Origin of the sequence: Nonomuraea diastatica, assembly GCF_004349015.1 — a bacterium.
GTDB classification, from domain to species: Bacteria; Actinomycetota; Actinomycetes; order Streptosporangiales; family Streptosporangiaceae; genus Nonomuraea; species Nonomuraea diastatica.
Window position 1 is genome coordinate 1 of record NZ_SMKP01000072.1, and the last position, 46,131, is coordinate 46,131.

Sequence of the window (46,131 nt, forward strand, 5' to 3'; positions counted from 1 at the left end):
GTGCCTGCGCCCGTCCAGCCGGATCGCGCCGGTGGTGAACCGCACCGAACACCCGCCACGCCCGCTCCGGTGTTCGGTCTTGAACCGGGGAAACCCCACCTGGGGCCCTTGCGTCTGCCCTGCCGGGTGCCCGGACCATCGCCCGGCACCCCCGCGCCACGCGAGGCACCTTTGGTAAGGGAGTGAACGCTATACAAGCCGGTGCGGTGGTGTACCCCGTCAGATGAGGAGCAGATTATCCCCGCGGTCAGGCACTTGTGGCCAGCGCGTCCACCTCGATCCCGTACTGGAAGGGCACGCCCTGGGCGTATCTGGCGAGCTCGTCGAGCGCCAGGTCGGCGATGCGTCCCAGCTCACCGCCGAGCGAACCGGCGATGTGCGGGGTGAGCAGCACGTTGGGCAGGTCGTAGAGGGGTGAGCCGGCGGGCGGCACCTCGGGCTCGGTCACGTCGATCACCGCGTACAGCCGGCCGCTGGACAGCTCGGCGACGAGCGCGTCCTGGTCGATGAGCGCGCCGCGGGCGGTGTTGATCAGGGTCGCCCCGTCGCGCATCCGCGCGAGGCGGGCGGCGTCGACGAGATGCCTGGTCTCGGGGAGCGCGGGCGCGTGCAGGCTGATCACGTCGCACCGCTCGAACAGCTCGTCCAGCTCGACGTGGGGCACGCCGAGGTCCTCCGTCAGGTAGGGGTCGGCGACGAGCACGTCGAGGTCGAACGGCCGCAACAGCTCGATGACCCGCCGGCCGATCCAGGAGGCGCCGACGATGCCGATCGTGCGCCGGTAGTTGCCGAATCCGGGGAAGAGGCTTTCCAGGTCGAAGGACGTCCGCTGCTCGCGGTAAAGCCTGGCGATGTCCAGCACGCGCTTGTTGGCGAACAGGATCGAGGCCAGCGTGTATTCGGCGACGGGTTCGGCGTTGGCCGCCGCCGCGGAGGAGACGAGGATGCCGCGCTCCCAGCACGCCTCGGTGACGTGGTGTTTCACGCTGCCCGCCGCGTGCACGATCGCCCGCAGCCTGGGCGCCCCGGCCAGCACGTCGCCGGTGATCGGCGGGCACCACCAGCTCGTGCAGAGCACCTCGGCCTCGGCCAGCGCACCGGCCACGGCCGGGTCGGCGAAGTCGTCGGCGACCAGGCCGGGGTCGGTGTCGGCGATGGTGGTCAGCCGATCGCGTGCCTCCCCGGTGAAGAGCCGTCCCGCCACCTGCCGCCCCATGGCGAGCAGGGTTTTCGGCCGCACATCACTCATGACGCTCCCCCCGACGGTGATCCAATCCTAGCGTTTCATCCCGAGAGCTCCGATTCCGACTGATCGATCGCTCACGGGAGGCGCCGATCGCAGCGGGCGAGCCGATCCCTCACGAGCGGATCGATGTCGAACGTGTGCGGGCGGCGTCGATCCAGAGCCGGACGTTCGCACGTTCACCGACCTCCAGCGCTTCCTGGTAGTGGGGTTCCGGCGGGCGCCCCAGGAAGGCGGCCAGGTCGCCGAGCACCTGAGCGGTGGGCCAGACCGCCAGGTAGCCGGTGCTCCCCACGGGCTCGGCCGAGAGCGGCAGCAGCGCGTCGTACGCGCGCTCCGCCCGCTCCCGGTCCCCGAGGGCGATACCGAGCAGCCCCCGGACGGCGGTCAGCAGGTGCCAGAAGTAGTCGCGCCGCATGGGAGGCGGCTCGGCGGGCACCCAGGCGCGTGCCTCGTCGGCCCGACCCGCGTGGCAGAGTGCGAGCGCGTACAACTCCAGCCACTGTTCGCGCCACGGCCCCGTCGTCGCGAACGGCTCCAGATCGGGCAGGATCGGCGTCAGGTCGCCGCGCATCAGGCCCATGGCGTATCTGCTGAGCAGCAGCAGCCCCGCCTCGTGCTGCCACATGCCGAGCCGGCCCGCGAGCTCGGCGGCGGCACGGTAACGGGATTCCGCGGTGTCGTAGTCACCGGCGAGCGCCGCGCGCAGGCCGTCGTAGAAGCCGGTCACGGCCAGGGGCAGCGGCATGTCGTACAGGTCGGCCAGCTGCCGGGCCCTCGCGGCGTGCCGGTCGGCGACGGTCAACTCGGCGCGGTTGATGGCGGCCTGCATGAGGATGAGGTGGCCGAGCACCTCGACGGTCACGTCGGAGCCCGACAGGCGCAGCAGTTCGGCGCCGATCCCGGCGCGTTCCGCGTGGCCGCCGTACCGGAAGGTCTGGTGCAGGCGGCCGTTGAGGGCGAGCACGAGCAGGGCGGGGTCGCCGAGGCGACGGGCCATCGCGACGGCCTCCTGGGAGGCGAGGTAGCCGCGTTCGGTCGGCTCGCCCTCCAGCTCGAACGCCAGCGTGGTGAGCAGCCGGCAGCGGGTCGTGCCGTCGCCGGGCGCGAGCCGGGTCAGTGCCCGCTCGGCGGCCTCGATCAGAGCGGTGTCGAGGGTGCCGTACTCGCGGCTGCTCCAGAACGTCGGCACCTCGAACGAGACGATCACCCGGGCTAGCAGGTCGGGGTCGTCCAGCGGCAGCGCGTCACGGAGCGCGCGTTCCCTGTGGGTGCGGGCCGTGACCAGCCGGCCGGTGTTGGCCAGGGCGGACACCAGGGACAGGGTGAGCTCCAGGCGCTCGCGCGGGTCACCGGTCGCGTCCAGCGCCTGCTGCCAGAGCGCGGCGGCCTCGTGGTGGGCGAAGCGACGCTCGGCCTGCTCGGCGGCGAGCCCGGCGTAGCGCGCGGCCCTGGCCGGGTCGGCGGCGGAGGCGGCGTAGTGGTGGGCGAGCGCGGCCACGTCGCCGGGGTCGTGCTCCTCGATGGCCCGGGCCACGCGCAGGTGCAGGCGGGCCCTGCGGACGCGGGACAGGTCGTCGTAGAGGGTGTCGCGGATGAGCACGTGCGCGAACCTCAGCCGCCCGGCCTCCGGCTCGGTCAGCAGCCCGGTGACCAGTCCCGACTCGATGGCCGCCAGCACGGACTCCTCGTCGGCGCCGCTGACGGCGGTCAGCACGCCGACGTCGCTCTCGCGTCCGATGACCGCGCTCTGCCGCAGGATGGTCTGGGCCTGCGCGGGCAGCCTGGCCACGCGGCGGCGCAGCACGTCACGCACGCCCGCCGGCACCGCGACCACGCCTTCCGCGTCGAGCAGGCGCGCGGTCTCCCTGACGAAGAACGGGTTGCCGCCGGTGCGCTCGGCGATCTCCGCGACCGTGGCGCCGTCCGCCGGACGGCCGCAGGTCAGGCTGATCAGCTCGCCCACCTCGGGTGCCGCCAGGCCGTCGAGCTCCACCCTGTACGGCTCGCGGGCGGCGATGGCGGCCAGCGCGTCGGCGAGATGGTCGTTCGGCTCGGTGTGCCGGTAGCTGCCCGCGACCAGGACCGGCAGCCCGGCGGCCGCGCCGATCACGTGGGTGAGCATGGCCAGAGTCTCGGCGTCGGCTCGGTGCAGGTCGTCGAGCACGAGCAGCAGCGGCCGCCGGATCGACGTGACGAACGCGCCGGCCGCCTGGTGCAGCCGGAACCTGGCCCCCGGCACGTCGCCGCGCACCGGGGCGTCGAACAACAACGGCGCGAGCGCCTCAGGATCTCCGGGCGGGAAGCGGGCGGCGAGCTCGCGCAGGAGCTCGGCCCAGGCCCAGCCCGCGGGGGCGCCCTCGTGCTCGGGGCAGCGGCCCCACCCGACGGCCCAGCCCCTGCCCTCCAGCGTGTCGCGCACCTGCTCCATGAACGCCGTCTTGCCGGTGCCCGGCTCACCGCTGACCAGGACGACACCGCCGTCCAGCGCGGTCACGCCGGCGAGCTCGGCGCGCCTGCCGACGTACGGTTGCGCGACCGCGGCGGGCCGCGCGGCGGGGGCGGGCGGCGGCGCGGCCTCGCTGAGGTGCGCGGCCTGGGCGAGGATGTCCTCCTCCAGCCGCCGCAGCTCGGGCCCTGGGTCGACACCGAGCTCCTCGGCCAGGTGGGCGCGGGCTCTGCGCAACGCGCCGAGCGCCTCACCTTGCCGGCCGCACCGGTAGAGCGCCCTGGCCAGCAGCGCCCACACCGCCTCGCGCAGCGGGTGCTCTCCGGCCAGCCGTTCGAGGTCCGGTATGGTCCCCGCCGCCCGGCCCAGCCGGATGACCGCGTCGGCGTGGCGTTCGATCGTGGACAGGCGCAGCTCTTCCAGCCGCCCCGCCTCGGCGTCGGCCCAGTGGGCGCCGGCGAACTCCTGGTAGGCGGGGCCGTGCCAGAGTGCCAGCGCCTCGGCCAGCCGCTCGTGGCCGGCCGCCGGGTCGCTGACGATGCTCTCGAACCTCCACGCGTCCACCGCCCCCGCCTCCAGGCGCAGCGCGTATCCGGGCGGCTGGGTGACGAGCACGCCGGCGGGCGCCCGCGGCGACCTGCCCGGCTCCAGGGCCCGGCGCAGATTGGACACGTAGGACTGGACGGCCGCGAGCGCCTTGGGGGGCACCTCGTGGGAGTAGAGGTCGTCGATGAGGCGGTCGACGGGCACCACCTGGCCACCGGCGGCCAGCAGGCGGGCGAGCACGGACCGCTGGCGGGGCCTGCCCAGCGGGACCGGCTCGCCGTCGAGGTGTGCGGCGAGCGGGCCGAGCACGCGGAAGGTCAGCACGATGCTGACACGGTACGACAGCGCCGCACGACAGCGCTGCGCCCGGGCGAACGGCCCTTGCGGTTTATCGCTATTCATTCCGGTCCATTGCGGTCCGAAACCGTCCGCGATGGCGCCTACCTTGGGAGCCATGGATCCCGTCATCAGCCGCAGGGCGCTCAACAGGGCCACCCTGGACAGGCAGTTCCTGCTGAGCCGCACCACCCGCTCCGTGATCGACGTGGTGGAGCATCTGGGAGGACTCCAGGCCCAGACGCCGCACACCTGGTACACCGGCCTGTGGAACCGCATCGAGGGGTTCAAGCCCGACGACGCGGCCGGCCTGCTCTCCTCGCGCGAGCTCGTACGCATCGCGTTGCAGCGCTCGACCATCCACCTCGTCACCGCCCGCGACTGCCTGGCCATGCGCCCCCTGCTGCAGATCGTGGGCGAGCGCAGCGCCAAGGGCGCTTTCGGCAAACGGCTGGAGGGGGTGGACCTGGACGAGCTGGCGGAAGCGGGGCGGGAGTTGCTGGGGGCGCGGCCGATGACGTTCGCCGAGCTGGGGAGGACGCTGGCCGAGCGGTGGCCGTCGCACGATCCGCACGCGCTGGGCCAGGGCGTGCGGTGGCTGGTGCCGCTGGTGCAGGTGCCGCCGCGCGGGCTCTGGGGCAGGAGCGGGCCCATCGCCCACACGACCGCCGAGTGCTGGCTGGGCTTCGAGGCGCCGCCGATGACGCCCGCGGAGCTGGTGCTGCGCTATCTGGCGGCGTTCGGCCCCGCGTCGGTGATGGATGTGCAGGCGTGGTCGGGGCTGACGCGGCTGGGCGAGGTGGTCGAGTCGCTGGACCTGACGCGGTTCACCGACGAGAACGGCAGGACCCTGTACGACCTGCCCGGCGCGGCCCGCCCCTCCGAGGACACCCCGGCGCCGGTCCGCCTGATGTACGACTTCGACAACCTCTTCCTGTCGCACGCCGACCGGTCCAGGGTCATCACGGAGCGCGGTGCCGCCGCGCTGAAGGGCTGCATGGGCAAGAACGGGATCCTCCCGAGGATCATCCTCGTGGACGGGGTCACGGCCGGCGACTGGACGGTCACCCGCGCCAAGGGCACCTCCACGCTCACCCTCCACCGGTGGGAGCCGATCTCCGTCATGGAGGAGGCCGAGGAGGAGGGCCGGCGGCTGCTGGAGTTCCTGGCCCCGGGCGACAGGCACACGATCGTGGTCGCGGACGGCCCTTCCCGATCGTGACGGCGTTCCGCAGCTGTTCTGCACTGCAGAAGGATGTGCTGCAAAGGTGGTTCTGTCGGTATGTTGGCCCACGTGCCAGAACGCAACCAGTCCGCCTCGCTCAGACGTGCGCTGGCCGTGCTGGAGCACGTCCGTGAGCACTCGGGCCTGTCGCTCACGCAGCTGGCCGAGGCCGTCGGCCTGCCCAAGAGCACGGTGCTGCGGCTGGCCGCGCCCCTCGTCGAGGCCAAGCTGCTCGACCGCGACCGCAGGACGGGCGCCTACCGGCTGGGCCACGGCACGCTGCGGCTCGGCCAGTCCTACCTGGCCACGCTCGACCTGCGGGCGGTCGCGGCCGAGGAGTCGCACCGGCTGATGGCCGAAGTGCGCGAGACCGTCCACCTGGTCGTCTACGACCCGCCGCACGTCGTCTACATCGACAAGGTGGAGAACGACGCGAACGTCCGGATGGCCTCGCGCATCGGCAGCCGCGGCCCCGCCCACTCCACGGCCGTCGGCAAGGCCATCCTGGCCTGGCAGCCCGAGGAGGCCCTCGCCGGGCTGGCCCTGGAGCCCAGGACCGAACACACGATCGTCGACCCCGACCGGCTCCGCGCCGACCTGGCCCACACCCGGCGCCGCGGCTACGCGGTCGACGACCGCGAGAACGAGCCCGAGGTGCGCTGCGTCGCGGCGCCGATCTTCAACCACCACGACGCGGTCGCCGCCGCTATCTCCGTCTCCGGGCTCACCTCGCGGATCACCGCCGCGCGCGTGCGCGAGCTGGGGCCGCTGGTGGCGGGGGCGGCGGCGCGGATCTCGAGAAAGCTGGGTGGCCAGTGCCAATGACCGGGCCTACTCCTGGGCCGACTACTGGACCGACTACTGGGCCGACTACTGGGCCGACTACTGGGCCGACGACCGAACTGGTCACCTTCGGCGAGACCATGGCGCTGTTCGCCGCCCGCCGCACCGGGCCGATGCGCTTCGCCCGCGACTTCGACCTGGGTCTGGGCGGTGCCGAGTCGAACGTCGCGATCGGCGTCGCCCGGCTCGGCCACGGCGCGGCCTGGGTCGGCAGGGTGGGGGCCGACGAGTTCGGCGACCTGATCCGCTCGACCCTGCAGGGCGAGGGCGTGGACGTGCGGGCCATCGCCGACCCCGACGCGCCGACCGGGCTGATGATCAAGGGCAGGCGCACGGCCGACCTCATCGACGTGCGCTACTACCGCAAGGACAGCGCAGGCTCGCGGCTGTGCGCCGCCGACCTCGACCCGGAGCTCATCCGGTCGGCGCGCGTGCTGCACGTCTCCGCGATCACGCCCGCGCTCTCCGGCTCGGCACGCGAGGCAGTACGCCACGCGATCGCCGAAGCCCGGGCGGCGGGGGTGCTCGTCTCGCTCGACGTCAACTACCGCAGGGCGTTGTGGACGCCCGCCGAGGCGGGGGCGTGGCTGCGTGAGACGGTCGGCGACGTGGACGTGCTGTTCGCGACCGAGGCCGAGGGCCGGCTGATCGCCGACGTCGAAGGCGCCGCCGAGCTGGCCGGGGCGCTGGCGAAGCTGGGGCCGCGGCACGTGCTGATCAAGTTCGGGGCCGAGGGCGCCATGGAGCTGTCCGACGGCGTCGAGCGGCGCGCGGAGCCCTACACCGTGACCGAGGTCGACCCCGTGGGGGCCGGCGACGCGTTCGCGGCCGGCTGGCTGGCGGACTGGCTGGCCGGGGCGGAGCCCGCGCAGCGGCTCAGCACGGCGTGCGCGGCGGGGGCGTTCGCCGTGACCTCGCAGGGTGACTGGGAGAGCCTGCCGCGGCGGGCCGACCTGAGCCTGCTGCGGCGGCCCGCCGACGGGGTGAGCAGGTGATCACGCCGCCTCGCCGCTGGTTGTCAAACGGTTGACTCGTGCGCCGTGCCCCTAGCATGGCGTCCATGAAGCGCCCGCTGGGAGAGCTCGAGTCCACGATCATGAACAGGATGTGGTCCTCCCGCCGGCCCGCCTCCGTCCGTGACGTCCTCGAAGACCTCCGCCGGGAGCGCGAGATCGCCTACACCACGGTCATGACCGTGATGGACAAGCTGCACACCAAGGGCCTGCTCAAGCGCGAGCCGGTCGGCCGGGCCTACGTCTACGAGCCGATCTTCACCAAAGAGGCCTACACCGCGGAGCTGATGCGGGACGCGCTGGCCACCAGCGGCAACCAGGCCGCCACCCTGGTCCACTTCCTGGAGCGGCTCACGCCCGAGGAGGCCACCGCGCTGGAGGCCGCGCTGCAGGTCTATCCCCCCAAGGGCCGCCGGGCCTAGCGAGCAGAGCCCGCAGGCCGGACCGGGCGATGCCGGGTCGGCGCCCACGACTTACTCGTCCGGGCCATTCCTTTCCCTGTTTCCGCTGCGGGCTTGGGGGCAGGCGGGGAGAACTTGTCCGGGGGGAAGGAACGACGATGACTGATGTTTCCGGCATGGGTTCCGGGCCGAACGACGAGCGCGAGGTGCTCACCAACCGGCAGGGACACCCGGTCTACGACAACCAGAACCAGCGGACGATCGGCCCGCGCGGCCCCGCGACGCTGGAGAACTACCAGTTCCTGGAGAAGATCAGCCACTTCGACCGGGAGCGCATTCCCGAGCGCGTGGTGCACGCCAGGGGCACGACCAGCTACGGCTTCTTCGAGGCGTACGGCAAGCTCGGCGACGAGCCGATCAGCCGGTACACCAGGGCCAAGCTCTTCCAGGAGGCGGGCAAGCGCACCGACGTCGCCCTGCGCTTCTCCACCGTGATCGGCGGCCGGGACTCCGCCGAGACCGCCCGTGACCCGCGCGGTTTCGCGATCAAGTTCTACACCGAGGACGGCAACTGGGACCTTGTCGGCAACAACCTGGCGGTCTTCTTCATCAGGGACGCCATCAAGTTCCCCGACGTGATCCACTCGCTCAAGCCCGACCCGGTCACGTTCCGGCAGGATCCCAACCGCATCTTCGACTTCATGTCGCAGACGCCCGAGAGCCTGCACATGCTGGTCAACCTGTTCAGCCCGCGCGGCATCCCCGCCGACTACCGGCACATGCAGGGGTTCGGCGTGAACACCTACAAGTGGGTCAACCGGCAGGGTGAGTCGTTCCTGGTGAAGTACCACTGGATGCCCAAGCAGGGGGTGCGCAGCATGACCGAGGCCGACGCCGCGGTCATCCAGGGGAACGACCTGGGGCATGCCACCAGGGATTTGCACGACGCCATCGAGCGCGGCGATCACCCCGAATGGGAGCTGCTGGTCCAGCTGATGAGCGACGACGAGCATCCCGAGCTCGACTTCGACCCGCTGGACGACACCAAGGTGTGGCCGGAGAACGAGTTCCCCGCCCTGCCGGTCGGGCGGCTGGTGCTCGACAGGAACGTCGACAACCAGTTCGCCGAGAACGAGCAGGCCGCGTTCGGCACCGGCGTGCTCGTGGACGGGCTCGACTTCTCCGACGACAAGATGCTCATCGGCCGGACGTTCTCCTACAGCGACACCCAGCGCTACCGCGTCGGGCCCAACTACCTGCAGTTGCCGGTCAACCAGGCCAGGAACGCCGCCATCCGCACCAACCAGCGCGACGGGTTGATGACGTACTTCGTCGACACCGGGGGCGAGGACCCGCACATCAACTACGAGCCGTCGCTGCGCGGCGGCCTGCGCGAGGCGGAGTACCCGCATCCTGACGAGGTCGGCCCCGAGGTCAGGGGGAGGCTCACCCGCAAGCGCATCCCGCGCGCCAACGACTACGTCCAGCCGGGGCAGCGTTACCTGCTCATGGAGCAGTGGGAGCGCGACGACCTCGTGCACAATTTCGTCTCCGCGCTGCGGCAGTGCGACCGGCGTATCCAGGAGCGCATGGTCTGGCACTTCCTGCTCGCCGAGGACGAGCTCGGGCTGCGCGTCGGAGAGGAGCTGGGCATCAGCCCCGACGACGTGGCACAGCTGGAGCCGCTGAAGAGCCAGGACCTCACCGATGAGGACCGCGACCGGCTGGCCAAGCTCGGCAGGAACGGCCCCCGCGACGTCGAGGGGCTGAAGATGACGCACTGTGTGCCGAACGAACGCGCCGCGCACGCAGGGCGCTGACCTGGCACTTTACGTCCGGACCTCCAGGGTGGAGGCTCGGAGCTGAGGGAGGTGCACACGATGGACGACAAGCAGTGGAACGTGCAGATCTGGATCCATGAGGACGACGAAGACGCCGTGACCACGGCCACGGCGGTCCTGTTCACCCTGGACGGCAAGCGGCACGAGAGCGTGGCGCGCGCCCGGCGCAATCCCGTCGACCGGCCCGTACCGGGGATCGGCGACGAGCTGGCCGTCGGGCGGGCGTTGTCCGACCTGTCGGCGAAGCTCATCCAGGACGGCGCGGAGGACGTCGCCCAGCTGTCCAGCCCTGTCTGATCAGCCCTGTCTGATCAGCCCTGTCCGACCAGCCCGGTCTACCAGCCGCCCGACCGGGCTAGAGCAGGCCGGCGGCGGCCAGGAGCTTGCCGATCCTGCCGGTCTCGTCGTCGTTGAGCGGGGTCTGCGGGAGCGCGGTGATCGGGCAGTCGATGACGCCGCGCAGGTGCAGCGCGGCCTTGAACGCCCCGAGGCCGGACGAGCTGCCGCCCATGCGCGAGCCGCCGACGCGGACGATCTCGAACAGCCTGACCAGGCGCTCCTGCTCGGCCCTGGCCGCCTCCCAGTCGCCGCGGGCGGCGCAACGGTAGAGCTCGGCGTAGCCGTGCGGGTCGACGTTGCCCAGCCCGGGCACCACTCCGTCGGCGCCCATCCACAGGGCCGAGTCCACGGTCACCTCCGACCCGGTCAGCACGCTGAACGGCGCCGCGCGGCCCATGATGACCGCGCGCAGGCCGCCGTCGTCGCCGCTGGAGTCCTTGACCCCGGCCAGCGCACCCTCAGCGGCCAGTCCGAGCACCAGACCGGCGCTCAGCTTGGTGTGCACCGACACGGGCAGGTCATAGGCGTAGACCGGCAGCCCGCCCTGCGCGGCGATCGTACGGAAATGCGTGCGGATCTCGTCGGGGTGGGTGCGCGTGTAGAACGGCGCGGTCGCCACCAGCCCTGACACGCCGGCCTCACGCGCGACGCGGGCGTGGTCGAGCACCCGCGGTGTCGTCATGTCGATCACTCCGGCCAGCACCGGCACCTGACCGCCCACGTGCCCGACCACGGTGTCCAGCACCACCCGCCGCTGCGCGTCCGTCAGGTACGCCACCTCCGACGAGGAGCCCAGGACGAACAGCGCGTCCACGCCCCCGGCCAGCAAGTGGTCGACCAGCCGGGCGAGCGACGCGGTGTCCACCTGGTAGTCGGGGGTCATGGGGGTGCACACCGGGGGGATCACACCGGTAAGCCTCATGGGCGCTCCTGGATCAGTTCGAGGTCGGTCGCTCCTGCCGCCACCGGGTGGTGGCAGTGGAACAGATGGTCGTCGTCCGTCTGCGCCGCGGGCATCTCCGACGCGCAGGCGTCGTCCGCCCGCCAGCACCGCGTGCGGAACGGGCAGCCGCTCGGCGGCCTGGTGGCCGAGGGCACGGCGCCCACGAGCGGGATCGGGTTGATCGGCGAGATCAGCCCGGGCGTGGCGGAGAACAGCGCCCGCGTGTACGGGTGCCGGGCGCTCAGCGGCACGGCCTGCGCGGGTGTCTGCTCGACGATCCGGCCCAGGTACATGGTGACGACGCGGTCGCTCATCCTGCGTACGGTCTGGATGTCGTGCGAGACGAACACCAGTGCCAGCCCGAGCCGTTCCTTCAGGTCGAGCAGCAGGTTGAGGATCTGGGCGCGGACGGACACGTCGAGCGCGCTGGTGGGCTCGTCGGCCACGACCAGGTCGGGTTCGAGCGCGAGCGCCCTGGCCACGGCCACGCGCTGGCGCTGCCCGCCGGACAGCTGGCTGGGCAGCGCGTCGGCGGCGCTGGACGGCAGCCCGACCAGGTCGATCAGCTCGCGTACGCGGGCCTCGCGCTGGGCGGGCGTGCCGCGGCGGTGCACGTTGAGCGGGTCGCGCAACACCTGCCGGACGGGCAGGCGCCGGTTGAGCGCCGTGGACGGGTCCTGGAAGATCATGCCGACGCTCGACCCGACGAGCGCGCGCCGTTCCGCCTCCTTGAGCTCCCACAGTTCCCTGCCGCGGAAGGTCACGGTGCCGGCGGTCGGCCGCTGCAGGCCGACCAGCACCTTGGCCAGCGTCGACTTGCCGCATCCCGACTCCCCGACGATGCCGACGGTCTCGCCGGCGGCGACGGTGAGGTTCGCGCCGGTCAGGGCGTAGACGCGGTCCCGCTTGAAGAGGCCGCCGGAGCGGGCCTTGTGCACGACGTGCACGTCGTCGAGCTCAAGCACGCTGCTCACTCCTCGTCTCACGGTTCGGGTCCGCTCCGGCGGCCACCGGGTGGTGGCAGGCCACCGCGTGCGTGGCGTCCCCGTTGAGCGGGCCCCGCAGGACGGGGGCCTCGCTACGGCACACGTCGGTGGCCATCGGGCACCGGTCGGCGAACCGGCAGCCGTCGGGGAAGTCGGCGGGGGCGGGCACGACGCCGCGGATCTGCGTGAGCCGCTCGGCCCCGGCCTCCAGCGACAACACCGAGCCCAGCAGGCCGCGGGCGTAGTGGTGGGCGGGCGCGCCGACGAGGGAGGGCGTGGCGCCGGTCTCGACGATCTGGCCGCCGTACATGACGACCACGCGGTCGGTGACGTCGGCGACCAGCGCGAGGTCGTGCGAGACGAGGATCAGCGCGAACCCGAGCTCCTCGCGCAGCTTCAGCAGCAGCTCGATGACCTGCGCCTGGACGGTCACGTCGAGCGCGGTGGTGGGCTCGTCGGCGACGATCAGCTTGGGGTCGCGCGACAACGCCATCGCGATCAGCACCCGCTGCCGCTGCCCGCCCGACAACTCGTGCGGGTAGGACGACAGGGTGCGGCGGGCGTCGAGGCCGACGAGTTCGAGCAGCTCGGCGGGGGTGCGCCGGCCGCCGCGGCGGGTGAGCTGCTTGAGCTGGGCGTTGATGGTCATGGCGGGGTTGAGCGAGGACAGCGCGTCCTGGTAGATCATCGCCATCTCGTGCCCGAGCAGCCGGCGGCGGGCGCGGCGCGGCAGCGAGAGCAGCTCCCGCTGGTCGAAGCGCACGTGGCCGCTGACGCGGGCGTCGCGGGGCTGCAGGCCCATGATGGTCAGCGCGGTCAGCGACTTGCCGCAGCCCGACTCGCCCACCAGGCCGAGCACCTCGCCGGGACGCACCTCGAAGCCGATGCCGTCGACGATGTCCACTCCCTCGGCGAACCCGATGCGCAGCCGTTCCACCGTGAGGACGGGCGGCCCCTGGGGCAGCGGGCGGGCGCGTTCGGCCAGCCGGCGCGCGGCCTCGGCCAGCCCGGGCAGCTCGAGGACCTCGCCGGAGCCTGGCTGGGCCCGCTCGAAGGCGTCCTCTTCCTTCCTGACCGGCGCCTTGCGGGCGGCGGGCGCGGCCCAGGCGTCGGAGATGCCTTCGGAGAGGATGTTCAGGGCGAGCACGGTCAGCAGGATCAGCAGGCCGGGGAAGACCGTGCCCCACCAGCCGCCGAGCAGCACCAGGTTCTTGCCGTCGGCGATGACGCTGCCCCACGACGGGTCCGGCGGTCGCACGCCGGCGCCGATGAACGACAGCGACGCCTCGAACACGATCGCGTCGGCCACCATCACCGTGCAGAACACCAGCACCGGCGCCGCGCAGTTGATCGCGACGTGCTTGATGACGATGTGCGGGGTTCGGGCGCCGATGATGCGCTCGGCCGCGACGTAGTCCTCGCCGTACTGGGCGAGGACGTTGGCCCGCACGACCCTGGCCACGGACGGCATGTAGAGGAAGGCGATGGCCATGACCAGGACGGGGATGCTGCCGCCGAAGACGGCCACGAGCACGGCCGCCAGCGCGATGCCGGGAAACGCCATGATCACGTCGAGCAGGCGCATGATCGTCTCGTCCACGGCCCTGCGCGAGGTGGCCGCGACGGCGCCGATGGCCGCGCCGGCCACCAGGGCGAGCCCGGTCGCGCCCAAACCGATGACGAGGGACCAGCGGGCGCCGTACAGGAGCCTGGACAGGATGTCGCGGTTGGCGCTGTCGAGCCCCATCCAGTGCTCGGCCGACGGGCCGCCGCCTGAGGCCTCCTGGAAGAACGGCGAGTGCGGCGCGATGAGCGGCGCCAGCACCGCCGCCAGCACGACGGCGGCGATGAGGCCGAGCGAGATCCACGACAGCGGCTTCAGCCTGCGGAACGTCACGCCCGGCCGGGCCAGGCGGTCGGTGAGTCCACGTCTCATGAGGCGCTCCTGAGGCGGGGGTTGACCAGCAGGTAGAGGACGTCGACGGCCAGGTTGACGATCATGAAGCCGACGGCGATGGTCAGCACCACGCCCTGGACGACGGCGGGGTCGCCGTCGCGCACGGCGTTGATCATGAGCTGTCCCATGCCGGGCAGCCCGTAGATCGTCTCGATGACCACGGTGCCGCCGATCAGGTAGCCGATGCGCAGGCCGAGCACGGTCAGCGGGTTGATCAGCGCGTTGCGCAACACGTTCCTGCCGATGACCACGATCGGAGGCAGGCCGCTGCCGTACGCGGTGCGCACGTAGTCGCGGTCCAGCTCCTCCACCACCGACGTGCGGATGATGCGGGTGAGCTGGGCGGCGATCGGCAACGACAACGACAGGGCGGGCAGCGTCATCGACCGCAGCCAGCCGGCGAACGAGTCGGCCGGGTTGATGTAGCCGCTGGTGGGGAACAGCCCCTCACCGACCGCCAGCCACTGGATCATCAGCAGCGCCAGCCAGAACGACGGCGCCGCCACCCCGACCAGCGACACCAGTCGGACGAGCTGGTCCGGCCAGCGGTCGCGGTACAGCGCCGCGACCACGCCGAACACGAACGACAACACGAGCCCCACGACCAGGCCGAGGAACGTCAGCTGCAGCGTCAGCGGCAGGGCCGTCGTCACCGACTCGATGACCGGCTTCTTGGTGAGCACGCTGGTGCCCATGTCGCCTTGCGCCAGATCCATGACGAAGCGGACGTAGCGCAGCGGGAGCGGGTCCAGCAGCCCGTTCTCGAGCTGGAACTGGCGGATCTGCTCGGCGGTCGGGTTCGCGCCCTGGAAGTACGCGTACTCGGGTTTGCTGTTGGAGAAGCGCATCACGATGAACACGAACGCGACCACGCCGAGCACCAGCGGGATCAGGATGAGGAGCCGCCGCAGCAGCATCCGGGCGACGACCGTCATGTCCTCTTGGCCTGCAGGAGGTTGATGCCGGGATACGGCTGGGCCTCGATGCCGGACAACTTCTTCGCGTCCCAGGCGGTCATGAGCTCGGTGTGGACGACCGGGTAGAGCACGGCCTGCTCAGCGATCATGTCCAGATATGTGTGGACCGTCGCCTTCTTCTTCTCCTTGTCCGATTCCTTGGTCGCCTCGTCCATCAGGGCGAACAGAGCCTCGGCGTCCTTGCTGCCGTCGTAGTCGGCGTACTTCATCCACAGGCCGCCCTCGACGAAGTTGTAGCGGCAGATCAGGTCGGCGTCCATGCCGAACTGGTTGGGGTTTGAGGCCGCGGCGACCACCTGGTAGTCCTGCCCCTGGTCCATCTTGGTGAACAACGCCGCCGTGTCCTGCGGCTCCAGCGTGGTCTTGATGCCGACCGCCTCCCACGAGGCGGCGATGGTCGGCAGGCAGTCGGCGATCCAGCTCACGTTGACGGCCATCAGGTTGACCGTCAGGTTGCTGACGCCCGCCTCCTTCAGCAGCTCCTTCGCCTTGTCGGGGTCGTAGTCGTAGACGACGGAGGCCCGCTTGTGGTCGGGGTGGCCCTCGTTGAGGAAGGAGCTGGAGGCCGTGCCGTGGCCCTTGAGCGCCACATCGATCATCTTCTGCTTGTCGATCGCGTAGTGCAGCGCCTGGCGCACCCGTACGTCGTCGAACGGCTTGGCGCCCGTGTTGAACATCAGGAACATGTGGTTCATGCCCTTGCCGCCCTCGACGGTCAGCCCCTGCTGCTTGAGCTGGTCGACGTTGGCGTAGGGGATGTTGTCGGCGATCTGCGCCTCGGCCGAGCCGCCGGAGATCTTGGCCACGCGGGCGGCGGCGTCGACGATCGTCAGCCAGTTCATCTTCTTGACCGTGGCGGGGCGCGGGCCGTTGTAGCCGTCGTACGCCTCGAAGGAGGTGTTGGACTTGGGGTTGTGCGCGGCCAGCTTGTACGGCCCCGACCCCACGGCCTTGCCGCTCTTGGCCTGGTCCCAGGCGCCGGGCTGGCCGAACACGTGCTTGGGCATGATCTTGGCGATGGTCAGCCGGGGCGCGGCGTCGGCGAAGGGGAACTTGAAGACCAGCTCGACGTTCCGGTCATCGATCTTCTTCACCTCCTCCAGCCAGGACCTGAAGAAGTTGCCGATCAGCACGTTCGCCTCGGGGTCGAGGACACGTTCGAAGGTGAAGACGACGTCGTCGGCGGTGACCGGCTTCCCGTCGTGCCACGTGGCGCCCTCTCGGAGGGTGAACTTCCATGAGGTCGCGTCCAGGTCGGAAGGCAGCTCGGCGGCGAGCGCGGCGTACGGCTCGCGGGTGATCGGGTCGGTGTCGAGCAGCCCTTCGTAGACGTGGTTGATCCCGGCCATCGCGAAGGCGGACGCGGTCTGCGTCGGGTCCCAGCTCTGGTCGTTGCCGTAGCCGATGACGGCGGTGATCAGGTCCTTGTTGGATCCGGCGCCGACCGAGCCGGTCGACGCCGGGCCTCCGGAACAGGCGGAGAGGGTGGCCGCGATGAACGCCGCCGCACCCGTCGCTCCGCTGTAACGCAGGAAGTCGCGGCGGCTGAAGTCAGAGCTCACGGATGCCTCCTGAAGGGTAGAACATGGGACGTCCCATGTCCTATCTTTTGCGTAAGTGGGACGCTAGATGGCAATCCGGCCTGAGGTCAACCAAAGATTTCCGTAATGTTACGTAAGTGGCTATGAGAAGGTGACTCTTCATGACGACAGTCCCGCGCCCGGTGCGTCCGAGCAGGGCCGTGGAGGCTCAGGAGGGCGTGAAGGACCTCATCGTGAGGCGCGGGCTGGTGGCGGGCGATCCCCTGCCCACCGAGTCGGAGCTCATGGAAGAGCTCCAGGTCAGCCGCAACTCGATCAGAGAAGCGCTGAAAGCCCTGCAGGCGGTCGGCATCGTGGACATCCGGCACGGCTTCGGCATGTTCGTGGGACGGATGTCGCTCGCGGGGCTCGTCAACGAACTGACCTTCCACAGCCGCATCACGCTGCAGAACGGCAAGAACCACCTGGCGAACCTCATCGAGATCCGCGAGATCCTGGAGAGCGGCCTCGTGGAACGCCTCATCGAGCTCGACCCCGCCGCCGACCTGACCCCGGTGGCCGACGTCATCGTCAGGATGGAGACCGAGGCGGAGGCCGGGCCCGTCTCGCCGGAGACCGACCGCCTCTTCCACGACCTCCTCTACCGGCCGCTCGGCAACCCGCTCGTCGGCCAGCTGCTCGGCGCGTTCTGGGACGTCTACTACCAGCTGCGCGACCAGCTCGGGGCGCCGGACGAGTCGCCCGACGACGTGGTCAAACGGCACCGCGACATCTACACCGCCGTGCTCGCGGGCGACCGGGCCGCCGCGGTGGCCGCCGTAGACGACCACTTCAAGGGCGTGCGCAACCGCGTGGGCAGGATCAGCGGTTAACGAAGCCCCGCGCGGGCAGGTCCGGCGCCCGGCGGAGCCCCGCATGGACAGGATCAGCGGCCGGCCAAGCCCGCGTGCCCGGGGTCAGCGCTGGAGGAGCGGTGTCAGTGCGCGGGCCAGCGCTCCACGCGGCGCCAGCGCTCGCGCCACTCCGCGTACCACCTCGCGAACCAGGGATGAGACCCGGCCAGCGGCATGATGTAGGCGACCGTCTCCAGGTAGTAGCTCCGCTGGAAGCGCCACGGCATCCGCTGCAGCTCCTGCACGTTGCTCGCGCGGTCGGCCAGCTTCACCAGCACGGCCTGCGGCGGCGCCTTGACCAGGGAGGCCAGGTGGTCGGCCTTCGCGCCGCCGCGCGGCCTGGTCACCCAGCGCACCAGGGCGGCCACGCGGGGCCCGAACCGGCCCGCGATCTCCGCCTCGGTGCACGGCGTGTCCTCCAGCACGTCATGCAGCACGATCGCCACCAGCACATCCCTGTCGTCCACCCCGGCGCCCGCCACCGCCACCTCCAGCGCCTCCAGCAGATGGTCGAGGTACGGCCGCCCGGTGGGCCGCTGCTGCGCCCCGTGCCACCGGCGCGCGAAGGTCACCGCGTCGCGCAGGGCGCCCACGGTCTCCGGCGGGAGCACCTCGCCGAGAGGCCCTTCCGCCTGCCTCCAGGACGTCCAGCTCGTGAAGATCTCCATCCCGTTCCTCTCGATAGAGCCGTGCCCCGAGGTGTCTTAGGGTGAACACTATGGCTGAGATCGCCGTCCCCGACGGGTCGTGGACGTTCAACGGAGAAGTGCTGCGCATCGTGCCCGGCAGCGACAAGGACGTCCATGAGCTCCGCAGGACACTGGGCGAGGTCGTGGTCCCGTTGACGGCGATCGCGGGCGTGACGTACGAGCCGGGGCGCAAGGGCGGGCACGTACGGCTGCGCCTGCGCAAGGGGGCCGACGCGCTGTCCGACGTGGTCGCCGGCCTGCTGGGGCCGCCCGCCGACCCCTACCGCCTGGCGGTGCCGAAGAACCGCGCGGGCGCCGGCGAATACTTCGCCGACGAGATCCGCGACACCCTGCTCGTCTACCAGACGCCGAGCGGCCCCTGCGACGACTACCTGCTGCCGGCCCCGCCGGTGCCCATCTCCGCCACGGCCGGCGACGGCACCGCGCTGTTCGACGGCGAGCGGGTGCGCCTGGAGTGGTCCGGCTTCGCGAGCACCGACAAGGAGAAGGCGGGGCCGCAGGAGTTCCCGCTGTCCGACATCGCCGGGGTGGAGTGGAAACCCCAGTCCGGCATGGGCTACGGCACGCTGCGTTTCCGGATCAAGGGCGAGCGGCGGTCGCAGCAGCCTCCGCAGAAGGATCTGTGCTGCGTGTCCTGGGGCATCCAGCGCTTCGGCGGCGCGACGGCCCTGGTGGCCGCCGCCGTGCTCGCCCACCTGCCGCGCGACATGCCCGAGCTGCCCCCACCGCCGGCGCCCACCCCCGTCGTCGTGCAGGACGACGTACACGACGCCGTGCTGCGCCGCCTGGCCGAGCTCGGCGAGCTGCACCGCGCCGGCGTACTGACCGACGAGGAGTTCGCCACGGCCAAGCAGGCCATGATCCGCCGCCTGCAGGAGCCGTAGGCACAGGCCCGAGGCGAACCGCACGATGGAAAGGCGAGGGATCTCGCCCTTCTCCAGCGAGGGAGAACCCGTTGACATCCGACGAAGAAGAGCTTCTGCGGCGCGCCATCGCGCTGGCCGCCGAGGCCCGCGCCGGCGGCAATCCGCCGTTCGGCTCGCTCCTGGCCGGGCCCGACGGGACCGTGCTGGCCGAGGAGCGCAACTCCTCGCTCACCGACCGCGACATCACCGCCCACCCCGAGCTCAAGCTGGCCCGCTGGGCCGGCCGCGAGCTCGACCCGGCCACCGCGGCCGCCACGACCATGTACACGAGCTGCCAGCCGTGCGGCATGTGCGCGGGCGCCATCGCGCGCTCGGGCCTGGGCCGGGTCGTCTACGCGCTGTCCGGCGATCAACTCGACGAGCTCAAGCCGCCCGGCACCACCTTCACCGACCCGCCCAGCGCAGGGCCCGCCCTCTACGCCGAGGCCCGCGTACCGGTCGAGGGCTACTACCGCTGACCGCCCCCTGACCGGTCCGCATCCGGTCAGGACGGTGCACCGTTCGGCCGCGACACCTCTCGCGCACCTGTCGCGGCACCGGAGCACGGCGCCCGCACGCGCGCGTGGCGACAGACCAGGGACCAGTGGCAGACCTCGGACCGCTGGCGGGCCGGGGGCGGCTCAGAGGCCGGGGAGGCGGGCCACTCCGTCGCGGCGGGCCTGGTCGGCGACCGCGGCGGCGACGGCGGGCACGACCCGGGGGTCGAACGGTTCCGGGATGATCCGGTCTGCCGACAGTTCCTCGTCGACCACGGCGGCCAGAGCGTGAGCAGCGGCGATCTTCATGTTCTCGGTGATGGCCGAGGCGCGGGCCGACAGGGCGCCCCTGAAGACGCCGGGGAAGGCCAGCACGTTGTTGATCTGGTTGGGGAAGTCGCTGCGCCCGGTGGCCACGACGGCGGCGTGCTCCTGGGCGATCCCGGGGTGGATCTCCGGCTCGGGGTTGGAGAGCGCGAAGACGATGGAGCCGGGCGCCATGGAGGCGATGGCCTGCTCGCTGATCGTCGAGCCCGACAGGCCGATGAAGACGTCGGCACCGGCCAGGGCCTCCTCGGTCGTGCCGGTGTGGCCGGACGGGTTGGTGCAGCCCGCGATGATGGCCTTGTGGGGGTTGAGGTCGTCGCGCCCGGTGTGAAGGACGCCCTTGCTGTCGGACACGGCCACCTCGCCGATGCCGGCGTTCATCAGCATGCTCGCGACGGAGAGGCCGGAGGCGCCCGCCCCCGCCACGACGGCGCGGAGATCCCACAACCGCCGGCCGGTCACCCGTGCCGCGTTGCGCAGCGCGGCCAGCACCACGATGGCGGTGCCGTGCTGGTCGTCGTGGAAGACGGGGATGTCCAGCACCTCCCTGAGCCGGCGCTCCACCTCGAAGCAGCGCGGCGCGCTGATGTCCTCAAGGTTGATGCCGCCGAACGACGGGGCCATCCGGACGATCGTCTCCACGAGTTCGTCAACGTCCGTGCAGTCCAGGCAGATGGGCACCGAGTCCACGCCGCCGAACTGCTTGAACAGCAGCGCCTTGCCCTCCATGACCGGCATCGCCGCGGTGGGCCCGATGTCGCCGAGCCCGAGCACGGCGGTGCCGTCGGTGACGACCGCGACGACGTTGGAGCGCCAGGTGTAGTCGTCGGCCAGCTCGGGCCGCTCGGCGATGGCGGTGCAGACGCGGGCCACCCCCGGCGTGTAGGCGAGGGACAGGTCGTCCAGGTCACGCACCTGGACGGAGGGGCGCGTCTCCAACTTGCCGCCCTCGTGCAGGCGGAAGGCCGGGTCCTGGTCGAGGAGAGCGGCGAGGCCGATGGCTGGTGCGGTGATTTCGGTAGTCATGTCGTGCTCCTAGAACCGCAGCAGCCGGCCGGACGGGGTGCGCGTGTCCGGCGCCTCGAACTTGGGATTACGTGAGGTATGCCGGCTTTTCTTGAGCTGTGTGCGTTTCATGATTTCCGCACCTTTCTGCGCCTGCCGTACACCGGCCGGCACGCTGAAAGAACAACACAAGCTTGAGTGTCACACGGTGTCCATTTACCGGTCACCCCACGACCCCCCTACGCCCGAGGGCTTCCCTGCTAGAGGTACGAGGCGATAGGGGTTGTCCGCGATAGGGGTCGCCCGGGACATTTCGAAGGACAGATTCCGGCGAAAGGACAACGATGACGGTCCTGACCGCTTTTCCCACCGAAGCACTACTCGATCCGAGGACTCCATCGGTGCGCTTCTCGCGGCTCCTGGATTCCGACTCGGTGGTGCCGATACACGGCGACGACGGCAGCGGCGTGCAGGCCGTGCACGGGCTGATCGACGGCTCGCCCGTGATCGCTTACTGCACCGACGCGACAATCATGGGCGGCGCGCTGGGCTGGGCGGGCGCGAACCGTATCGTCGAGGCCATCCAGCTGGCCGTCCGCCGGCGCTGCCCCGTGATCGGGCTGTGGCACTCCGGCGGCGCCCGGCTGGCCGACGGCGTGGAGTCGATGGACGGCGTGGGGCGCATGTTCGCCGCCATGACGGCCGCCTCGGGGCTCGTCCCGCAGATCTCGGTCGTGCTCGGGCCGGCTGCGGGCGCGGCCGCGTACGGGCCCGCCCTGACCGACGTGATCATCATGTCGGACGCCGGCCGGGTCTTCATCACCGGCCCCGACGTCGTCCGTACGGTCACCGGCGAGAACATCGACATGGCCGGACTCGGCGGCCCGGACGCGCACGGCCCCAAGTCGGGCGTCGCGCACGTCACGGTCGACTCGGAGGAGGCCGCGTACGACCGCGCCCGCCTGCTGACCGGGTTCTTCACCCGGCCGGGCGGCTACGACTTCGCCGCGCTGAGCGAGCCGCGCGACCTGCGCGCGCTGCTGCCCGACATGCCGCGGCGCGCCTACGACGTCCGGCCGCTGGTCCGCGCCGTGCTGGACCCCGACTTCCTAGAGCTGCAGCCGCGCTGGGCGCCCAACATGGTGGTCGGGCTCGGGCGGCTCGGCGGGCGGGCCGTCGGCGTGATCGCCAACAACCCGCTGCGCAAGGGCGGCTGCCTCGACTCGCTCTCGGCGGAGAAGGCCTCGCGTTTCGTGCGGATGTGCGACTCGCTCGGCGTCCCGCTGGTGGTCGTGGTCGACGTTCCGGGCTACCTGCCGGGCGTCCAGCAGGAGTGGGGCGGCGTGGTCAGGCGGGGCGCGAAGCTGCTGCACGCCTTCGCCGAGTCGGTCGTCCCCCGGGTGACGCTGATCACCCGCAAGTCGTACGGCGGCGCCTACATCGCCATGAACTCCAGGTCGCTGGGCGCTACCGCGGTGTACGCCTGGCCCGACGCGGAGGTGGCGGTGATGGGGGCCGAGGCGGCGGTGGGCATCCTGCACCGCAAGAAGCTGGCCGCGGTGCCCGAGCCGGAGCGGGCGGACCTGCACGCGCGCCTGGTGGAGGAGCACCAGCGCACGGCCGGCGGGGTCGAGCGGGCCATGGCACTCGGCGTGGTGGACGAGGTCATCTCCCCTTCCGAGACCCGGCTCCGCCTGGCAGAAGCACTCGCACGGGCGCCGCAGTCCCGCGGTTGCCACTCCAACATCCCGCTGTGAAACGAGGTGACCCATGTCGTACGTCAAAGTCATGCTCATCGGGGGACCGAACCACCTGCCGGTCGAACGACGGTTCTTGACCGTCGCGCCGGGCTGCGAGAAGATCAAACTGCCTTTCGGCAGTGGGTACGAGCACTTCCTCCACAGAGGTGAGCGAACGCGCGTGGACGGGCAGGAGCTTCCCGTCTACACCTGGATCATGCGGACGGCCATCGCGGAGTGAGAATGTCGGCGTTGCTCGCCATCAGCGATCTCCACGTGGGCTATGCGGACAACCGGGAGATCGTGGAGGCACTGCGGCCCCGGTCCGCCACCGACTGGTTGCTGATCGCGGGCGACGTCGCCGAGCTCATGGCCGACATCGAATGGGCGCTGCGCCTGCTCAGCAGGCGCTTCGCCAAGGTCGTGTGGACCCCGGGCAACCACGAGCTGTGGACTCATCCGAGCGACCCCGTGCGGTTGCGCGGCGCCGAACGTTACGACCATCTGGTGCGGCTCTGCGGCGAGCTGGGCATCGTCACGCCCGAAGATCCCTACCCGGTCTGGGAGGGCTCGCTCGTCGTGGCGCCGCTGTTCGTGTTGTACGACTATTCCTTCCGGGTCCCCGGCGTGCGCTCCCGGGCCGAGGCCCTGGCCCAGGCCTACGAGCGAGGCGTGGTGTGCACGGACGAGATGTTGCTGCACCCCGACCCCTACCCGTCCAGGCAGGCCTGGTGCGCGGCCCGGGTGGAGCTGACCGAGCGGCGGCTGAGCGACCTGCCCGCCGACCTGCCGACCGTGCTGATCAACCACTATCCCCTGGTACGCCGGCCCACCGACGTCCTGCGCTATCCCGACTTCGCCCTGTGGTGCGGCACCGAGCGCACCGCCGACTGGCACGTACGGTTCAACGCGCGCACGGTCGTCTACGGGCACCTGCACATTCCCCGCACCACCTGGCACAACGGCGTGCGGTTCGAGGAGGTCTCGCTGGGATATCCCCGCGAATGGCGCCCGCGGCCCACCGAGCCGGGCCGCCTGCGGCAAATAAGCTGACCGGGGAATTCGCGTTCGCCCTAAGGGTGAGCTAGGGGTGGGAAAAGCGTCCGGGCGGCGCTTGAATACAGGTAACACAGTTTTGAAGGTGTTTATCCCGCCAGCGAGGTGAGGCATTGAGCTAGACGTCGTACCCCTTTTGCGAGGCCTTCCGACAGAACGAAAGCCACTGCTCGTCGAGAAAATGAGCGGTGGCTTTCGTCGTGCCCGGGACCGCTCTTTCTCCATCCGCGCCTGCGGCGTGCCGAACGTGGCGCGTACGACCTCGGCCCCGGCCCGTGCGGCGGTGCGGGCCAGTTCGGCGGCTGAGATCGTCTTGGGGTCGCGCCCGCCGCGGAAATGCCGCAGCGGCCGCCTCGCGGCGGCCGCTGTCGTGCGCTGGACGTCAGCTGGCATTCGCGAGCCTGACCTCCGTCCGCCCGCTCCTCCTGGCGGCCGAGCCGACCGCCGTCAGGGTCGCGTCCACCACGTTGGTGGCGACGCCGACCCCCCAGACCGTCTCGCCGTCCACCTTGCATTCGGCGTAGACCGTAGTCTCCATGCTGGCGATCCGCTCGGCGCCGCCGGACCGGTGCACCGCCCGCACGTCCACGCCCAGGGGCGCCAGCGTGGCGCCGATGGCCCGCACGGCCTGCTCGCGCTGGCCGTCCATGTGCAGCGTAGCGGTGATCCGGTCGCCGCCCGCCCCCAGCGCGCCGGGCCGCTCGTCGCGGGAGAGGTACTCCTCCTGGAACAGCTCCCACACCTGGTCGGGCGAGAGCTCGCTGCCCCGCAGGTCGGCCCGCTCCTGCACGAGCCGGGCGAACTCCCGCTGCAGCTCGCGCGGGAGCTCCATCCCGTGCCAGGCGCTCATGATGTACGCGATGCCGCCCTTGCCCGACTGGCTGTTGATCCGCACGATCGCCTCGTACGTGCGCCCGACGTCCTTGGGGTCCACCGGCAGGTACGGCATGGTCCACGGCATCTCGTCGACGCCGACGCCGGACCCGGCCGCCCGGCGCTCCAGGTCGTCGAACCCCTTCTTGATCGCGTCCTGGTGCGAGCCGGAGAAGGCGGTGTAGACCAGCTCACCCCCGTACGGGTGCCTGGGGTGCACGGGGATCTCGTTGCAGTGCTCGACCGTGCCGCGGATGCGGTCGATGTCGGAGAAGTCGATCTCGGGGTCCACGCCGTGGGTGAACATGTTCATGCCCAGCGTCACCAGGCACACGTTGCCGGCCCGCTCGCCGTTGCCGAACAGGCAGCCCTCGATCCGCTCGGCGCCCGCCAGCATCGCCAGCTCGGCCGCGGCAACCCCCGTGCCACGGTCGTTGTGCGGGTGGATGGACAGGCACACGTGCTCCCTGCGGGACAGATTGCGGTCAAGCCACTCGACCTGGTCCGCGAACACCGACGGCAGGGAACGTTCCACGGTGGTGGGAAAGTTCAGGATGATCGGGCGTCCCGGGCCGGCCTCCCACACGTCCATGACCGCTTCGCAGACTTCCAGGGCGAAGTCGGGCTCGGTCTCGTTGAACAGTTCCGGCGAGTACTGGTAGCGCAGGTCGCAGCCGGCCAGATCGCGCTCGGCGTACTTCATCATCATCCGGGTGCCCTGCACGGCCAGGTCCTTGCACTGCGCGCGGTCCATGTCGAACACCACACGCCGGAACAGCGGCGCGGTCGCGTTGTAGAGGTGGAACGTGGCGCGCGGCGCGCCGGAAAGCGCGCTGACCGAACGCTCGATCAATTCGTCCCTCGCCGGCACGAGCACCGAGATCCACACGTCGTCGGGAATGCGGCTCTCCTCGACGAGCAGACGGACGAAGTCGTAGTCGTCCTGGCTGGCCACCGGGAATCCGACCTCGATCTCCTTGTAGCCGATGTCGACGAGCAGCTCGAACATCTGGAGTTTCCTGGCCGGCGACATGGGATTGGCCAGCGACTGGTTGCCGTCGCGCAGATCCGTCGACAGCCAGCGCGGCGCTGAAACGATCTTCTTGTCCGGCCACGTACGGTCGGCCAGGGCCAACGGAGTAAAGTCCGAATAGCGCTCTACGGGGCGGGTCGGGACCATGGTTGAATCTCCTTCGCCTTGGTCATGGTCTGCCTGTAGGAGATCTCCGATCACAACGTACAATCGGCCGGGCGCCGTCGAATAGGGCAAGGATCAGGAGAGTGCCGGTCCTTACCCATAGATATCCGCCCGGGTATCGAGAGTGCGGACCCCGGTATCTTTAGGCGCACCCCCCTTCTCCGCCTCCCGGCGGTCGCGCACAATCCGATCATGGCGACCATCGAAACCGTGGCGCTGCGGCGCGGCGGGCTGTGTCTGGCAGAGTCTCGCCCTTCTGTTCAAATAATCTTCTTACTGCGTTTTCTGACCGGCACCGCATTGTGCGCCCAGGTCGCCGGCGCCGACGGGCATCTCGGCCGAACGGCCTGGGGCGCCCTGACGTGGGTGCTGATGATTTTCTCCGTCTATCTCTTCAACGGCGTCATGGACGTTTCCGAGGACCGCCTCAACGGCTCGCGCAGGCCCATCTGCAGGGGCGACCTGCCGCCCGACTTCGCCACCGCGGTGGCGGTGGGCGCGGCGCTGGTCAGCCTGCTCAGCGGCTTCGCGCTCGACCCGCTGATGGGCCTGCTGCTCACGGTCGTGCTGGTGCTCGGCTACCTGTACTCGGGCCCGCCGTTCCCGCTCAAGCGCAGCTCCGGCGGCACGGTCCTGACCGGAGGCGCCGCCACCGTGCTCACCTACGTCGCGGGCGCGCTCTCCTACGCCAGCGAGTTCAGGGTCTCGATGATGCTGATCGTCTTCGTACTGGCGGCGTCGTTGTGGACCGCACTGGTGGGCTCGACGACCAAGGACCTGCCCGACATCGAGGGCGACGCGCAGGCCGGCCGGACGACCTTCGCGGTGACGCACGGCGAGGCCACCCTGCGGCGGGTGATCTGCGCCGTCGCCATCGGCCTGGCCCTCGCGTTCACGGCGGCCGTGCTGCTCCTGGATCTGCCGCTGTGGCCCAGCGCTCTCGCCATGGTCGCCGGCGCGCTCGCCATCACGGTCCTGTGCGTCCAGGGGCGGCGCCGCGAGCCGTACGGCGCCTTCATGGCCACCCAGTACGCCCTGCACGGCCTGGTGATCCTGACCCTCGTCTGAGTCCGCGTCCGAACCGGCCGCCGGCGGGGTCCGCACCTGACTGACCGGGCCCGACTGACCGGGCCCGACTGACCGGGCCCCGGCTAAAGGGGCCCGACTGGTGGGGCCCGACTAACCGGGTAGCCGCGCTCCGGCGGCCGCACCGTGCGGGAAGGCCGCCTCGAGCCGGCGGCACGTCGCGTCGGTCAGCAGCAGCCTGACGGAACCCGCGTTCATCTCCAGGTGAACCGGGTCGCGGGTGCTGGGCACCGGCACCACGTCGGGCCCTCTGGCCAGCAGCCAGGCCAGCGCCAGCCGGCCGGTGCTGACGTCCATGGTCGCCGCCTCGGCCTCCAGTTTCCTGAGCCTGGCGATGTTGCCCGGCAGGTTGGCCGGGTCGAACCGAAGGTCCGTGCGGCGGGCGTCTCCCGGATCGAGCTCGCGGGCGGAGCCGCCGCGCCCGGCCAGGAAGCCGCGGCCCAGCGGCCGGCCGGCGATCAAACCGATGCCGAGCTCGCGCGCCACCGGCAGCTGGTCGAGCTCGGCGTCGCGGTGCCACAGGGAGTATTCCATGGCCAGGGTGGTGATCGGATGGACCACGTGCGCCCGGCGCAGTTCGTCTCCCGTCACCCCTGCCAGGCCCGCGTAGCGCACCTTGCCCGCCGCCACCAGCTCGCCGAGCCGGCCCGCGGTCTCCTCGACGGGCACGGCGCCCGGCTCCCTGCCGACGATGTAGAGGTCGACGTATTCGACGCCCAGCCGTTCCAGCGAGGCTTCGCACGCCTGCCGCAGCGGCACGTTCCCTGAGCGGCGCTGGAGGGTGCGCGTCGAGAGCAGGACGTCGTCGCGCCAGGGCCTGACGGCCTCGCCGACGAGCCGTTCGACCTCACCATGGGCGTGGTCGTCGGACATGTCGAGCAGGGTCACACCTGTGTCGAGCACGTTGTGGAGCAACGCCAGAGACTCCGGGCGGTCCACTTCGCCGTACACGCCGGAGAGAGCCAGACATCCGAAGCCCAGACACGAGGTGATCGGCCCCGTGTCGCCCAGCCTTCTGCTGTCCACAACACTCCCTCCAATTGGCCCTCACCGTTGGTACATACGATCTGTGGGCCAAGTTCGCGCCACAACCCCTATCCCCCGGGAACACCGAAGGAATATGGGAGAATCATTGCGCTTTATCCACACTTGACACTGTATGCAACTCTTCGTTATAAACATTGTTAATGTTGCTGCCCACCGCGCGGTGTCCGCACGGTGGGCAGCTCGGAGCTCAAGAGGTCAGCGCAGGGTGGGGCTGAGCTCCAGATTGGGAGGGAGATCGGAGCGCTGAGTGATTCCGAGCTTGCGGTAGATGCGGGTCAGGTGCTGCTCGACCGTGCTCACCGTGATGAACAGCTTGGCGGCGATCTCCCGGTTGGTGTAGCCGACCGCGGCCAGGCCGGCGACGCGTCGCTCCGCGTCGCTGAGGATGGCCACCACCTTGCTGATCTCGGAGCCCTGCCCCTCGGCGGCGGCGCTGTCGCCGTCCAGCGCCTGGCTCAGCGGCTGGGCGCCGCACTCCTGGGCGAGGATGCGCGTACGGCTGGCGATGATCCCCGCCCGGCGGAACTCCCCGACGCTGTGGAAGGCCTCGGTGAGGTCGAACAGCGACCGGGCCAGCTCGTAGCGGTCGCCGCAGGCCTGCAGGCGGTCCGTGGACTGCCGCAGCAGCATGGGCCGGTGCCGGAGCTCGCTCGTGGCGGCCAGCAGGCGCAGCGCGATCCCGTGCGTACGGGAGGCCATCGGGCCGCACCGGGAGAGCTGCTCCTCGATCAGGGCACGGGCCTCCGCCTGCTCGCCCATCCGGATGAGCGCCTCGGCCGCGTCGGTACGCCAGGCGATGAATCCCGGCGTGTCCATCTCCCACTCGGCCATGAGCTCGCCGCAGAACCGGAAGTCGCGCAGCGCCGCCGCCGGGTGGTCGACCGCGAGGTGGTAGCGCCCGCGGGCGTGCAGGTAGTGCAGCCCGAAGCGGGTCTGCAGCATGGCGTCCGGCACCGGCGTGTTGACCTGGGCGAGCGCCTTGTCGTACTGCCCCATGGCCGTGCTGGCGAGCATCAGGTTGGCCAGCGGGCCGCCCACGGTGACACCCCAGCTGGCGGGCGGGATGATCTCCAGGGCCTGCTGGGCGCACGACGCCGCGGTCTCCAGGTCGCCGCGGCGCATGGCGATCTCGGCGCGGATCGCGGTGAGCCGGGCGCGCCGGGCCGGGGCGCTGCGCGACTGCGCCTCCTCGATGAAGGCCTCGCACCAGGGCACGGCCTTGTCCGGCCAGCCGCCGTACGTGAGCGCGAGCAGGGAGCTCTCGACCGTGTCCATGGACATCTCGTCCAGGCGGGAGCTGTGCAGGATGCGCTCGACGGTGGAGAGGATGCGCTCGCGCGGCCCGCGGGTGAGCACCGAGATCAGCGCGTTGATCGACTCCAGCCGCCGGCTCACGCGTACGGGCAGCACGGCCTCCCTGGCCTGCTCGCTGGTCGACCTGTTGACGTGGGCCAGCAGCGGCGGCGCGGAGCAGCGCAACCACAGCCGGGTGCCGATGAGCTCGGCCACGGTCTGCGGCTCGGTGTCGCCGCTCTCCTTCAGATGCTCGAGCACCTGACAGGCGTCGTCGACCTTGCCGTGCCACAGCAGCGCCCTGGCCAGCACGACCGCGTCGCTGCCGCGCAGGGTGCCGTTGTGCAGGGCGTCGGTCAGCTCGGCGATGTGGTCGGCCGGCGTGCTGGGGTTGATGCGCCATTCGGCGCGCATCAGGACCGTGGCGATGGTGGTGCGGTGCCGCTCGTCGGTGCAGCCGCGCCAGGCGAGCTTCAGGTAGTCGACGGCCGAGGTGACGGATCCGTCGTCCAGCCGGTTCAGCGCCGCCGCCTCCAGCACGGGCACGGCCCACGGCAGGTCGGTCGCGTCGGCGCCGAGCAGGTGCTCGGCGATCGCGATGTCGTCGGCGCCCTCCTCGTGCAGCAACTCGGCGGCCCGCCGGTGCACGCTGCGGCGCACCTCGTCGCTCAGCTCGGCCAGCACCGTCTCCCTGGCGATCGCGGCCCGGAAGTGGCCCGACTCCAGCAGCCCGGCCGTGTCCAGCCAGTGCATGGCGTGCGACATCGTCGCGGTGTCGGAGCCGAGCAGGCGCTCGAGCAGCGCCGGGTCGTCCAGCACCGCGAGCCAGCCGGCGACCTGCATGAGGCCGGGGTCGGCCCGGTGCAGGCACGACAACACGGCCTCGCCGTAGCGCTCGGCGGGAGCGCTCCCGCTCGTCTCGTGGTCCTCGATCAGCCCGCGGAGCAGGAGCGGGTTGCCGCCGCTGAGCGCGTGCCACTCCGGCGTCACCTCCTTGGCCGCCGCCTCGCCCAGGCGCTCGGCCGTCATGCTGAGCGCGGCACCGTACGACAGCGGCGCCAGCCTGACGGCGGTGCAGTGGGGCTGGCGCAACATCTCGGTGGCGAAGAAGCCGTGCATGTGCTGGCGGTATTCGGCCTGGCCGAACACCGCCACGAGCGGCGCGTACCTGGACCTGCGGACGAGGTAGGAAAGGCAGAGCAGCGAGGCCCTGTCGGCGAGGTGGACGTCGTCGACGACGATCGCCAGCGGATGGCGCTCGGCCAGCGAGAGCAGGACCGCGCAGAGCGAGTGCACGATCTGCACGTCCACCTGCTCGACGCGGTCGCCCTTGGCGGGCGAGGCCATCTCCGCGCCCTCCCGCAGCAGGTCGGCCGCGACCGCGCGCACGTCCTCGCGCAACGGCGCGTTCTGGAAGAGCTGGCCGAGCACTCCCAGCGGAATATCGCTCTCCGCCTGGGTGGCGGACGCCACCAGCGGCAGAGCACCCCGTTCGAGTGCCTGTTCGGCGAAGGCATGCAGGAGCTCACTCTTGCCCGTCGCGACGACCCCCGTCACCATCACGACCCTGCCCTTGCCGCCAACGGCCTCGGCGAGGAGGCCTTGCATGGAGGTCATGGCCGCATCTCTCTCGAACAGCCCCATGATTGGACACCCCTTTTAGAAAGGCAATTTACGACCGGAAGGAGTTCTGAGGTCCAGCGAGCTTTTCTGCTCTTTTCTCGGCTTCGATGTCTTGGTCTGTCGCACCTGCCGCATGACCTCAACCCCTTCCGCACCCGTTTCTGGGTTGACGCTCATCACGTTAGGTGCGGCTCTGGGGGCTCACAATACGACTTATCCTTAATAACGCGGGCCGCTACGCATGGACCAGCCGGTCTTCAACTTTCGGACCACGCCCAGGTCCGAGTCATCGCGGGCGCGCGCCGGGCGGCGCGTCCCGACGGATCCCCGGGGCCCGCGGCCCCTGCGGCCGGCGCACGCGGGAGGGAGTGAGAGACCCCAAACCTTACCCACGAGTATCGTTATCATTTATTAACGTGAATCGCGCTAGTACGAGTCATGCTCATGTAAACCGCCGCCCCGTCACGCCACTCCGGCGAGCTGGCGCGCCAACCTGGGCCCGCGGCGCGTTGTTCACAGAATATTGACATTTCCATGTCGCGCCCCGTTTCAGCAGGTCACGGGCCGGCAGAGGCTGCCCGGAGGACACTCCGCGTATGGCGGCCATCGGCATACAGTTGCCTACTCACCAGTGTTGACCCAAGATGTAAGCATTCGTGCACTCTCCAAGGGGACACGGTGGGAGAAATTGCGCATACGGGTGAGCAAGACGCTACGGGGCCGGCGAGCCTTATCGAGGAGTGCCGAGCGGACATACTGAGCAAGTACGAGCAGGGACTTGCGGCCATCGGTAGCGTGTTGATCAATGATCAGGTGACGAAAACCCAGGTCATGACGAACGCAGGCCAGATCCTGACGGAGATGGCGGGGGCACTGCGTGCGGGACGCCTGCAGGACGACGACGAGACGTCCCGTTTCCTGGCCTGGGACATAGGCGTGGCAAGGGCGTCCGCGGGCGTCCATCCGAGAGAGTCGCTGATGGCGGCCTCGGTGTTCTTCCGTGCGGCGTTCACCACGCTGAGCCAGCGGCTCCAGGACGACACCCATGCCGCTCACATGCTGAAGCTCGTCGTGACGGCACTGGAACAGAGCATCTCCCTGCGCATCAGGGAGGCCGCGAACAGTTACACCGGCATCCTGCTCAACAAGGTGACCGAGGCGCAGATGGCCGAGCGCCGGCGGATCGCCAGGGAGCTGCACGACCGCATCGGCCACAGTCTCAGCGTGGCCCAGCGCCAGCTGGAGTTATCGAACATGTATCGCCCGGGGGAGCCGGCGAAGGCGCTGGCCAAGCTGGAGATGGCGCAGCAGGCCATCCAGGAGACCATGTACAGCCTGCGCCAGGTCACCTCCGACCTCCATCCCCCGGGGGGCAGCACCCTGGAGAAAGGGCTGCTCAGCTACCTGGACATCATCGGGACGGACGACGTTCAGATCGAGCTGATCGTCAACGGCGACCAGACCTGGGCGCCACCGACCGTCAGCGAGGAGTGCCTGCTGATCCTGCGTGAGGCGGCGCGCAACGCGCTCACCCACGGGGAGCCGTCGGCCATCCTCATCCGGATCGACGTCGCGCCGCACGAACTGGTCGCGTGCGTGATCGACAACGGCTGCGGTTTCGATCCGGACGGCCAGCCGCCGAAGGGCAGCCTCGGCCTGTCGTCCATCAGGGAGCGCACCCAGTTACTCGGCGGCACGGTGACGATCGCCAGCAAGCCCGGCATGGGCGCCAGGGTCGATCTCGCCGTGCCCATCCAGAGGCGCCCCGATGATCAGGAGTGACTCGCCCACCACGATCGCCATCGTGGACGACCACGCCCTGTTCCGCGAGGGACTCAGGGAGATCCTGGAAGCCCAGGAGGGGCTGGTCGTGGTGGGCGAGGCGGGCACCTCCGACGACGCCCTCCGCCTGGTCGCCGACAAGAAGCCGGACATCCTCCTGCTGGACGTGGAGATCCCCGGCGACTCGGCCACCGACACCGTGACGCGGCTGCGCAGTCAGGTCCCGAACACGCAGATCATCATCCTCAGCATGTACGACGGCCCGCAGTTGCTGCGCAGGCTCCTCGCCGCCGGCATCCGCGGATACCTGCTCAAAAGCGTCCACTGGCACGAGCTGGTGTCGGCGATCCGCAGCGTGCACGACGAGCCGGACCGTATCGTCCTGGCCGTCTCCCGCGAGAGCCTGGCGCAGATGGAGAGCGCGCCCGCCGAGGTGCTGACGAGCAAGGAGCGCGAGGTCCTCGAACTGGCGGCGCAGGCGCTCAGCAACCGGCAGATCGCCGCCCGCATCAACACCACCGAGGCCACGGTCAAGCGCCACCTGCGGAACATCTTCGTCAAGCTGGGGGCCGCGTCGCGCATCGACGCTGTCAACCGTGCGATCGACGCCTCGCTGATCACGCCATCGCGGGCACGATCCGACAATTGATCCTAAATATGGACATTTCGCATAGGTCGCACCCCCTTCTGAGGGCGGGTTCACCCCGCAACCGGCTCCGGACGGCCCGAGAAGACCTAATCGAACGTTCTCTCGCGGCAAGGCCGTATCTAGCTTGGAATGGTGAACACCAATGCCTTGATCGGGAGCATCCTCCCCCCGTGGGTGGTGGCCGTGGACACGTTCGACGACCACGACGCGGTGCTCTTTCCCGCTGAAGAAGAGGTGATCAGCCGATCGGTGGAGACCCGGCGCAAGGAGTTCGCCACGGCACGCATGTGCGCCAGGCAGGCCATGGGCCTGCTCGGCCTGCCGCCGCAGCCTCTCCTGCCCGGCCTGCGTGGCGAGCCCCAGTGGCCCAAGGGCTTCGTGGGCAGCATCACGCACTGCGCGGGTTACCGCGGAGCCGTCGTCAGCCCCGGCGGCGACACCATCACGATCGGCATCGACGCCGAACCCAACGAGCCGCTGTCGAACGGCGTCCTGGAGGCGGTCTCCCTGCCCGAGGAGCGCAAAGCCCTGCGCGCGCTCGCCGTCGACCACCCGGAGGTCTCCTGGGACCGCCTGCTGTTCTCCGCCAAGGAGTCGGTCTACAAGGCCTGGTTCCCGCTGGCCAAGCGGTGGCTGGACTTCGAGGACGCGATCCTGACCTTCAACCCCGTCCTGGGCGCCTTCTCCGCCCGGATCCTGGTCACCGGCCCGCACGTGGGCGGCCAGCAACTGGCGGGTTTCACCGGCAAGTACATGGCCCGTGACGGGCTGCTCCTCACCGCCATCGTCATGGCCACCAGCACCGCCTCGCGCCGCCACCGCCCCGTGCTCAGGCGACCCGTGCCGCAGCCGGTCAGGGCCTGACGCGCCGTACGCGGCCGCCGTCAGGGCCTGACACGGCCGGGAGACGCGGCAGGCCGTTCCCGACGTCCGCCGTGCCCGGTTCCCTGCGCCCGCGTCCCGTCCCTGCGCCCTTCTGTGGGGCCCTTCTCTGGCGTCCACGCCGGCCGTGAGGACGGCCGGTGGCCACGTCCCCGCGCGAACCGCGCCACGCCAGGCCATCCGGGCATCAGGATACGGCCCGCATCACCGCATCGCGCCGCATCGGAAGTCGGCGCCGCATCCCGATCAGAGCACCGCGCCGCGTACGAGCACCACCCGGTTCATGCGGCCGGACATGAGTATGACGGTGGCGTCCTCAAGGACCCGCCACCGTCACCAAGACTCGTCCGCGCCGTGCTCCCCTCCCCTCGTCAGAAAACCCGAGCAATCCTGTCCTGCCGGTACGGTCAGCTGTCCTTGGCGGTCCAGCGGAACGTCTTCATGCACAGCAGCAACGCGCCGACGCACCAGGCGGCGAGCACGAGGGCGATCAACGGGAGCTGCCACGAGCCGGCCGGTTCGAGCGCCGCAGCGTGCTCGGGCAGGAACACCGAACGCATGCCCTGGGTCATCCACTTGAGCGGGAACAGGGACGCGATGAACTGGAGAAAGGCGGGCACGTCGGAGAAGGGCATGTAGACGCCGGAGATGAACTGCACGATGAGGAAGGGCAGCGTGATGATGGCGTTCGCGCCGCGTGCCGACTTCGGCAGGCTGCCGACCGCGATGCCCAGGAGGGTGCAGGCCACGCCGCCGAGGAGGAGGACCCAGGCGAGGGTCAGCCACCGGTCGAGCGTGCCGGGCACTTGCACGTCGAACATCAGCACCCCGACCACGACCAGGAGGGCGACCTCGGCGACCATGCACACGAGAACCTGGATGACCTTGCCGCCGAAATAGGCGATCCGCGGCATGGGCATGCCGTAGAGCCGCTTCAGCGTGCCGTCGTGACGCTCCAGCGCGACGTTGATCCCGAGGTTCTGGAAGGTCGTGCCCATGATGCCGGCGCCGATCATGCCGGCGGTGAGGATCTGGGCGCCGGTGACGCCGTTGAAGTCCGGCTTGCCTGACTGCATCGCGCCGAGCAGCATCAGCATGATCGCCGGGAGCGAGAAGATGACGATGAACTGTCCCTTGGTGCGGAAGAAGCTCTTGAGCTCCAGCGCACCGCGCTTGAGAGCCAGCCGACCGGCGCTGGGCAGGGGCGCCGCCGCCGCGGCGGCCATCCGTGTCGGTGGTCTTGACAACGTGGTGGTCACGAGTGATCTCCGATTAGGCCGAGGTAGACGTCTTCGAGAGACGGACGTGTCACGGTCAGCTCGGGGATCTCGCCGTCGAACTGGCCGCTGAGCTCGGCGACGACCTGCGTCGGCGTCGCCGTCTTCACGCTTTGGTCGCCGTCGGCGGTGGTCCAGCTGACGGTCGCCATGGCCTGCGAGCGCCCGGCCAGGGTGGCCGGCTCGCCCAGCGCCACGACCTTGCCCTGCACGATCACGCCGACCCGGTTGGCCAGTGCTTCGACCTCGTCCAGGTAGTGCGTGGTCAGCAGGATGGTGGTGCCCTCGTCGGCCAGACGGGAGATCAGGCTCCAGAACTGGCGGCGGGCTTCAGGGTCGAAACCGGTGGTCGGCTCGTCCAGGAACAGCAGTTCGGGGTTGCCGAGCACGCCCAGCGCCACGTCGACCCTGCGCCGCTGGCCTCCGGAGAGGTTGCGCGTGCGGGCGTCCGCCTTGCCGGAGAGCCCGACGAGTTCGATCACGTGCTCGGGGTCGCGGGGCCTCGGGTAGTAGTGGGCATAGTGATGGACCATCTCGCGCACGGTCATCTCCGCGGCGTCGGTGGCCGACTGCAGCACCATCCCGAGACGGGAGCGCCACGCCCTGCCGGCCACGCCGGGGTCTTCGCCGAGCACGCTGACCTCGCCGGCGTCTCGCCGGCGATGGCCTTCCAGGATCTCAACAGTGGTCGTCTTGCCTGCGCCGTTGGGGCCGAGGAGCGCGAACACCTCGCCACGGGCGATATCCAGGTCAACGCCGTCGATGGCGACCACGTCGCCGTATCGCTTGCGCAGCTCACGCACGCGCACCGCTGTATCGCTCATGCATTCAGAGTTGGGGATCAGCGCCGCGTACGACACCCCTATTTAGCGTTTCACCTGGTCGGAAAGCCAATCCGCAGGTCGGACCCGGAATCGGGAGGCTGACCCCCTATCAACCGTTCGGGGGATGTCGCATGCGGCGGATCCCGATGATTCTTTAAACATGACAGTCATCGAAATCGAGGGCATGAGTAAAGCCTACAAAGGCCGCCAAGTGCTGACGGACGTATCCCTGCAGGTGGAACGAGGCGAGATCTTCGGCATCGCCGGCCCCAACGGAGCGGGCAAGACCACCACGGTGGAGTGCATGTCGGGCCTGCGCGAGCGGGACGGCGGCGTCCTGCGGGTCCTGGGCCTCGACCCCCAGAGCGACCGTCGCCAACTGCTCCCCCGCATCGGTGTCCAGCTCCAGGAGGCCGCCCTGCCGGACGCGCTCAAGGTGGGCGAGGCACTGAAGATGTACGCGTCCTTCTACGACGAGCCCGCCGACTGGCGCAAGCTCATGGACGAGTGGGGCCTGACCGACCGGCAGCGTTCCAGCTTCGCGAGCCTGTCCGGCGGTTGGAAGCAGCGCCTGTTCATCGCGCTGGCCCTGGTCGGCAACCCGGAGGTCGTCTTCCTCGACGAGCTGACCACCGGCCTCGACCCGTCCGCCCGCCGCATGACGTGGGGCCTGGTCCGCGAGGTCCGCGACCGCGGCGTGACCGTCGTGCTGGTCACCCACTTCATGGACGAGGCCCAGGCGCTGTGCGACCGCATGGCGATCATCGACCAGGGCCGCGTCATCACCCACGGAACCCCGGGCGAGCTGATCACCCAGGGCCGCACGGAATCGCTCGAGGACGCTTACTTCGCACTGACGGGAGGGCAGGCGGCATGAAAGGTATCACGCAGGTCATCGCGGTCGAGCTCAAGCTGATCATCAGGGATCCGATGTCGGCGTTCTTCGCGCTGGCCTTCCCCACGATCATGATCTGGGTCAAGCTGCGCAGCGGCAAACCCCTTCCCGGCGGGCTGCCGTCGGTTGACGCCAACGTGCCGATGCTGAGCATCTTCGTCATCGGGCTGGCCACGCTCGTCATCCTGCCGGCCACCCTGGCGCAATACCGCGAGCGCCGGGTGCTGAAGCGGCTGCTCGCCACCCCCGCCTCACCCGGCATGCTGTTCGGCGCTCAGTGGATCGCCCACATGCTGATGGCCCTTCTCGGCACGGCGCTGCTCATCGCCATCGGCGCCATCGGCTACGACCTGTCCGCCCCCGCCAACCCGGGAATCGTGGTCCTGGCCTGGGTGCTCGGCGCGCTGAGCCTCAGCGGCATCGGCTTCCTGCTCGGCGCCGTCGTCCCTTCCGGCCGCACGGCCACCGTGCTCGGGCTGAGTGTCTTCTTCCCGATGGTCTTCATCTCCGGCGCGGTGATCCCCCGCGAGTCGATGAGCGGCTCGATGCGGGCCATCGGCGACATGCTGCCCATGGCCCCGGCCGTGCAGACCATCCGCAACGGCTGGGAGGGTCACGCGGCCTCCCCCGTGGCGATGCTGGTCATGGTGGGGATCTGCCTGGTCACCGCCGGCATCGCGGTCAAGGCGTTCCGGTGGTAAGCAGCGCCCGCCGTGAAGGGTCGGGATCGGTGGTCGCCTCCACCGGACCCGGCCTTTCGCGTTGGGACCGGGTCTGGCCCGCGCTCCCCTACCTGTTCATCCTGTTGCCCGCCGCCTTCTCGCTCGCACAGAACTGGCGGCTCGAGACGCTGGTGCTGGCGTCGTTCGCGATGGCCTGGCACTGGTTCCTGATCGGCGTGCACCCCGACTGGACCAGGCACCCGGTGGTGGCCATCGTCTACTTCGCCGTCCTGCTCGCGGCCATCGGGGCGCTGGTCAGCATCGACTCGGTCTTCACGGTGACCGGCCCGGCGGCGTTCATCCAGTCGTTCCGGCTGCTGCCCCGGTGGTGGGCCTACGGCGGGGTGGCCGCGACGGCCGGCGTGCTGGTCTCCATGCGGCCGGAGGCCGGGCGGAGCCCCGGCGAGATGCTCTTCTCCTTCCTGATCGCCGCGTTGATCGCCTCCGCGATCGGGCTGGTCATCCAGACCATCTCCGACCAGAACGAGAGCCGCAAGGTGATGATCGAGCAGCTGCGGGAGACCGGCGCCAAGCTGGCCGCGCTCGCCGAGGAGAACGCGAGCCTCCAGGCCCGGCTGCTGACCCAGGCCCGCGAGGCGGGGGTGCTCGGCGAGCGGCAGCGGATGGCCAGGGAGATCCACGACACCATCGCCCAGGGGCTGACCGCCATCGTCACCCAGATCGAGGCCGCCGAGGAGGCCATCGACGACACATCGGCCGCGCTCGCCCGCCTCGACACCGTACGCACCCTGGCCAGGGAGAACCTCAACGAGGCCCGCAGGTCGGTGCAGGCGTTGCGCCCCGCGCCGCTGGCCGGCTCGCAGTTGCCCGCCGCCGTGCGGGACGTCGCCGACAGGTGGTCGGAGACGACCGGCGTGACCGCCTCCCTGTCGGTCAACGGCGACGCCCGGCCGCTGCACGCCGAGGTGGAGATCACGCTGTTGCGGGTGGCGCAGGAGGCGCTGTCCAACGTCGCCAAGCACGCCTCGGCCGGACGAGTTGCTCTCACCCTGTCGTACATGGAAGATGTCGTGGTGCTGGATGTACGCGACGACGGAGCCGGATTCGTCCCCGGGCCGCCCGACATCTCCTCCCACGCGCCCGCCTCCGAGGCAGGCGGCTTCGGGCTCATCGCGATGCGCCAGCGCGTGACCAGACTGGCCGGGGACTTCGAGATCGAGTCGGCGCCCGGCGAGGGCACCGGCATCTCCGCGACCGTGCCGGCCATCCCCGCCGACGCGGTGTCCGAACCGTCCGACCGCCTCAGAGACGCCGGGTGACACATGCCGATTCGCCTGATCATCGTGGACGACCATCCGGTCGTCCGCGACGGACTGCGGGGGATCTTCACCGACGACGAGTTCGAGGTGGTCGGCGAGGCGGGCGACGGCTTCGAGGCGCTGGCGGTGGTCCAGCGCACCAACCCCGACGTCGTGCTCACCGACCTGCGCATGCCGAAGATGAACGGCGCCGAGCTCATCCGCCGGCTGCGTGAGCAGTCGCCCGACGTGCGCGTGCTCGTGCTGACCACGTTCGACAACGACGTCGACGTGCTGCCCGCCATCGAGGAGGGCGCGACCGGCTACCTGCTGAAGGACACCCCGCGCGCCGAGTTGCGCAGCGCGGTGCAGGCCGCGGCGCGCGGCGAGACGGTGTTGTCGCCGTCCGTGGCGGGCGTGCTGACGCAGAAGATCCGCGCGCCGCAGCAGCAGGTGCTCAGCCGCCGCGAGCTGGAGGTCCTGTCGCTGATCTCCCGGGGCGCGACCAACCGCGACGTCGCCAGGAAGTTGTTCATCACCGAGGCGACCGTGAAGACCCATTTGCTGCACATCTTCGCCAAGCTCGAGGTGAACGACCGCGCCGCCGCCGTCGCGGTGGCCTATGAGACCGGCCTGCTCAGGCCCGGCGCCGACGGGTAGTTGCCCGTGGGAAGTCGGATAAATGGGCTGCCGCTACGGCCTTGACCAGGCAAAACATTTGCGCGGCAGTCGGATGAGCAGGTTTCCTGTTGGTAAGGGCGCCTAGGGGTGGGCCACCCACCGGCGATTTCGTACCGTTGAAGAGGCGGCCGTTCCCCCTTTTCTTTTTTTCACAGCGATGAGTCAGGTGATGTGTCAGAGCCTGACCTCCGGCTTTCCCTTTCCCTGATGAGCGCTTTAGGCCTGCCGCCGAATCGGAATGGAGATCGCGTATGAACACGCTTGCCCTGGCTGATCCGAGGGCCGAACTCGACGTCGTCGGCGGAAAAGGCGAATCGCTCGCCCATCTGGCCAGGGCGGGCCTGCCGGTGCCGGCGGGCTTCCACGTCACCACCGGCGCCTACCGCGCGTTCGTGGACCGCCACGGCCTGCGCGACGCGATCCTCACCGGCGACGCCGAGCAGATCCAGGCGCTGTTCGCGGCCCGCGAGCTGCCGCAGGAGATCGCGGGCGACATCCTGGCCGCGTATGCCCAGCTGGGCGACGAGCCCGCGGTCGCGGTGCGGTCGTCGGCGACCGCGGAGGACCTGCCGGGGATGTCGTTCGCCGGCCAGCAGGACAGCTACCTCAACATCCGCGGCGCCGTGCAGCTCCTCGACGCGGTCAAGCGCTGCTGGGCCTCCCTGTGGACCGACCGGGCCATCGCCTACCGCGACCGGCACGGCATCCCGCGCGAGGAGGTGGCCATCGCCGTCGTCGTCCAGGAGCTGGTTCCCGCCGACGCCGCGGGGGTGCTCTTCACCGAGGACCGCGACCGGCTGACCATCAACGCCGCGTGGGGCCTGGGCGAGGCGGTCGTCGGCGGCCTGGTCACGCCCGACACGATCACGCTCGACCGCGCCGGGCGCACGGTCGTCGACGAGACGATCGCGTCCAAGACCGTCATGACCGTGCGCACGCAGGAAGGCACCCGTGAGGACCCTGTCCCGCCCGGCCTGCGCGACGAGCCTGTCCTCACCTGGGCGCAGGCCGAGCGGCTGGCCGAGCTGGGGATGACGATCGAGGAGCTGTACGGCCGCCCGATGGACGTCGAGTGGGCGATGCACGACGGGCGTCCCCACATCCTCCAGGCCCGGCCGATCACCGGCAGGCGCGAGGTGTGGAACGACTCCGTCAAGGGCGACTACCTGTGGAGCAACGGCAACCTGGGCGAGGCCATCCCCAGCGTCATGACGCCGTGCACCTGGTCGCTCGTGCAGGCGTTCATCGCCGAGATCATGGTCACCGGCGACCTCGGCGGCCACCCCATGTGCGGCAACATCGGCGGCCGCGTCTACATGAACATGAGCGTGAACGCCTCTCTCGGCAGGGCCCTCGGCATCACCAAGAAGATCAAGGCCACCCAGGAGCCGATCTACGGCAGGCTGCCCGAGGGTGTCGAGACGCCACTGCTGCCGATGACGCGCTGGCAGACCCTCAGGGCGGCGAGGCCCATGCTGGGCGGCCGCCGCGAGATCCAGAAGCTCGTCGAGCACATCCCGGCCTACATCGCGGACGCGGAGCGGCGTACGGAGGAGATCCGCGCCGCGATCACCGTCAGCGACGACCTGGCCGCGCTGTGGGAGAGCGACGTCGAGCCGAGGTTCAGGGAGTGCAACCGCATGCTCGCCGCCGCGGCCCGCCAGGACGCCGGCTCGCTCATCTACCTCGGCGCCCAGCTGGCCGAGCTGGTCGGGGAGGCCGATGCCACCGTGCTGATGTCGGGCATCCAGTCGGGAGAGGGCCGGCTGGAGAGCCTCGGCCCGCTGCTCGGCCTGGCCCGGCTCAAGCGGGGTGAGATCTCCCGCGACGGGTACGTCCGCTCCTACGGCCACCGTTGCCCCGACGAGTTCGAGATCTCGGTGGCCCGGCCCGTGGAGGACCCGGCGTGGCTCGACGACCAGCTCGCCGGGCTCACCGTCGACCCGGCCGAGCTGCTCGACCGCCAGATCGAGGCGAGCGAGGCCGCCTGGCGGCGGTTCCGCGAGCGCCATCCGAGGAAGGCGGAGAAGTTCCGGCGCAGGATCGACCGCTGGGAGGCCATCGTCCGCTCCCGCGAGGAGACCCGGTCGGAGATGATGCGGGGCTTCTGGATGGTGCGCGACTTCGTGGTGCGGGCCGGGGAGGTGACCGGGCACGGCGACGACCTGTTCTTCCTGACGATCGACGAGATCATCGACGTGCTGCGCGGCTCCGGCCGGCCGTTGACGCGGGTGGCCGGGCGGCGGGCGGCGTACGAGCTGTACCGGTCGCTGCCTCCGTACCCGGGCATCATCCGCGGCCGGTTCGACCCGGAGCGGTGGGCCGCCGACCCGGGCCGCCGCGGCGACGTGTTCGACGCCGCCGCCACGGTGGTGCCCCCGTCGCAGACCATCAGCGGCTTCCCCGGCGCGTCGGGCGTGGTCGAGGGGACCGCCCGGGTGCTCGGCTCCGTGGCCGACGGCGACCGGCTGGGCGAGGGCGAGATCCTGGTGACGACCGTGACGAACGTGGGCTGGACGCTGCTTTTCCCGCGCGCCGCGGCGGTGGTCACCGACGTCGGCGCGCCGCTGTCGCACGCTGCGATCGTCGCGCGCGAGCTGGGCATCCCCGCCGTCGTCGGCACCAGGAACGCCACCATGCTGCTGCGGGACGGCGACCGGATCCGCGTCGACGGGAGCGCGGGCACCGTCGAGGTGATCCGGGAGCGGGCCGGCGAGCTCGTGATGAGCTGAACGTCGGGGGACGTGACAAGGCGCCGGGCTCAACGGGGAGCCCGGCGCCTCTCGCGTGTCCGCGTCTCAGCGGGTCGCGGTGAGCATCCGCATCCCGAGTGGCAGGTCGATCAGCCGGCCCGGAGTCAGGTCCGCGCCCTCCAGCAGCGCGCGGTACTCCTCCTCGGTGCGCTCCCGCCCTCCGGTCATCACCATCATGTGCAGGTCGAAGGCGAGCGGAACGTGAGAGCCGCGGCCGACGACGCGTTCGACGATCAGCAGCTCGGCGCCGGGCCTCATCGCCTTGGCGCAGTTGGCCAGCAGGGCGGCGCAGCGCTCGTCGTCCCAGTCGTGCAGGATGCGCGAGAGCAGGTAGACGTCGCCGCCGTCCGGCACGCAGGAGAACAGGTCGCCGGCGGCCAGCTCGCACCGGTCCAGCACCCCCATCCGCGACAGGTGCCCGGGCGCGGCGGCGACCACCTCGGGCAGGTCGAACAGCACGCCCGTGGCCTCGGGGTTGCTCCGCAGGATCGTGCCGAGCAGAGCGCCCGTGCCGCCGGCGAGGTCGACCACGCGGCGTGGCCCGGAGAAGTCGTACGCGTCGGGGACCCCCCGGAAGAAGGAGGCACCCGCCGCCATCCCCGCGTTGAACACCGACGCCTTGCCGGGATCGGCGGCCAGGTGCGCGAAGATGGGCTCGCCGTGGACGTGCTCGAACGCCGGCTCGCCGGTGCGTACGGCGTGCTCCAGGCCGTTCCAGGCGGCGGCGAAGGAGTCCTCGCCGTAGAGGGCGGCGAGCGGGCCCAGGTCGTCGTGGCGCAGCCGCGCCCCCATCGGGGTGAGCCCGTACCTGCCGTCGTCGGCGTCGGCCAGCCCCACCCCTTCGAGCAGGCGGAGCAGGCGGTGCAGGGCCTCGGGGTGCGCGCCGACCTCGGCGGCGACCTCACCGGGGGTCAGGCGGCGCCCGTCGAGCGCGTCCACGACCCCGAGCCGGACGGCGACGAAGGTCGCCTGCGCCACCCATCCTCCGGTGAGGATGCGCATCAGCTCTTGGTCCATCGTTTCCTTCCTAGGGGATCAGGGAGTGGACGCCCAGCCCGTCGTGACGGCGCGGGACAGCTCCGCGATCACGTCGTCCTGGCGTGGCACGAGGTAGAAGTGGTCGCCGTCCAGCGCGCGGACGGTGCAGCGCGCCCTGGTCAGCTCGCCCCACCGCGCCGCCTGTTCCGGGGTGACCTCCGGGTCGTCGCCGCCGAGCAGGGCGGTGACGGGGCAGGCGAGCACGCCGCCGGGGCGGTGCTGGTAGGTCTCGTCGAGCCGGTAGTCGTTGCGGATGGCCGGCAACGCCAGCTCGCGGATGTCGGGGTCGGCCATGAGCTCGCGCTCGACGCCGCCGAGCCCGATGATCTCGTCGATCAGCTCATCGTCGGAGCCGGCGTGCGTGTCGCTGTGACGGTGCTCGTGGGGCGCGTGCCGGCCGGAGGCGAACAGGTGCGTCACGCCCCTGCCCCTGGCCTCCAGCGTGCGCGCCACCTCGTACGCGATCAGCGCTCCCATGCTGTGCCCGAACAGCGCGACCGGCCGGTCGAGCAGCGGCGCCATCGCGTCGGCGACGAGCTTGGCGAGGTGGTGGGCGTCGTCGACGAACGTGTCGGCGCGGCGCTCGCCCCGCCCCGGGTACTGCACGGCGCGCACCTCGACGGAGTGCGGCGCCGCGGCGTGCCAGCCTCGATAGAAACTCGCCGAGCCGCCGGCGTGGGGGAAACAGAACAGCCGTAACGAGGCGTACGGCCTGGGCTGGTAGCAGTGGAACCAGTTCATGCGAACTCCGTGGCGGACAGGGGGCGGGGTGCCGTCTGGACCAGCAATTCGGGCCGGCCGATCGCCGCGGTGGCGTCCTGCCACAGACGGCTGAGCGTCAGGTGGTACTGGCCCTGCCGCAGCGGGTCGCGGCCGTCCTCGGCGGCCTCGCGCAACCCGGTCAGCGCCCGGCGCACGCCGTCCGGCCACACCGAGGTGACGATCTCGGCGAACGTGGGCGCCTGCGCCGGCCCGATGGTGGTGGCGCTCGGCAGGCGCAGGTGGTCGGCGCCGGTGTCGAAGCGGTCGTCGGCGTCGCGGGCGACGTACATCCGCGGGGTCCACACGATCGGGCCGTGCGTGTTGACCAGCGTGAGGTTGCCGCCCTCCGTGCCTACCGTGATGCGGTGCAGCAGGTGGAGGTGGGCGTCGGGGTCGTTGGGCGCGATCTGGTTCTGCACCCGGAGGGTGAGGGGCACTCCTCCGACCGTACCCGTGACGCACACGAAAGGTGTGCCCGGGGCCGTGGCGGTGAACGTCCAGGGGCGCAGGCCGCCCAGGGCCTGACCGAGGATGTCGAACAGGGCGTAGGCCACGTGGACGCTGCAGGAGGCGTCGACGTAGAGCGGCTGCTGGAGTTCGCGCAGGCGGCGGGCGGCCTCGATGAAGCGGCGCACGGGGTCCAGATGGACGTACAGGGTGTTCACGTGGTGCACCGCGGACGCGGCCCTGGCGGTGCGCAGGATGCGGGCCAGCTCGTCCGCGTGGACCGGATGTTCCTGGAGCACGTGCACGCCCCGGGACAACAACGCCGCGGCCAGCTCGCTGCCCTCGCCTCCGACGACGCCCGACCGTACGACCACGCAGGCCAGGTCCGCGATCTCGGGCACCTGGTCGGGGTCGGTGACCAGCGGGACGCCGTGCTCCCTGGCGTACGCGGCGGACCTGGCGCTGCCGCGGGCCAGGATGCCGGTGAGCTCGAAGGGGCCGTCCCGCATGGCCGACAGGTAGATCTGGCCGAACTTGGTGCCGCACACCACGACTCGTTTCACAGCGCGCCCTCCTCGAACGCCGGCGCGGCCAGGTCGATGGGGGCGACCGCGTCCGTGATCTCGGCCGTCGCCACGCCCTCGAGGTCCGCCAGCATCCTGGCCGGGTCGAGCACGGCGTCGGCGTGGTGCAGCCCGTCCGGGACGTCGCCCGCCAGCACCGCCCGCGCGGCGTGGGCGGTGACGGCGGCGGTCAGCGCGTAGGAGTCCGTGGTGCGCACCACGAGGGTGCTGGTGCCGGTTGTGGTGCTGGTTCTGTTTCTGGGCGCGCCAGTGAGCTGAAAAAGCAGGACATAGTACGGCGTGCGCCCGGCCAGTTCGAGCTCGGCGACGCGGGCCAGGTCGGCGGCCGACGTCGCGGTGCTCGCGGTGGCGAGGACACGGTCGCCGGCTATCACGTTGTACCAGCGGGCCTCGGCCAGCCCCAGGTCGGCGGCGACCCGTTCCGCCTCGGTGCTCAGGTAGGGGTAGGCGGTGACCGGTCCGGGGAAGTAGGGCAGCTCGACGTCGTGCGCGGGGGTGAGGGCGCGCGCGACCTTGCCGCCGTCACGCCACCCGGCCAGCGCCGCGCCCTGCTCCTCCTGACCGGCCAGCAGGAAATCGCCGGCCGCCGCGGGGGTGAGCCGGTCCAGCCCTCCGGTGTAGACGTCGAGCCGCCCCGCCGGTTCCGTCGCGACCGTCGAGGCCGGGCCGCCGTAAGCGGACGGG

At 70.7% G+C, this 46,131-nt stretch carries 38 protein-coding genes and 1 pseudogene; 21 read left to right on the top strand and 18 right to left on the bottom strand.

Annotated features, from left to right (window positions below):
• Positions 1–247: 247 nt before the first annotated feature.
• On the bottom strand, positions 248–1,249 hold the full coding sequence (locus E1294_RS24530) for a hydroxyacid dehydrogenase (RefSeq protein WP_181958550.1): 1,002 nt from the start codon (positions 1,247–1,249) through the stop codon (positions 248–250).
• Between the two features lie 109 nt (positions 1,250–1,358).
• Entirely contained in the window at positions 1,359–4,640 is a 3,282-nt protein-coding gene (locus E1294_RS24535) for an ATP-binding protein (RefSeq protein WP_246083244.1), read from the bottom strand.
• Between the two features lie 52 nt (positions 4,641–4,692).
• On the opposite strand from E1294_RS24535, the gene E1294_RS24540 reads away from it, so the two are divergent.
• The 6 genes from E1294_RS24540 (at position 4,693) to E1294_RS24565 (ending at position 10,194) form a co-directional block, all read left to right on the top strand.
• Complete coding sequence (locus E1294_RS24540; protein ID WP_132511902.1) at positions 4,693–5,796, top strand: winged helix DNA-binding domain-containing protein; 1,104 nt, start codon at positions 4,693–4,695, stop codon at positions 5,794–5,796.
• Positions 5,797–5,856: 60 nt separating this feature from the next.
• The gene (locus E1294_RS24545) at positions 5,857–6,624 is read left to right on the top strand and encodes an IclR family transcriptional regulator (protein ID WP_132511904.1); all 768 of its coding nucleotides are present in this window, start codon (positions 5,857–5,859) and stop codon (positions 6,622–6,624) included.
• Positions 6,625–6,701: 77 nt separating this feature from the next.
• Positions 6,702–7,637, top strand: a complete 936-nt coding sequence (locus E1294_RS24550; protein ID WP_281284493.1) for a sugar kinase — start codon at positions 6,702–6,704, stop codon at positions 7,635–7,637.
• A 65-nt stretch (positions 7,638–7,702) separates the two neighbouring features.
• Complete coding sequence (locus tag E1294_RS24555) at positions 7,703–8,077, top strand: BlaI/MecI/CopY family transcriptional regulator (RefSeq protein ID WP_132511908.1); 375 nt, start codon at positions 7,703–7,705, stop codon at positions 8,075–8,077.
• Positions 8,078–8,214: 137 nt separating this feature from the next.
• Complete coding sequence (locus tag E1294_RS24560) at positions 8,215–9,876, top strand: catalase (RefSeq protein WP_132511910.1); 1,662 nt, start codon at positions 8,215–8,217, stop codon at positions 9,874–9,876.
• A gap of 60 nt (positions 9,877–9,936) precedes the next feature.
• Positions 9,937–10,194 carry a dsRBD fold-containing protein gene (locus E1294_RS24565; RefSeq protein ID WP_132511913.1) on the top strand — a complete coding sequence of 86 codons (258 nt, stop codon included), beginning with the start codon at positions 9,937–9,939 and terminating at the stop codon, positions 10,192–10,194.
• Between the two features lie 58 nt (positions 10,195–10,252).
• On the opposite strand, the gene E1294_RS24570 is transcribed toward E1294_RS24565, so the two are convergent.
• The 5 genes from E1294_RS24570 to E1294_RS24590 are packed head-to-tail and all read right to left on the bottom strand — an operon-like array spanning position 10,253 to position 16,661.
• Positions 10,253–11,158, bottom strand: a complete 906-nt coding sequence (locus E1294_RS24570; protein ID WP_132511915.1) for a dihydrodipicolinate synthase family protein — start codon at positions 11,156–11,158, stop codon at positions 10,253–10,255.
• A complete protein-coding gene (locus E1294_RS24575; RefSeq protein ID WP_246083246.1) occupies positions 11,155–12,144 on the bottom strand; it encodes an oligopeptide/dipeptide ABC transporter ATP-binding protein in 990 nt (329 codons plus the stop codon). The genes E1294_RS24570 and E1294_RS24575 overlap by 4 nt, the downstream gene beginning before the upstream one ends.
• Positions 12,137–14,101, bottom strand: coding sequence for a dipeptide/oligopeptide/nickel ABC transporter permease/ATP-binding protein (locus tag E1294_RS24580; RefSeq protein WP_132511919.1), 1,965 nt, complete (start codon positions 14,099–14,101; stop codon positions 12,137–12,139). Before E1294_RS24580 ends, E1294_RS24575 begins: the two co-directional genes overlap by 8 nt.
• Positions 14,098–15,057, bottom strand: coding sequence for an ABC transporter permease (locus E1294_RS24585; protein ID WP_132511921.1), 960 nt, complete (start codon positions 15,055–15,057; stop codon positions 14,098–14,100). Before E1294_RS24585 ends, E1294_RS24580 begins: the two co-directional genes overlap by 4 nt.
• Entirely contained in the window at positions 15,054–16,661 is a 1,608-nt protein-coding gene (locus tag E1294_RS24590; protein ID WP_132511923.1) for an ABC transporter substrate-binding protein, read from the bottom strand. The genes E1294_RS24585 and E1294_RS24590 overlap by 4 nt, the downstream gene beginning before the upstream one ends.
• 140 nt (positions 16,662–16,801) lie before the next feature.
• Between E1294_RS24590 and E1294_RS24595 the strand changes: the two genes are divergently transcribed.
• Complete coding sequence (locus E1294_RS24595) at positions 16,802–17,512, top strand: FadR/GntR family transcriptional regulator (RefSeq protein WP_132511925.1); 711 nt, start codon at positions 16,802–16,804, stop codon at positions 17,510–17,512.
• A 104-nt stretch (positions 17,513–17,616) separates the two neighbouring features.
• Here E1294_RS24595 and E1294_RS24600 read toward each other — a convergent pair whose 3' ends face one another.
• On the bottom strand, positions 17,617–18,201 hold the full coding sequence (locus tag E1294_RS24600) for an HD domain-containing protein (RefSeq protein WP_132511927.1): 585 nt from the start codon (positions 18,199–18,201) through the stop codon (positions 17,617–17,619).
• 50 nt (positions 18,202–18,251) lie between these two features.
• Here E1294_RS24600 and E1294_RS24605 point away from each other — a divergent pair, with 50 nt between their 5' ends.
• Positions 18,252–19,127, top strand: coding sequence for a DUF4429 domain-containing protein (locus E1294_RS24605; protein ID WP_132511929.1), 876 nt, complete (start codon positions 18,252–18,254; stop codon positions 19,125–19,127).
• A gap of 71 nt (positions 19,128–19,198) precedes the next feature.
• A complete protein-coding gene (locus tag E1294_RS24610; protein WP_132511931.1) occupies positions 19,199–19,627 on the top strand; it encodes a nucleoside deaminase in 429 nt (142 codons plus the stop codon).
• 162 nt (positions 19,628–19,789) lie between these two features.
• On the opposite strand, the gene E1294_RS24615 is transcribed toward E1294_RS24610, so the two are convergent.
• Positions 19,790–20,998, bottom strand: coding sequence for an NAD(P)-dependent malic enzyme (locus E1294_RS24615; RefSeq protein WP_132511933.1), 1,209 nt, complete (start codon positions 20,996–20,998; stop codon positions 19,790–19,792).
• A 323-nt stretch (positions 20,999–21,321) separates the two neighbouring features.
• On the opposite strand from E1294_RS24615, the gene E1294_RS24620 reads away from it, so the two are divergent.
• Genes E1294_RS24620 through E1294_RS24630 form a run of 3 tightly spaced genes read left to right on the top strand, consistent with a single transcriptional unit; the run spans position 21,322 to position 23,769 of the window.
• The gene (locus E1294_RS24620; protein ID WP_132511935.1) at positions 21,322–22,734 is read left to right on the top strand and encodes an acyl-CoA carboxylase subunit beta; all 1,413 of its coding nucleotides are present in this window, start codon (positions 21,322–21,324) and stop codon (positions 22,732–22,734) included.
• Positions 22,735–22,747: 13 nt separating this feature from the next.
• Positions 22,748–22,957, top strand: a complete 210-nt coding sequence (locus E1294_RS24625; protein WP_132511937.1) for a DUF5988 family protein — start codon at positions 22,748–22,750, stop codon at positions 22,955–22,957.
• Positions 22,958–22,959: 2 nt separating this feature from the next.
• Positions 22,960–23,769, top strand: coding sequence for a metallophosphoesterase family protein (locus tag E1294_RS24630; RefSeq protein WP_132511939.1), 810 nt, complete (start codon positions 22,960–22,962; stop codon positions 23,767–23,769).
• Positions 23,770–24,154: 385 nt separating this feature from the next.
• Here the strand turns inward: E1294_RS24630 and leuA are convergent, their stop codons facing one another.
• The gene (gene leuA, locus E1294_RS24635) at positions 24,155–25,825 is read right to left on the bottom strand and encodes a 2-isopropylmalate synthase (RefSeq protein WP_132511941.1); all 1,671 of its coding nucleotides are present in this window, start codon (positions 25,823–25,825) and stop codon (positions 24,155–24,157) included.
• A 210-nt stretch (positions 25,826–26,035) separates the two neighbouring features.
• On the opposite strand from leuA, the gene E1294_RS24640 reads away from it, so the two are divergent.
• Entirely contained in the window at positions 26,036–26,911 is an 876-nt protein-coding gene (locus E1294_RS24640) for a UbiA family prenyltransferase (protein ID WP_132511943.1), read from the top strand.
• A 111-nt stretch (positions 26,912–27,022) separates the two neighbouring features.
• On the opposite strand, the gene E1294_RS24645 is transcribed toward E1294_RS24640, so the two are convergent.
• Positions 27,023–27,955, bottom strand: coding sequence for an aldo/keto reductase (locus tag E1294_RS24645; RefSeq protein WP_165977458.1), 933 nt, complete (start codon positions 27,953–27,955; stop codon positions 27,023–27,025).
• Positions 27,956–28,171: 216 nt separating this feature from the next.
• Positions 28,172–30,913, bottom strand: a complete 2,742-nt coding sequence (locus tag E1294_RS24650) for an AAA family ATPase (RefSeq protein WP_132511947.1) — start codon at positions 30,911–30,913, stop codon at positions 28,172–28,174.
• Between the two features lie 810 nt (positions 30,914–31,723).
• On the opposite strand from E1294_RS24650, the gene E1294_RS24655 reads away from it, so the two are divergent.
• From E1294_RS24655 to E1294_RS24665, 3 genes are all read left to right on the top strand, one after another.
• Positions 31,724–32,674 (top strand): sensor histidine kinase, encoded by a 951-nt coding sequence (locus tag E1294_RS24655; protein WP_165977459.1) that lies wholly within the window; start codon positions 31,724–31,726, stop codon positions 32,672–32,674.
• Positions 32,661–33,323, top strand: coding sequence for a response regulator transcription factor (locus E1294_RS24660; protein ID WP_132511951.1), 663 nt, complete (start codon positions 32,661–32,663; stop codon positions 33,321–33,323). The genes E1294_RS24655 and E1294_RS24660 overlap by 14 nt, the downstream gene beginning before the upstream one ends.
• A gap of 132 nt (positions 33,324–33,455) precedes the next feature.
• Positions 33,456–34,187, top strand: a complete 732-nt coding sequence (locus E1294_RS24665) for a 4'-phosphopantetheinyl transferase family protein (protein WP_246083248.1) — start codon at positions 33,456–33,458, stop codon at positions 34,185–34,187.
• Between the two features lie 425 nt (positions 34,188–34,612).
• Here the strand turns inward: E1294_RS24665 and E1294_RS24670 are convergent, their stop codons facing one another.
• Together E1294_RS24670 and E1294_RS24675 are read right to left on the bottom strand one after the other, a co-directional pair.
• Positions 34,613–35,464 carry an ABC transporter permease gene (locus tag E1294_RS24670; protein ID WP_246083249.1) on the bottom strand — a complete coding sequence of 284 codons (852 nt, stop codon included), beginning with the start codon at positions 35,462–35,464 and terminating at the stop codon, positions 34,613–34,615.
• Positions 35,461–36,306 (bottom strand): ABC transporter ATP-binding protein, encoded by an 846-nt coding sequence (locus E1294_RS24675; protein WP_132511953.1) that lies wholly within the window; start codon positions 36,304–36,306, stop codon positions 35,461–35,463. The genes E1294_RS24670 and E1294_RS24675 overlap by 4 nt, the downstream gene beginning before the upstream one ends.
• Positions 36,307–36,466: 160 nt before the next feature.
• Here E1294_RS24675 and E1294_RS24680 point away from each other — a divergent pair, with 160 nt between their 5' ends.
• The 5 genes from E1294_RS24680 to E1294_RS24700 all read left to right on the top strand — a co-directional run bounded on the left by E1294_RS24680 (position 36,467) and on the right by E1294_RS24700 (position 42,595).
• The gene (locus E1294_RS24680; protein ID WP_132511955.1) at positions 36,467–37,183 is read left to right on the top strand and encodes an ABC transporter ATP-binding protein; all 717 of its coding nucleotides are present in this window, start codon (positions 36,467–36,469) and stop codon (positions 37,181–37,183) included.
• The gene (locus E1294_RS24685) at positions 37,180–37,902 is read left to right on the top strand and encodes an ABC transporter permease (protein ID WP_132511957.1); all 723 of its coding nucleotides are present in this window, start codon (positions 37,180–37,182) and stop codon (positions 37,900–37,902) included. The genes E1294_RS24680 and E1294_RS24685 overlap by 4 nt, the downstream gene beginning before the upstream one ends.
• A gap of 29 nt (positions 37,903–37,931) precedes the next feature.
• The gene (locus tag E1294_RS24690; protein WP_220447917.1) at positions 37,932–39,203 is read left to right on the top strand and encodes a sensor histidine kinase; all 1,272 of its coding nucleotides are present in this window, start codon (positions 37,932–37,934) and stop codon (positions 39,201–39,203) included.
• A gap of 3 nt (positions 39,204–39,206) precedes the next feature.
• A complete protein-coding gene (locus E1294_RS24695; protein ID WP_132511961.1) occupies positions 39,207–39,842 on the top strand; it encodes a response regulator in 636 nt (211 codons plus the stop codon).
• A 272-nt stretch (positions 39,843–40,114) separates the two neighbouring features.
• Entirely contained in the window at positions 40,115–42,595 is a 2,481-nt protein-coding gene (locus E1294_RS24700) for a PEP/pyruvate-binding domain-containing protein (protein WP_132511963.1), read from the top strand.
• A 66-nt stretch (positions 42,596–42,661) separates the two neighbouring features.
• On the opposite strand, the gene E1294_RS24705 is transcribed toward E1294_RS24700, so the two are convergent.
• The 4 genes and pseudogenes from E1294_RS24705 to E1294_RS52900 all read right to left on the bottom strand — a co-directional run.
• A complete protein-coding gene (locus E1294_RS24705; RefSeq protein ID WP_132511965.1) occupies positions 42,662–43,633 on the bottom strand; it encodes a methyltransferase in 972 nt (323 codons plus the stop codon).
• An 18-nt stretch (positions 43,634–43,651) separates the two neighbouring features.
• Positions 43,652–44,395, bottom strand: a complete 744-nt coding sequence (locus E1294_RS24710) for a thioesterase II family protein (protein ID WP_132511967.1) — start codon at positions 44,393–44,395, stop codon at positions 43,652–43,654.
• Complete coding sequence (locus E1294_RS24715; protein ID WP_132511969.1) at positions 44,392–45,426, bottom strand: Gfo/Idh/MocA family oxidoreductase; 1,035 nt, start codon at positions 45,424–45,426, stop codon at positions 44,392–44,394. The genes E1294_RS24710 and E1294_RS24715 overlap by 4 nt, the downstream gene beginning before the upstream one ends.
• Positions 45,423–46,131, bottom strand: a pseudogene (locus E1294_RS52900) (hypothetical protein); the annotation flags it as partial. The gene E1294_RS24715 and the pseudogene E1294_RS52900, both read right to left, overlap by 4 nt.

Bases quoted from the DNA above. Each gene is read 5' to 3' on its own strand.
- E1294_RS24530 (WP_181958550.1), bottom strand. From the start codon at position 1,249: ATGAGTGATGTGCGGCCGAAAACCCTGCTCGCCATGGGGCGGCAGGTG.
- E1294_RS24535 (WP_246083244.1), bottom strand. From the start codon at position 4,640: ATGAATAGCGATAAACCGCAAGGGCCGTTCGCCCGGGCGCAGCGCTGT.
- E1294_RS24540 (WP_132511902.1), top strand. From the start codon at position 4,693: ATGGATCCCGTCATCAGCCGCAGGGCGCTCAACAGGGCCACCCTGGAC.
- E1294_RS24545 (WP_132511904.1), top strand. From the start codon at position 5,857: ATGTTGGCCCACGTGCCAGAACGCAACCAGTCCGCCTCGCTCAGACGT.
- E1294_RS24555 (WP_132511908.1), top strand. From the start codon at position 7,703: ATGAAGCGCCCGCTGGGAGAGCTCGAGTCCACGATCATGAACAGGATG.
- E1294_RS24560 (WP_132511910.1), top strand. From the start codon at position 8,215: ATGACTGATGTTTCCGGCATGGGTTCCGGGCCGAACGACGAGCGCGAG.
- E1294_RS24565 (WP_132511913.1), top strand. From the start codon at position 9,937: ATGGACGACAAGCAGTGGAACGTGCAGATCTGGATCCATGAGGACGAC.
- E1294_RS24570 (WP_132511915.1), bottom strand. From the start codon at position 11,158: ATGAGGCTTACCGGTGTGATCCCCCCGGTGTGCACCCCCATGACCCCC.
- E1294_RS24580 (WP_132511919.1), bottom strand. From the start codon at position 14,101: ATGAGACGTGGACTCACCGACCGCCTGGCCCGGCCGGGCGTGACGTTC.
- E1294_RS24585 (WP_132511921.1), bottom strand. From the start codon at position 15,057: ATGACGGTCGTCGCCCGGATGCTGCTGCGGCGGCTCCTCATCCTGATC.
- E1294_RS24595 (WP_132511925.1), top strand. From the start codon at position 16,802: ATGACGACAGTCCCGCGCCCGGTGCGTCCGAGCAGGGCCGTGGAGGCT.
- E1294_RS24600 (WP_132511927.1), bottom strand. From the start codon at position 18,201: ATGGAGATCTTCACGAGCTGGACGTCCTGGAGGCAGGCGGAAGGGCCT.
- E1294_RS24605 (WP_132511929.1), top strand. From the start codon at position 18,252: ATGGCTGAGATCGCCGTCCCCGACGGGTCGTGGACGTTCAACGGAGAA.
- E1294_RS24615 (WP_132511933.1), bottom strand. From the start codon at position 20,998: ATGACTACCGAAATCACCGCACCAGCCATCGGCCTCGCCGCTCTCCTC.
- E1294_RS24620 (WP_132511935.1), top strand. From the start codon at position 21,322: ATGACGGTCCTGACCGCTTTTCCCACCGAAGCACTACTCGATCCGAGG.
- E1294_RS24625 (WP_132511937.1), top strand. From the start codon at position 22,748: ATGTCGTACGTCAAAGTCATGCTCATCGGGGGACCGAACCACCTGCCG.
- E1294_RS24630 (WP_132511939.1), top strand. From the start codon at position 22,960: ATGTCGGCGTTGCTCGCCATCAGCGATCTCCACGTGGGCTATGCGGAC.
- leuA (WP_132511941.1), bottom strand. From the start codon at position 25,825: ATGGTCCCGACCCGCCCCGTAGAGCGCTATTCGGACTTTACTCCGTTG.
- E1294_RS24640 (WP_132511943.1), top strand. From the start codon at position 26,036: ATGGCGACCATCGAAACCGTGGCGCTGCGGCGCGGCGGGCTGTGTCTG.
- E1294_RS24650 (WP_132511947.1), bottom strand. From the start codon at position 30,913: ATGGGGCTGTTCGAGAGAGATGCGGCCATGACCTCCATGCAAGGCCTC.
- E1294_RS24655 (WP_165977459.1), top strand. From the start codon at position 31,724: ATGACGAACGCAGGCCAGATCCTGACGGAGATGGCGGGGGCACTGCGT.
- E1294_RS24660 (WP_132511951.1), top strand. From the start codon at position 32,661: ATGATCAGGAGTGACTCGCCCACCACGATCGCCATCGTGGACGACCAC.
- E1294_RS24675 (WP_132511953.1), bottom strand. From the start codon at position 36,306: ATGAGCGATACAGCGGTGCGCGTGCGTGAGCTGCGCAAGCGATACGGC.
- E1294_RS24680 (WP_132511955.1), top strand. From the start codon at position 36,467: ATGACAGTCATCGAAATCGAGGGCATGAGTAAAGCCTACAAAGGCCGC.
- E1294_RS24685 (WP_132511957.1), top strand. From the start codon at position 37,180: ATGAAAGGTATCACGCAGGTCATCGCGGTCGAGCTCAAGCTGATCATC.
- E1294_RS24695 (WP_132511961.1), top strand. From the start codon at position 39,207: ATGCCGATTCGCCTGATCATCGTGGACGACCATCCGGTCGTCCGCGAC.
- E1294_RS24700 (WP_132511963.1), top strand. From the start codon at position 40,115: ATGAACACGCTTGCCCTGGCTGATCCGAGGGCCGAACTCGACGTCGTC.
- E1294_RS24705 (WP_132511965.1), bottom strand. From the start codon at position 43,633: ATGGACCAAGAGCTGATGCGCATCCTCACCGGAGGATGGGTGGCGCAG.
- E1294_RS24710 (WP_132511967.1), bottom strand. From the start codon at position 44,395: ATGAACTGGTTCCACTGCTACCAGCCCAGGCCGTACGCCTCGTTACGG.